This is a genomic window from Bythopirellula goksoeyrii (assembly GCF_008065115.1).
Classification (GTDB): Bacteria; Planctomycetota; Planctomycetia; order Pirellulales; family Lacipirellulaceae; genus Bythopirellula; species Bythopirellula goksoeyrii.
The window spans coordinates 470,582-528,252 of sequence record NZ_CP042913.1 but is presented as its reverse complement, the minus strand read 5'-3'; the positions used below and the strand labels follow the sequence as shown (position 1 = coordinate 528,252).

The 57,671-nt window shown below is 53.1% G+C and carries 46 protein-coding genes (2 of these 46 running past the window's edge); 13 read left to right on the top strand and 33 right to left on the bottom strand.

Annotation, left to right across the window (positions count from 1 at the left end):
* On the top strand, window positions 1-452 hold the 3' portion of the coding sequence (locus tag Pr1d_RS02085) for a threonine aldolase family protein (RefSeq protein ID WP_210417857.1). The gene continues 589 nt to the left of window position 1, outside the view; 452 of the gene's 1,041 nt are visible here — the last part of the coding sequence; the start codon falls outside the window, past its left edge; it ends in the stop codon at window positions 450-452.
* 4 nt (window positions 453-456) lie between these two features.
* Here the strand turns inward: Pr1d_RS02085 and Pr1d_RS02080 are convergent, their stop codons facing one another.
* Both Pr1d_RS02080 and Pr1d_RS02075 read right to left on the bottom strand, forming a co-directional pair.
* Window positions 457-969, bottom strand: a complete 513-nt coding sequence (locus Pr1d_RS02080) for a Crp/Fnr family transcriptional regulator (RefSeq protein WP_148071971.1) — start codon at window positions 967-969, stop codon at window positions 457-459.
* A gap of 148 nt (window positions 970-1,117) precedes the next feature.
* Window positions 1,118-2,353 (bottom strand): Glu/Leu/Phe/Val family dehydrogenase, encoded by a 1,236-nt coding sequence (locus Pr1d_RS02075; protein WP_148071970.1) that lies wholly within the window; start codon window positions 2,351-2,353, stop codon window positions 1,118-1,120.
* 107 nt (window positions 2,354-2,460) lie between these two features.
* On the opposite strand from Pr1d_RS02075, the gene Pr1d_RS02070 reads away from it, so the two are divergent.
* Window positions 2,461-3,354 carry a diacylglycerol/lipid kinase family protein gene (locus tag Pr1d_RS02070; protein ID WP_148071969.1) on the top strand — a complete coding sequence of 298 codons (894 nt, stop codon included), beginning with the start codon at window positions 2,461-2,463 and terminating at the stop codon, window positions 3,352-3,354.
* A 72-nt stretch (window positions 3,355-3,426) separates the two neighbouring features.
* Here the strand turns inward: Pr1d_RS02070 and Pr1d_RS02065 are convergent, their stop codons facing one another.
* A complete protein-coding gene (locus tag Pr1d_RS02065) occupies window positions 3,427-4,272 on the bottom strand; it encodes a fumarylacetoacetate hydrolase family protein (protein ID WP_148071968.1) in 846 nt (281 codons plus the stop codon).
* An 81-nt stretch (window positions 4,273-4,353) separates the two neighbouring features.
* Here Pr1d_RS02065 and Pr1d_RS02060 point away from each other — a divergent pair, with 81 nt between their 5' ends.
* A complete protein-coding gene (locus tag Pr1d_RS02060) occupies window positions 4,354-5,316 on the top strand; it encodes a D-2-hydroxyacid dehydrogenase (protein WP_148071967.1) in 963 nt (320 codons plus the stop codon).
* A gap of 4 nt (window positions 5,317-5,320) precedes the next feature.
* Here Pr1d_RS02060 and Pr1d_RS02055 read toward each other — a convergent pair whose 3' ends face one another.
* The 10 genes from Pr1d_RS02055 to ubiE form a co-directional block, all read right to left on the bottom strand.
* Window positions 5,321-5,782 carry a VOC family protein gene (locus tag Pr1d_RS02055; protein ID WP_148071966.1) on the bottom strand — a complete coding sequence of 154 codons (462 nt, stop codon included), beginning with the start codon at window positions 5,780-5,782 and terminating at the stop codon, window positions 5,321-5,323.
* A gap of 3 nt (window positions 5,783-5,785) precedes the next feature.
* Window positions 5,786-7,165 (bottom strand): Gfo/Idh/MocA family protein, encoded by a 1,380-nt coding sequence (locus tag Pr1d_RS02050; RefSeq protein WP_148071965.1) that lies wholly within the window; start codon window positions 7,163-7,165, stop codon window positions 5,786-5,788.
* A gap of 108 nt (window positions 7,166-7,273) precedes the next feature.
* Window positions 7,274-8,500: a formylglycine-generating enzyme family protein gene (locus tag Pr1d_RS02045; protein WP_168205007.1), complete on the bottom strand. Its 1,227-nt coding sequence runs from the start codon at window positions 8,498-8,500 to the stop codon at window positions 7,274-7,276.
* 26 nt (window positions 8,501-8,526) lie between these two features.
* Window positions 8,527-9,798 (bottom strand): formylmethanofuran dehydrogenase subunit B, encoded by a 1,272-nt coding sequence (locus Pr1d_RS02040; protein WP_168205006.1) that lies wholly within the window; start codon window positions 9,796-9,798, stop codon window positions 8,527-8,529.
* Window positions 9,799-9,864: 66 nt separating this feature from the next.
* Entirely contained in the window at window positions 9,865-10,680 is an 816-nt protein-coding gene (locus Pr1d_RS02035; RefSeq protein ID WP_148071962.1) for a formylmethanofuran dehydrogenase subunit C, read from the bottom strand.
* Window positions 10,681-10,691: 11 nt separating this feature from the next.
* Entirely contained in the window at window positions 10,692-11,384 is a 693-nt protein-coding gene (locus Pr1d_RS02030) for a zinc metallopeptidase (protein ID WP_148071961.1), read from the bottom strand.
* Window positions 11,385-11,536: 152 nt separating this feature from the next.
* Window positions 11,537-12,670 (bottom strand): aminofutalosine synthase MqnE, encoded by a 1,134-nt coding sequence (gene mqnE, locus Pr1d_RS02025; RefSeq protein ID WP_148071960.1) that lies wholly within the window; start codon window positions 12,668-12,670, stop codon window positions 11,537-11,539.
* 89 nt (window positions 12,671-12,759) lie between these two features.
* Entirely contained in the window at window positions 12,760-13,755 is a 996-nt protein-coding gene (locus Pr1d_RS02020; RefSeq protein ID WP_148071959.1) for a UbiA-like polyprenyltransferase, read from the bottom strand.
* 39 nt (window positions 13,756-13,794) lie between these two features.
* Window positions 13,795-14,493 (bottom strand): UbiX family flavin prenyltransferase, encoded by a 699-nt coding sequence (locus Pr1d_RS02015; RefSeq protein ID WP_148071958.1) that lies wholly within the window; start codon window positions 14,491-14,493, stop codon window positions 13,795-13,797.
* A gap of 40 nt (window positions 14,494-14,533) precedes the next feature.
* Window positions 14,534-15,247 (bottom strand): bifunctional demethylmenaquinone methyltransferase/2-methoxy-6-polyprenyl-1,4-benzoquinol methylase UbiE, encoded by a 714-nt coding sequence (gene ubiE, locus Pr1d_RS02010; protein ID WP_238476616.1) that lies wholly within the window; start codon window positions 15,245-15,247, stop codon window positions 14,534-14,536.
* 113 nt (window positions 15,248-15,360) lie between these two features.
* Between ubiE and Pr1d_RS02005 the strand changes: the two genes are divergently transcribed.
* Together Pr1d_RS02005 and Pr1d_RS02000 are read left to right on the top strand one after the other, a co-directional pair.
* Window positions 15,361-16,194, top strand: a complete 834-nt coding sequence (locus Pr1d_RS02005; protein WP_148071956.1) for a 2-phosphosulfolactate phosphatase — start codon at window positions 15,361-15,363, stop codon at window positions 16,192-16,194.
* Window positions 16,195-16,274: 80 nt separating this feature from the next.
* Window positions 16,275-17,879: a glycine--tRNA ligase gene (locus tag Pr1d_RS02000; protein ID WP_148076222.1), complete on the top strand. Its 1,605-nt coding sequence runs from the start codon at window positions 16,275-16,277 to the stop codon at window positions 17,877-17,879.
* A gap of 12 nt (window positions 17,880-17,891) precedes the next feature.
* Here Pr1d_RS02000 and Pr1d_RS01995 read toward each other — a convergent pair whose 3' ends face one another.
* The 5 genes from Pr1d_RS01995 to Pr1d_RS01975 form a co-directional block, all read right to left on the bottom strand.
* Window positions 17,892-18,680: a hypothetical protein gene (locus Pr1d_RS01995; RefSeq protein ID WP_148071955.1), complete on the bottom strand. Its 789-nt coding sequence runs from the start codon at window positions 18,678-18,680 to the stop codon at window positions 17,892-17,894.
* A 198-nt stretch (window positions 18,681-18,878) separates the two neighbouring features.
* On the bottom strand, window positions 18,879-20,870 hold the full coding sequence (locus Pr1d_RS01990) for a cytochrome b (protein ID WP_148071954.1): 1,992 nt from the start codon (window positions 20,868-20,870) through the stop codon (window positions 18,879-18,881).
* A complete protein-coding gene (locus Pr1d_RS01985; RefSeq protein ID WP_148071953.1) occupies window positions 20,867-21,460 on the bottom strand; it encodes a QcrA and Rieske domain-containing protein in 594 nt (197 codons plus the stop codon). The genes Pr1d_RS01990 and Pr1d_RS01985 overlap by 4 nt, the downstream gene beginning before the upstream one ends.
* A complete protein-coding gene (locus Pr1d_RS01980; protein ID WP_148071952.1) occupies window positions 21,457-22,437 on the bottom strand; it encodes a DHH family phosphoesterase in 981 nt (326 codons plus the stop codon). Before Pr1d_RS01980 ends, Pr1d_RS01985 begins: the two co-directional genes overlap by 4 nt.
* Entirely contained in the window at window positions 22,434-23,378 is a 945-nt protein-coding gene (locus Pr1d_RS01975; RefSeq protein WP_148071951.1) for a bifunctional riboflavin kinase/FAD synthetase, read from the bottom strand. Before Pr1d_RS01975 ends, Pr1d_RS01980 begins: the two co-directional genes overlap by 4 nt.
* 269 nt (window positions 23,379-23,647) lie before the next feature.
* Here Pr1d_RS01975 and Pr1d_RS01970 point away from each other — a divergent pair, with 269 nt between their 5' ends.
* Window positions 23,648-25,228, top strand: coding sequence for a Ppx/GppA phosphatase family protein (locus tag Pr1d_RS01970; RefSeq protein WP_168205005.1), 1,581 nt, complete (start codon window positions 23,648-23,650; stop codon window positions 25,226-25,228).
* Between the two features lie 12 nt (window positions 25,229-25,240).
* On the opposite strand, the gene Pr1d_RS01965 is transcribed toward Pr1d_RS01970, so the two are convergent.
* The 12 genes from Pr1d_RS01965 to ilvD all read right to left on the bottom strand — a co-directional run bounded on the left by Pr1d_RS01965 (window position 25,241) and on the right by ilvD (window position 47,205).
* Complete coding sequence (locus Pr1d_RS01965; protein ID WP_148071949.1) at window positions 25,241-26,125, bottom strand: NAD(P)H-hydrate dehydratase; 885 nt, start codon at window positions 26,123-26,125, stop codon at window positions 25,241-25,243.
* A gap of 20 nt (window positions 26,126-26,145) precedes the next feature.
* Window positions 26,146-26,898, bottom strand: coding sequence for a nickel pincer cofactor biosynthesis protein LarB (larB, locus tag Pr1d_RS01960; RefSeq protein WP_148071948.1), 753 nt, complete (start codon window positions 26,896-26,898; stop codon window positions 26,146-26,148).
* Between the two features lie 78 nt (window positions 26,899-26,976).
* On the bottom strand, window positions 26,977-27,798 hold the full coding sequence (locus Pr1d_RS01955) for an ExeA family protein (RefSeq protein WP_148071947.1): 822 nt from the start codon (window positions 27,796-27,798) through the stop codon (window positions 26,977-26,979).
* Window positions 27,799-27,820: 22 nt separating this feature from the next.
* Window positions 27,821-28,855 carry a tyrosine-protein kinase family protein gene (locus Pr1d_RS01950; RefSeq protein WP_148071946.1) on the bottom strand — a complete coding sequence of 345 codons (1,035 nt, stop codon included), beginning with the start codon at window positions 28,853-28,855 and terminating at the stop codon, window positions 27,821-27,823.
* 28 nt (window positions 28,856-28,883) lie between these two features.
* A complete protein-coding gene (locus tag Pr1d_RS01945) occupies window positions 28,884-29,744 on the bottom strand; it encodes a hypothetical protein (protein WP_148071945.1) in 861 nt (286 codons plus the stop codon).
* Window positions 29,745-30,606: 862 nt separating this feature from the next.
* Window positions 30,607-31,074: a phytanoyl-CoA dioxygenase family protein gene (locus tag Pr1d_RS01940; RefSeq protein WP_390622079.1), complete on the bottom strand. Its 468-nt coding sequence runs from the start codon at window positions 31,072-31,074 to the stop codon at window positions 30,607-30,609.
* 475 nt (window positions 31,075-31,549) lie between these two features.
* Entirely contained in the window at window positions 31,550-33,328 is a 1,779-nt protein-coding gene (locus Pr1d_RS01935; protein WP_148071943.1) for a hypothetical protein, read from the bottom strand.
* A gap of 794 nt (window positions 33,329-34,122) precedes the next feature.
* Window positions 34,123-35,289: a hypothetical protein gene (locus tag Pr1d_RS01930; RefSeq protein WP_148071942.1), complete on the bottom strand. Its 1,167-nt coding sequence runs from the start codon at window positions 35,287-35,289 to the stop codon at window positions 34,123-34,125.
* Between the two features lie 49 nt (window positions 35,290-35,338).
* Complete coding sequence (locus Pr1d_RS01925) at window positions 35,339-35,581, bottom strand: DUF6429 family protein (RefSeq protein ID WP_148071941.1); 243 nt, start codon at window positions 35,579-35,581, stop codon at window positions 35,339-35,341.
* 222 nt (window positions 35,582-35,803) lie between these two features.
* On the bottom strand, window positions 35,804-43,861 hold the full coding sequence (locus tag Pr1d_RS01920) for a choice-of-anchor Q domain-containing protein (protein WP_148071940.1): 8,058 nt from the start codon (window positions 43,859-43,861) through the stop codon (window positions 35,804-35,806).
* A 212-nt stretch (window positions 43,862-44,073) separates the two neighbouring features.
* Window positions 44,074-45,309, bottom strand: a complete 1,236-nt coding sequence (locus Pr1d_RS01915) for an Lpg1974 family pore-forming outer membrane protein (RefSeq protein ID WP_148071939.1) — start codon at window positions 45,307-45,309, stop codon at window positions 44,074-44,076.
* Window positions 45,310-45,501: 192 nt separating this feature from the next.
* Window positions 45,502-47,205 carry a dihydroxy-acid dehydratase gene (gene ilvD, locus Pr1d_RS01910; RefSeq protein ID WP_238476615.1) on the bottom strand — a complete coding sequence of 568 codons (1,704 nt, stop codon included), beginning with the start codon at window positions 47,203-47,205 and terminating at the stop codon, window positions 45,502-45,504.
* 229 nt (window positions 47,206-47,434) lie between these two features.
* On the opposite strand from ilvD, the gene Pr1d_RS01905 reads away from it, so the two are divergent.
* The 6 genes from Pr1d_RS01905 to Pr1d_RS01885 all read left to right on the top strand — a co-directional run bounded on the left by Pr1d_RS01905 (window position 47,435) and on the right by Pr1d_RS01885 (window position 51,767).
* Window positions 47,435-48,034 (top strand): sigma-70 family RNA polymerase sigma factor, encoded by a 600-nt coding sequence (locus tag Pr1d_RS01905; protein WP_148071937.1) that lies wholly within the window; start codon window positions 47,435-47,437, stop codon window positions 48,032-48,034.
* Between the two features lie 8 nt (window positions 48,035-48,042).
* Entirely contained in the window at window positions 48,043-48,345 is a 303-nt protein-coding gene (locus tag Pr1d_RS26835; RefSeq protein ID WP_449241092.1) for an anti-sigma factor family protein, read from the top strand.
* Between the two features lie 340 nt (window positions 48,346-48,685).
* A complete protein-coding gene (locus Pr1d_RS01900; protein WP_210417856.1) occupies window positions 48,686-49,453 on the top strand; it encodes a spondin domain-containing protein in 768 nt (255 codons plus the stop codon).
* Between the two features lie 174 nt (window positions 49,454-49,627).
* Window positions 49,628-50,578, top strand: a complete 951-nt coding sequence (locus tag Pr1d_RS01895; protein ID WP_148071936.1) for a class I SAM-dependent methyltransferase — start codon at window positions 49,628-49,630, stop codon at window positions 50,576-50,578.
* A gap of 203 nt (window positions 50,579-50,781) precedes the next feature.
* Window positions 50,782-51,390, top strand: a complete 609-nt coding sequence (locus tag Pr1d_RS01890; RefSeq protein WP_148071935.1) for a hypothetical protein — start codon at window positions 50,782-50,784, stop codon at window positions 51,388-51,390.
* A gap of 194 nt (window positions 51,391-51,584) precedes the next feature.
* On the top strand, window positions 51,585-51,767 hold the full coding sequence (locus Pr1d_RS01885; RefSeq protein ID WP_148071934.1) for a hypothetical protein: 183 nt from the start codon (window positions 51,585-51,587) through the stop codon (window positions 51,765-51,767).
* 73 nt (window positions 51,768-51,840) lie between these two features.
* Here the strand turns inward: Pr1d_RS01885 and Pr1d_RS01880 are convergent, their stop codons facing one another.
* From Pr1d_RS01880 to Pr1d_RS01870, 3 genes are all read right to left on the bottom strand, one after another.
* A complete protein-coding gene (locus Pr1d_RS01880; RefSeq protein ID WP_148071933.1) occupies window positions 51,841-53,088 on the bottom strand; it encodes a protein kinase domain-containing protein in 1,248 nt (415 codons plus the stop codon).
* A gap of 37 nt (window positions 53,089-53,125) precedes the next feature.
* Window positions 53,126-56,380: a hybrid sensor histidine kinase/response regulator gene (locus tag Pr1d_RS01875; protein ID WP_148071932.1), complete on the bottom strand. Its 3,255-nt coding sequence runs from the start codon at window positions 56,378-56,380 to the stop codon at window positions 53,126-53,128.
* A 160-nt stretch (window positions 56,381-56,540) separates the two neighbouring features.
* Complete coding sequence (locus tag Pr1d_RS01870) at window positions 56,541-57,287, bottom strand: hypothetical protein (RefSeq protein ID WP_148071931.1); 747 nt, start codon at window positions 57,285-57,287, stop codon at window positions 56,541-56,543.
* Window positions 57,288-57,536: 249 nt separating this feature from the next.
* Here Pr1d_RS01870 and Pr1d_RS01865 point away from each other — a divergent pair, with 249 nt between their 5' ends.
* A protein-coding gene (locus Pr1d_RS01865) for a YheT family hydrolase (protein WP_148071930.1) crosses the window boundary here: on the top strand, window positions 57,537-57,671 show its beginning. It continues 897 nt past the right edge of the window; the window shows 135 of its 1,032 coding nt (coding positions 1-135); its start codon is at window positions 57,537-57,539; its stop codon lies beyond the right edge, outside the window.

The following is a 57,671-nucleotide window of genomic DNA, read 5'->3' as shown; positions in this document are numbered from 1 at the left end:
TCGACACCGTGAGCGTCTGTTTCAGCAAAGGCCTCGGCGCACCTGTCGGGTCGGCCTTGTGCGGACCGGCGGAGAAGATCAAATTGGCCCGCCGCATTCGCAAGATGCTCGGAGGCGGGATGCGGCAAATTGGGGGCTTGGCAGCAGCGGCAGTCTATGCACTCGAACACCATATCGACCGCCTGGCAGAAGACCACACAAAGGCACGAGTCCTCGCCGATGCGATCCGCAATGCCTCGGGGCTCACACTTCAATGCGATCCTGTGGATACGAACATCGTTATCTTTGAAGTTGCCGCTGAGAAGGGTACGTCTGAAGAATTTTGCGCCTCGCTCCTGAAACGCGGGGTACGGCTCTATCCCATCAGTCGCCAGAAGGTTCGGGCGGTGACACATTTGGATGTGACGATGAGCGAGTGTGAAGAGGTGGCGGAGATGCTTGCAGATAGCTGAGTTGTCATCCCCCCTTAAAGATCAAATCACGAAACACGGTCCACTCGCTCGGTGTCGGCTTGTGATTCTCCTTACATTCAAGCTCCGTAATCCATTGGTCAGTTCGGCGCAGTCGCTCAGCCAGCACTCGGACGCAGTTCACAACCAACTTAAGTGCCGAACCGCAGCCTGTGGCGGCGAGCTTGTCGAAAGCCTCTCGGGTTAAACGCAGGAGTTTCATGTCGGTCAATGCGACGACGTCGGCTGAGTGGGGGGCCGGATGAAAAAAAGACATTTCGCCGAAGTGGGTGAATGGTTCCAGCTCGGCTAGATTTAACTGACAGCCGGACTCTGTACGACGAGTGATCTGGCAGCGCCCCTCAAGAATAAACCACAAGTTCTGCTTGTGGTGCCCCTGAGTGATAATCTGCTCGCCTTTGTTTACCTCGACAGGTTGCGTAAGAGTCAGGATTTCGCGCCTCTCTTCTTCGGTGAAATCCTGAAATATTTTTAGTCCATCCAAGGATTCGTGGGGCATGGCACTGGAGTTCCTGAATATAAGGTTCTGTTCTTGGTGAGATTTGGTTGCTTCCGCTAATTCCTGCTGAATTATACGACAAAAACAGAACTGCGAGTAACTCAACTTCGTGTCAAACTGTCTCTTGATGCGGCGAATCTCCTCTTTTTCAGGTAATTCCTGCCAGCACCGTGGCTCGGCCCACTCGACTGATGCCTAGCATAAAGGCCGCTGTGCGGAGGCTGACATTCTCCTGCTGAGCAAGATCCCACACTTCTTCGAAAGCAGCTGACAAGACTCGATCGAGTTCTTGACGCACACGGTCGAGATTCCAGTTGTAGTACTGCCTGTTTTGGGCCCACTCGAAATAGCTGACGGTCACACCGCCCGCATTGGCCAAGATGTCTGGCAAGATCTTTACGCCCTGCTCCGTGAGAATATCATCGGCATCAGGTCGTACCGGGGCGTTGGCAGCCTCGATGATCAATGGTGCACGAACCCGGGGAGCATTCTCAGAGGTAATTACTCCACCCAGAGCAGCGGGTATCAGCATTTCGACATCGAGTTCCAATAATGCCTCGTTAGTGATGTGCTCCACTCCCGCAAAGCCGGCCAGCGATCGATCATTCACCTCCGCATGGTGAAGTGCTGCGGGAACATCGATGCCCGACTCGCAGTAGTAGCCCCCACTCAAATCGCTAATGGCGACCACCTTGCAGGCGGATTCATGCAAGAATTGGGCAGCGTGCGTACCGACGTTTCCAAAGCCTTGGATTGCCACGCGAGTCTTCTCTGCTTTGTGACCCAGGCGACCAAGCATCTTCAAGGCCAGGATTCCCACTCCACGTCCAGTTGCTTCTCCACGACCGGGAATTCCGTAATACTCGACCGGCTTGCCAGTGACGACACCCGGGTTAAAACCGTGGTACTTATTGTGTTGGTTCATGATCCAGGCCATTTCTTCAGGTCCGGTACCCATGTCGGGAGCAGGGATGTCGGTGTCGGGGCCGATGATGTCATGGATTTCGTCGACAAATTTGCGCGTGATCCGCTCTCGCTCGCGTGTGCTGAGCGAGTGGACATCGACCGCAATACCTCCTTTGGCACCACCATAGGGAATATTCACGACGGCCGTCTTCCAGGTCATCAGTGAAGCAAGACTTCTGACTTCGTCGAGGTCTACTTCGTGATGATAGCGCAGTCCCCCTTTCATCGGTCCGCGAGAATCGTCGTGTTGTACGCGATAGCCGATAAAGGTCTGCAATTGGCCGTTGTCCCGCTCCACAGCAATCTGGACCTGCACTTCTCGCTTGGCCGTCATCAGCAAAGTTCTCATATTGTCGGTCAGAGAGAGTTGGTCTGCGGCGCGATCAAAATAGTGTTGGACTGCTTCAAAGGCTTTCATAGGGGTTCTCTTGGTCAGCGGTGAGGAGCGACAAACCAGACGACATAAGCAATAATGCCACTTGCGGAAATCTTTCTGACCCATGATATCGCAAGAACTGTTCACCTATGAACCCCAAACGTTACGCAGTTATTGTAAATCCTTATGGAGGGAACCGACGTGCCATTGCGATCTGGGAGCAGGTTCGCCCCTTGTTTGTCGAAGCTGGGGCAGAAGTCGTTGTCTATCCTACCGAACATGCTGGACACGGGCGCGAGTTGGCCGAATCGCTTGATCCCTCTGTGACGGATGCCATCTGCGTTGTCGGAGGAGATGGATCGGTACATGAAGTGGTGAACGGACTTCTTGCGAGGGAGGACAAGGCTCAATTCGATTTGGGCATCATTCCTGCCGGCACTGGTAATACGCTCCATGACCACCTTGGTTGTCACGAGCCCATGAGTGCGGCGGAAATAATCTTGCGAGGCAAGACTCACTTGATCGACGTCGTACGAGTGACTATGCCAAAGGAGTGCGTGTACTGCGTTAACATCGTTGGTTGGGGAGCAGTTACTGACATTGCACGCCTTGCTGAGCGTCTTCGCCTCTTGGGAACAGTGCGGTACTCGGCGGCTACACTATGGCAAATAGCTCGACCGATAGTCCGTAGCGTGAAGCTGAAACTAGATGACCAGTCGATAGAGGATGAATTCCAACTGGTTATCGCATGTAACACGAAGAAGACGGGAACAGGCATGTTGCTCGCTCCCAGGGCCGAGATCCACGATGGCAAAGTCGATCTCGTCGTGCTGCGGCATGCTTCGCGCTGGCAGATGCTACAGCTGTTTCGATCAATCTTAGACGGTTCGCATCTGTCGCTTTCCTTCGTGGAGAACTACCAGGTGAGTTCTTTCGGTATCGAATCAAGGAGTTGCGACGCCCTCAATCTGGATGGTGAACTGATGGGGAACACTCCCTTCAGCGCCGAGGTGTTGCCGCAAGCCCTCAAGGTGTTTGTATAATTTAAAAGGCGGGGAACGCCCAGGGATTGGCTCTATCTTAAGACCGCGGCCTGAGTGTTAGGCAGGCGAAGCTTATTTCGCTGCGATGGTCTGTTGTTCCTGTTCGCCGAGGCCCTCGACTCCCAATCGCACAGTTTGCCCAGGTTTGAGAAAGACGTTGGGCTGCTGGCCCATCCCGACGCCTGGGGGCGTACCGGTGGTAATGACGTCACCTGGTAGGAGGGTCATGAATTGACTGATGTAACTCACCAGCGTCTTTACATCAAAAATCATCGTACTGGTCGAGCCATTCTGGTAGCGGTGGCCATCGACCTCTAGCCACAGTCGCAAGTTTTGCGGGTCAGGGACTTCGTCGCGAGTCACCAGCCAGGGACCCAAAGGGGCAAAAGTGTCGCAGCCTTTGCCCTTGTCCCAAGTGCCGCAACGATCTTTTTGGAACGAACGCTCAGAGACATCGTTCACCACGCAGTAGCCCGCTACATGCGAAAAGGCATCGTCCTTGGAGACGTACTTGGCTCGCTTGCCGATGACCACGCCGAGTTCCACTTCCCAATCAGTCTTCTCCGAGCCTCGCGGGATTTCGATTGCGTCGTTCGGACCTGAGATCGATGTGGTGGCCTTCATGAAGAGGACAGGCTCAGTCGGAACCTTAGCACCTGTTTCAGCAGCGTGGTCTGCATAGTTGAGGCCGATACCGATGATCTTGCTAGTACCGGCGACACATGGCCCGAGTCGCACCTCTTTTTGGACCAAGGGGAGGGCAGAAACATCAATCTTGTTGAGCTTCTGAAATGATGCATCAGAAAGAATGTCTCCTGCCAAATCGGGGATGACTTCTGAAAGCGAGCGAATGTTGCCATCGTTGTCCCATAAACCAGGTTGCTCGTGTCCTGGTTCACCAAATCGTAGCAATTTCATGTGGTTTCCCTCTCCCTAAGCGAAGGGTATTGAAAGTAGACTTACTGCAATCCTTGTTCTAACAACCGCCCTGATGAAATCATGAAAGAATCACCACAAATCGTTGTCCTCGACGGCTATACCTTAACCCATGGCGATCTTGCTTGGGAAGCGTTAGAAAAACTGGGGGAATGCAAAGTATTTGACCGTACGTCCGCTGAGGAAGTGCTTCCGCGAATCATTGATGCGAAGATCGTACTTACTAATAAAGTAGTTCTTTCCGAAGCCACGCTCCAGCAACTCCCCCAGTTGAGCTACATCGGGGTTACCGCGACGGGGACCAATGTTGTCGATCTCACCGCTGCCCGCAGGAAGGGAGTCGTGGTCACTAATGTTCCCAGCTACTCGACCGCTTCAGTTGCTCAATTGACGATTGCACATTTATTGAATCTTGCCCAGCATGTTGGAGGTCATGCGATTGCGGTTCGCAATGGAAAGTGGTCAGAGGCTCCCGATTGGTGCTTCTGGGACACACCGCTCATCGAACTCAGTGGACTTACCCTGGGAATCGTGGGCTTCGGCGAAATTGGTCGTGCCGTCACCAAACTGGCGCATGCCTTCGGCATGAAAGTGATTGCGACCACGCGTTCTCAGGGAGAGCATCCTGACTATGTGCGGATGGTCGATCTCGATGAGTTGATTCGCAGTGCAGATGTGGTCAGTTTACATTGTCCTCTCACGCCTGAAACCAAGGAGCTGGTCAACGAAGAGCTACTCAAGGCGATGAAGAGTTCAGCATACTTGATAAATACGAGTCGCGGTCAACTTATCGATGAGTCTGCGCTGGCCAACGCGTTGTCAAATGGCGAAATCGCTGGGGTAGGACTTGATGTTCTTTCTGTAGAGCCTCCACCGGCTGATCACCCGCTTATTCTGGCCCCAAATTGTTTCATCACTCCGCATCTCGCTTGGGCTACTTTGAGTTCACGGACTCGACTAATGCAGATCGTAGTGAACAATGTTGCTGCATTCTTGTCAGGCAATCCCCAGAATGTGGTGCATTAACGTTTCACTTATATTCACAGAATTCCAGGAGATTATCCTCGGGATCGCGAAAATAGACGAGCCGCTTCTTTACTCCGCCATTGTAGGTGACCTGAGTTTCGGGAACCGATTTTATTTCACTCTGAAACTTTACATCGGCTGATTGCAGTTTGGATACCAGCATATCGATCTCCGACACGCGGAATGCCAGGTGCCGCAAGCCGTACAGGTTGGGTGAATTGAGAACTGCTGGTTCCACTCCTGCCGGGCTGCGATAGGCAATCAGCTCGATCCGCGGTCCTTCTTCGGGCAGGTCGAGGTAGACGACATCCGCCTCGACCCCCGAGAGCCCCACAACCTCGTCGATCCACGTCCCTGAAATGCTGACTTCCTTGGTAAGGCGGCAGCCTAACACATCACGGTAAAACTCCGTCATTCGCGCCAAATCGCGAACGACCAAGTTGACATGGTCGATAGACTCGATCATCGCTTATATGACTTTCGTCACACCAGGAACAGGTACAGGATAGTTTCCGTTCTTGTCTGGTACGACGGGTGGTGCGGCAGCGAAGCTGTATTCCTTGGGCGAAATATCAATATCGGAATTGATTGCGTCATCCCATTCAAGAAGCTTGCCGGAGTAAGTGGCCATACGACCCAAGATGGCCGTCATTGTACTTTCGGCACCATAAGGAATCTCATTGTAGGGCTGTCCGCTACGAATTGCGGCAAATAAGTCATCGTGTTCCTGCTGGTATGGGTCAATGGTTTCTTCACTCGAGAATTGCCACTCTCCAGAGGGAGTTATAATCTTCCCCCGACTGATATCAGCAGTTCCCTTTGTGCCAGCAGCAAATTCGGCGACTTGATTCCAACAGCCATCCATGTGACGACATTCGCTCATCATGGTCGAACCATCGGGATAAGTGAACTCGACAGCATGATGATCAAAAATCTGCCCGTATTCTGGTGCCGTACGACGTTCTCGCCCCCCCATTCCTTTCGCCATTACAGGGTGGGCTTGCTTAACCCAGTTGCTGACGTCGATATTGTGAATGTGTTGCTCGACAATGTGATCGCCACAAAGCCAGTTGAAGTAGTACCAATTGTTGACCTGATACTCCATTTCTGTCGGCTCATGGCCATAGCTCTGAAAGAAATCCGTCTTGGTTCGCACCCACAACGGTCCGCTATTCCAATAGACGCGTGTGAGCAGAATGTCGCCGATGGCACCTTCTTGTAAACGCTTGACGGTCTCCAAGTAAATCGGCTGATGGTGACGTTGCAACCCCACTCCAACACAGAGTCCTTTTTGGTCCGCCAATTCTCCGGCAGCGAGTACCCGACGGACACCAGGAGCATCGACGGCGAGCGGCTTTTCTGTGAAAACATGTTTGCCAGCCTCGATAGCTGCCTCGAATTGGGGCGGACGAAAGCCAGGTGGCGTGGCGAGTATAACTAGATCGACACCGCTATCGATGGCCTTTTGATAACCATCGAGTCCAGCAAACTGTCGGTCGAGGGGAACTTGAATCTTCTCAGCGATAATCTCCTCGGAACCCTCACCCAGATTTTGTTCAAGCGTTCGGTTTAGCTTGGTAAGAGATTGCTCAATTCGCTTGTCGAAAGCATCGGCCATAGCCCATAAGGTCACGTTGCCATTTGTCGACAGGGCCTGAGCGGCCGCCTGAGTGCCCCGTCCCCCACAACCAATGAGGGCGACTTTGATCTGCTTGTCGCCAAGGGGAGTACCTGCTTGTACCTTGCTCAAATTAGTCGCCAGCGCCATGCCACCGGCAACCACTGCGGTTGATTGCTTGACAAAGTCACGGCGCGAAGGAGTGATGTCGGAAGAACTTTGAGACGGCATTTCAGGATTCTCCAGTCATGAGAGGAAAAAAGAGTCGAGTCGAAGCTAGTAGGGAAATTATCACATAGGAGGGCATTTTTGCCAACCTATCGAGCGACTCCTAAAGCGTCATTGAATTTTTCCGGATAATTTCAATGCGTCGACGGCCTCAGGCAACTGCTTGTCCGCAGCCGTTTGTGCCCCACGACCCTCGTCCAATCGGTCGGCGACGTCTTGTTGGATTCTCTTGATGTCGGCGTCCCACACTTTTTTCTGCATCTCGGTGTCCATGGGCTCCAGAGGGCGGAGAATTCGGAAACCGACCCCCGTCGCCTGCTCCTCTGTAAACCACCAAGGACTCTTGGGGAGATTGGGATCCGAAAGATTCCACTCGGGGTCATCGGACTGCTGCCGGGCAGCACTGCGGCAATCGCCGGGAGAACTGAGCCAGCTTCCACCGCGAATCACGCGAGGAAATAATCTTGTTGGCCAGGCAACCGCTTCAGCGGCGCTAATATCAGACTTCAGTTGCGAGTAGTGTTCAGGTTCGTACGCATCGAGCACCCACTCAGCGGCGTTGCCATGCATGTCGTGGAGCCCCCAGGCATTGGGTTGTTTGCTGCCAACCGGATGCGTTTCAAAATCGGAGTTGTCTTCGTACCATCCATACTCTTCGATCGACTCGGGATCGTCCCCAAATGAATAAGCCGTCTCACTTCCAGCTCGGGCGGCATACTCCCACTCCGCTTCAGTCGGCAGTCGGTATTGCTCTCCAGTGATACCGCTCAACCATTTCGTGTACTGTTTGGCGGCAAACTGTGTCATAGTCACCGCTGGTTGATTCGGCTCTTCCCCAGGAGCATAAGTGAAGCTGGAGTCGTAGAGCGGCGTGGGACAGGTGACCGCGTCCACCTCGGTTTTCTGCTCGTCGAAATACTTCTTCACCTCTGGGAGGGCATCGACTTCTTTCTTCGCTGATTCCATTCGTGATCTGGCGAATCTTAGGCTATCGAGTTTCTTGAAAGCTTCGTATTGCGCCATAAACGCACGATACTCGGCCCACGAAACTTCGCACTTTCCTATCCAAAACGGGGAAACCTTTACGGTCACTTGGGGTCCTTCATCTTCATTGCGATTGGCTTCACTCTTAGGGCTGCCGAGCAAATACTCACCGCCAGGGACGGGCACCATCTCGAATGTTGCGTATGTCCCAGGAATCGAACAAACGTACGGGACCATAAAGTCCTCGTCGTTTGCTACAGATTGCACGGTGTCACCCGGATTCTCAGTAGCAAAACCACGCAAGTCTTTAGCATGCAATGGATGGTTAAGAACCAAGGATGCAATGAAAGCCACGAGTAAGATTCGTGCAAGATGGAGAATTAGCAGCATGTTTTGAGTACGCCTTCCAGAATTGCTGTGAGAACTTCTTCTTCGCTGAGGTGTGAGGACTGAGTCAACTGCCGAAGTGGCAGTGGAACGCCGTCCATTCTAAACACAGTCCCTCCTGTGTGAATGCCTACTCTAGCCAGGGGAATTCGTACGGTGGGAACGAACTGATTATTATCGTATGGTGCTGATTGGGCTGGCTCCAGAAGTACGACAGGCATGTCATGAAGTTTCTCGCGGGCTGCCTTTGCAAGGTGCTGAAATCCACTTTTGCCACACATCAGCAGGGCATCCGCTTCGCCACTTTCTAGTAGCCTGGTCGCTGAATAGGCTACTGGATCAAAACGCGGATATCCCGTAGCGAAATTCACCCCGCAGGGATATCCAGTTTGCCACGTGAGCACATTTTCGGCAATTGGCCCGCCCAGTCCGATCGCCGAGCACCGTGAATGGTCATTCAATTGGCGGACTAGAAGGAAAAGCGATTCTAGCGTACTCGACGCATCTTCGTCTTCTGCAATTCCGGAGCCGAAGAATAGGACTGGGTAGTTGGAAGCTTTCAGCGTGTTAGACAGTGCTTGAAGTTGAGCAAGGGAGACTCTGCCAACTGTTTCACTTTCAATTTCCACTTCTGCAACGATGGCACGCAGCGTGGAGAGCACTTCAAAATCGGCGCCAGGCTCGATCTGAAGGAATTCATTTGCAAGCGAGGCAGTCTCATGTCGCTCATCATCGACGACGACTAAGTTTCGGCCAGTGGCAGTGAACTTGCATGGTGGATCAATGAATCTCTCGAAGAACCGAGGGTGTGTTGTCATGGGATCGCAGCCCCAGAAAAGGACTACGTCTGCTCGCTGTTTCACTTCGCCCAAAGTGCAAGTGGAGATTCCAACGGATTGCAAGGCAATGAGTGCTGCACGATGAAAAGGTGAAAGGGCTGGGTCAACAGTACCACCCAATCGGTCCGCCAATGCGATGGCTTTCCGCTGTGCCTCAATCGTACTCTCCGCGAGGCCCCAGATAAGCGGCGAGCAACTGCTATCCAGGATCTCGGAGGCACGATCAATTGCCGCTTCGAGAGAAACTTCCTTGCCTTCGATCTCTGCTGTAACTGTCTTATTTTCTTGGCTAGCAACGAATAGGGGTTGGCTGATGCTGCAGGCTCGCTCGGCAGAAGTGATCTGGCCATCGGCAATCTGAACAGCTAAGTCATCACACAAGCAGCCGCAGGATACGCAGGTCACATTGTCGATTTGCTTTGCCACACAGGTCTCAGCGGAAAGGGAAGTGTGAATTCAGGAGTTCATCATAGCAAGTTTGTCTATCGCCAACTAACTTGAGAGGAGAATCTCCCCCCGACCGAGTGTAACGAAATCGCCGTGGAAGAGTTCGTAGTTCTGCTCAAACGGTTGCATGTTTTCGATAAACCCGAGCGATTGCAGATGCCTTCCGATGAGAGGCAACACTGCTGCATTGGTAGTCCCTGCTGAACGATATGTTGGCAATAGTTCCTCTGCACTTTCCCCTAGCAAAAAGAGTGTTCCGCGCTTCATGCCGGCGCCGGCTCGGGCACCGCATTTCCCCAACACAACGATCGTACCGGCAAGCATGTTGTAACCGGTAAGTTTGCCAGCGCTACCGCCAATAGCGATCAATCCGCGACGCATTCGGTAGCCGGCCTGGTCTCCGACAGCGCCGCCAATAAGTATCGTGCCTCCCGCCATGCCACGACGCGATCCGCTTCGGGCACCGCCGACCAAGTTGCCTGCAGAACCACCCACACGGATGGTTCCACCAATCATTTCGCAGCCCAATGAATCGCCGGCATCGCCAGAGATATGGATTTCTCCTCCACGCATTCTGATGCCGACGTTGTGTCCTGCGTTTCCATTGACGTGAATAGTGCCCTCAGTCATCTCGGCACCGATGCTGTGAGCATGGGAAAAATCGCCGTGGAACTCCAGTCGCATGTCACTTGCATCGCCGGTCACCTCGAACAGTTCTGCAAGCGGCACCTGGTACCGACCGTGGAGGATTGGCAACTGCTCAATTTCGGCGAGAGATGCTTCCCCGATCGATTCGGGAACGAGTCCAGGAAAATGAACCGGGAGTGTGCTCGCCTTGCGGTAGGAGATACAGAGTGCCATTTGAGAGGCGATCAGTCTCGGTTGCCGTAAAAACGCATGATGTAATAGAGCAGCGTTAGTACTGCCTGCAAAGTAGCGGCCACGTAGGTCCAAGCGGCCGCATTCAGCACGCGGTTCACGTAAACCATGTCGTCAGTTGCTACGATGCCGTGATCGACCAAGAGTCGTTTGGCTCGGGCGCTGGCGTTGAATTCTACGGGGAGATTGATCAATTGAAATACCACGACGCAAGCAAACGCGGCAATACCCAATGGAACCAATATCCCTAAAGCAGGGATTTTAGGGGAGAGAAGCATACCTGCGATCAACATGATCATACTTGCGTTGCCACCAAAGGTAGCTGCAGGAACGGCACCATTGCGGAGCACTAGCGGTGCGTAATTCTGAGCATCCTGCAAGGCATGTCCCGCCTCATGAGCAGCGATTCCAACTGCGGCTGCGGAACGGGCACCGAAAACGTCCTGACTCAGACGCAATACCTTGTCGCGAGGATCGTAATGATCGGACAAATGGCCGGCGACTTGCTCAATGGCGACATTTTGCAATCCAGCCGAGTCGAGTATATGTCGCGCAGCAGCAGCGCCGCTCAGCGATGTGTGAACCTTCTGAGCCGCCGCGAACGTGCTCTTCACCCGCATCTGTGCCCAGAACGCGAGCACAAGGGCAGGAGCGATATACAGGAAATAATACGGATCGAAAAACATGTCTTATCTGGCCTCGAGATTATAAAGCTGACTTCCCGCTCAAGAAAGGATAGTAGTTTACTACGTAGCAGCCTAGCGAAGGGTTCACCGAGCGACAACCGTAGCCGGCACGATGAATTATACGACATTCGAGGCAAATGCGGGAAGATAGCTCAACCTACGGCAATTTCCGCCCCAGTTTGCCATTGCGAGCCGTCCCTTTCGACACGGTGGTAGAGAGTGTCCCGCTCGACGGGTTCTCTTCCGGCCTCCTCAATCAGCCTGCGGATAGCCTCAACAGAGAGGATTTCAGGCGTTTCGGCCCCCGCGTCGTGGTATATCAGCTCGTGACGCACTGTGCCGTCGATGTCGTCGGCACCGTAGGCTAGGGCGACCTGGGCAGTCCCAACGCCCAGCATGATCCAGTACGCCTTCATGTGCGGTACGTTGTCGAGCATCAGCCTACTAATGGCCATCGTACGAAGATCCATTGGACCCGAGGGCTTGGTAATGTGGCTCAGTCCCGTGTTGTCGGGATGAAACGCCAGCGGAATGAACGTTTGGAATCCACCTGTTTCGTCTTGCAAATCGCGTAGCCGAATCAAGTGATCGATGCGGTGATAAGGCTGTTCGATGTGGCCATAGAGCATGGTGCAGTTAGAACGCAGCCCTAGCTCGTGGGCTGTGCGATGGGTCTCAAACCAACGGGCCGAGTCAGCCTTGTGCTCGCAGATTTGTTGGCGGACTTCAGGATGGAAAATCTCGGCGCCTCCACCGGGGAGGCTGCCCAGGCCCGCGTCGATCATGTCTTCCAGCACCCAGCGGATTGGCTTCTGCGTTTGCCGAGCAAACCAGTCAATTTCCACAGGTGTCCAGGCCTTGAGGTGCAATTCTGGATAGGCTTCGTGCAGCACGCTGAGCACTCTGCGGTACCAATCATACTTGGCCTGATGGTGCAGTCCGCCGACGATGTGCATTTCTGTCGACCCGGCATCGACGGCTTCCTGTCCACGGGCGAGGATCTGCTCGTCGTTCATCCAGTATCCCTTTTCATCGCGGAGATCGGCCCGAAATGCACAGAAAGTGCAGCGATAGACGCATACGTTGGTGGGATTCAGATGCGTGTTGATGTTGTAATAGGCAAAATTACCGTTCTTGCGCTCACGAACTAGATTGGCCAGTTCCCCCAATTCGGGGAGAGGCACCTCACGTTGGTAGAGCAAAACACCATCGTCGAGCGAAAGCCGCTCGCCGGCTTCTACTTTTTCGCGAATCGGCTGCAAGATGGGAGAAGATGTACGGAGCATAGAAATAGGTGGTCTGTTGTGAGTGATTTGGGGGCGAGCCGGGTCGTCCTCGACCCCGATTCATTGACGCCTTAGTTGATTCAGCATTATCACCTGCTACCTAGCCAAAGGTCCAGGGTGCTAACCGCAAAGAGTCCTAGACTGATCACTGCATTCACCTGAAAAAACGCGACATTGACGCGATCCAAGTCATCGGGTCGCACCAAAGCATGTTCATAGACCAAGAGACCTGCCACGGCAGATAACGCTATCCAGTAAAGTACTCCAAAGTGGGGATAAACGATTGGCAGCAAGGCTAGTAGTAGAACCGTTCCTCCATGGCAGGTAGCAGCAAGCTTCAGCGATCGGTCGATTCCTAGTCTAGCGGGGATGCTGCGCAGGCCCTGAGAGCGGTCGAACTCGAAATCTTGACATGCGTAGATGATGTCGAAACCCGTCACCCAAGTAAGAACCGCTCCACCCAATACCAGAGCTGGGAGAAGATCAGCGGGATTCCCTAATACAATACTACCCCGAATAGCGATCCAGACTGCTATGGGCGATAGTGCCAGTGCGGTTCCTAGCCATACATGAGCGAGTGAAGTGAACCGTTTGGCTAGACTATATCCGCAGATAAATACGAGCACTGGCACACTCAGGTAAAGCGGAAGAGGATTGGGGAGAAAAAGTAACGTGCTAGCGATGAACGCTAAGCCGCAAGCTGCGGTGAATGTCGCTACTTGGGGCACGCTGAGGATCCCGGCCGGGAGGTGCCGTCCGGAAGTACGGGGGTTCTCGGCGTCAAGTCGACGGTCGACCAATCGATTGAAAGCCATCGCAGCACTGCGGGCGGTGATCATGCAGAGAAGAATTCCCAGGAGTTCCTGCCATCGCATCTGAAAGGCCGGCAAGTTTTCCGTTGAAGGCGATATCTCCGAAAGGCCTTGGTAATTCGCCATGGCCTCTCTCACATTGGAATCAAGATAAGCGAATCTTAGAGCCCGGAGTTTCCAGGCCATCATTGCTGCCAGAAGTGCAAAAGGCAACGCAAACAAGGTGTGGCTAAAGCGAATCAGCGATAAAAGGTTGCGGATCGTTTGCAGCATGAGATCAATCGGGGGCAAGTACGCCCCGGCTCGCGAAGATTATTCCACACCCCAACGATTAATCAGGCAATTATCAATGCCGAGCTGATCGCAGAGTCTTGCGACCATGAAGTCGACCAAGTCACGAAGGGTTGTCACTCCGTGATACCAACCAGGGGCGGCAGGCATGACGATCGCTCCAGCTAAGGTAACTAGACGCATGTTTTCAATTTGTGGCAGCGAAAGGGGAGTCTCGCGGGGGACGATGATAAGTTTACGTCGTTCTTTTAGGTGAACTTCGGCTGCTCGTTGGATCAGATTCCCTGCAGAACTGTGGGCAACGGCACTGAGCGTTGTTCCCGAGCAAGGACAGACGATCATTCCCTGGGTTAGAAAAGACCCACTAGCTATGGGTGCTTGGAAGTCTTGGAAGTGGTGATAGAAAATATCGCCGACGCGGCCCGATTCTACAGAGAGAACGTTGCTATCTGCCGTGCCGATGCCAGCACTAGCTTGCAAGAGTTGAATCTTACTATCCGAGGCATGCTTCACATCGTCGAGCATCAACTGTGCAGGCTTAAAATCCTCCAGGTCAACACTTAGATCCATTTCCTCTCGAATGACATGGGCACCGCTGGGACTAATCGAGAGGTGAACGTCGTGCCCCGTAGCGAGCAGTACTTCTATCAATCTCACACTGTAAACAGCGCCGCTGGCACCTGTGATTCCAACGCATACTCTTCTTGGTCTGTTTGCCATAAAAAAACGATCCCCGAAGAATTCACTTTCTACTTGAAGGCTACGGCTTTGTGCCGACGTATAGTGTCGCAACTCCTAGCGTAAGTCCCCGGAATCCCACGTCAACCAGCCCCGCGTCGCGCATTCGCTCAGCCAACTCCTCACCCTGTAAGAATTGGCCAACACTTGTCGGCAGATAGTCGTAGGCCGCATGGGAGTTCCTCGCGATCAGTTGGCCAATTCGGGGCAAAACATGCCGGAAATACCAGTTGTAAAAGGCACCAAAAGGTTGCCAGCTCGGAGTTGAAAACTCCAGCACAGCTACCTTGCCGCCTGGAGCACAGACACGCACCATCTCGGCGAGGCCTTGGTCGGTGTCTGCCACGTTGCGCAATCCAAACGCCACCGAGACGATATCGAACTGGTCATCATCAAGGGGAATCTGCTGTGCATCGGCCTCGATGAAATTGACTGCTGAAGCATTCGACTTCATTCCTTTTTCACGTCCAATCGCAAGCATTGGCAGACAGAAATCGGCACCGATAATCTGAGCCTTTCCTTTTGCTGCTTTGTTGTAGGCAAAAGCCAGGTCGCCTGTCCCGGTGCAGAGGTCGAGAATTCTCGCCTCAGGATGCGGAGGAACCGCCCGCACAGTACGCCACCTCCAGTACTTGTCAATGTTGAGTGACAATAAGTGATTCAAGAAATCATAGCGCGCGGCGATCTCTCCGAACATTTCCCGTACGCGGTTGCCAGATTTATCGACGGTTGCCATGGAGATTGGGATTTTGAGGTGGGAGGTTTGGACAGCGTTACCTGTCATTCTCATCAGTATCGCAGTAGAATGGCTGACCTGCTAGCGCTAACCACCTGGAACTCTCCGATACAATGGGTTTATTCGGGGGCAGGGACGCCCCGACTCGTAGTTCCACAATCCCTCAATCCGAATTCCGCATTCCCTTGATTCTCAACGTCCACTACTTGCCGCAGTTTGTTGCCGAGAGCGATCTGGCAGGCAGTACAGTGATTGTCGTCGATCTGCTGCGGGCTTCCACGACCATTTGTCACGCATTGAAAGCCGGGGCGTCGGCTGTTGTGCCCTTACTGGAAATTGGTGACGTGGCAGACCGTGTGGAGAAACTGGGACGTGAAAATGTCGTACTGGGTGGTGAGCGGGGCGGGGAATTGATCGAAGGTTTTGATTTGGGAAATTCTCCGGCGGAGTACACTCCCGATCAAGTATTTGGCCGTACTGTGCTGTTCACCACGACCAATGGCACACGGGCTCTGCTTCATTCTCGTATTGCAGAACGGGTCTTCGTGGGAGCAGCGGTGAACCGGGTCGCAGTTGCCACCGCAGTACTTTCTGCTCAGCGGGTCGACATACTTTGCGCGGGGACAAATGGAATTGTCACCCGTGAGGATATCTTGGCTGCCGGGGCAATCACGGATGAGATGTTGCGGCTTTCAGGACCTGATCTCTGGCAAACAAACGAATGGGCAGATTCTGCTCATCGGGAATGGCAGGAACTATTGATTGGGGCAAAGGCTAACCGTCGCTCGCCAAGTGAGCAGTTAGCCTGGGAATTGAAAAGCACGCCAGGCGGGAAAAATCTCTTGGCCATTGGCCATGAGGAGGATCTTCGCCTTTGTGCTCAGCTAGATACACTCGCCGTAGTCCCCGAATGGGACAGTAGCACGGGGCAAATCACGCTGCGGTAGACGTTTTGCAACCTCTCCAGTTACACTTGCGGTTTCGCAATTTACCGCGGCTACAATCTTGAAGGCGATCAGACATGGAAATGGAAAAGTTGGTCTCGCTCTGCAAACGGCGAGGATTCTTATTTCAATCGAGTGAAATCTACGGTGGTCTCAACGGCTTCTGGGACTACGGCCCGTTGGGCGTGGAGCTCAAACGCAACATCAAGAACGCTTGGTGGCAGGATATGGTGACGGGCCACGACGAAATGGCTATTTCGCAAGGCGCCCCAAGTACCTATGAAATGACCGGGCTAGACTGCACGATCATCATGCATCCACAAGTGTGGAAGTGTTCGGGGCATTTTGATTTGTTCTGCGACATGATGGTCGATTGCCGCGAATCGAAGAAACGCTACCGATTTGATCAACTTCGAGGCCGATGGGTAGAAGCCAAAGGAAAAAAGGTATTTGTCACGACATTGGCCGAGGCGGAAGAAGAAGACGCTGACTTGGAACGCCGAGCACTAAAGGCATTCAATCTGCGTGCAAAGGATACTGCCCAACTGATTTGGGAAGGTACTGTACTCTCTTTGGATAAGGTGGACAGCCTGGAGGCAGTGTTTGCACCAGAAGCCAAGGAGATTGGCACACTTACCGAGCCTCGCGAATTCAATCTCATGTTTCCCACCACCATTGGAGCACTGGCTGGGGAGGAGGGCCGGGCGTTTTTACGTCCGGAAACGGCCCAAGGAATTTTTGTCAATTTCAAGAATGTGATCGACAGCACTCGGGTTAAAATCCCCTTCGGCATCGCGCAAGTGGGCAAGAGTTTTCGCAATGAAATCACGCCGCGGAATTTTACCTTCCGTAGTCGAGAGTTCGAGCAGATGGAAATCGAGTTTTTCTGTCATCCTGATGAGTCGCGCAAATGGTACGAATATTGGCGTGATCGTCGGATGAAGTGGTACACAAATTTGGGCCTGGCCGGGGACAGATTGCAATTGCGCGAACATGATAAAGACGAGCTGAGCCACTATTCAGTCGGCACGGCCGATATTGAGTATGCTTTTCCTTTTCTCCCCGACGGAGAATATGGCGAGTTAGAAGGAATCGCCCACCGTGGCGATTTTGATCTCCGCAGCCACATGGAGGGCAAGCTCGTCAAGAACGCCCAGGGTTGCCTGGAAGTTGAACTCGGCGAAGATGGAAAACCGAAATATCGGGGGAGTGGTCGCGATTTGCAGTACCGCGATGAAGTGACCAATGAGCGTTTCACACCGCATGTGATCGAGCCATCTGCGGGTGCCGATCGAGGAGCATTGGCCTTTCTGTGCGAGGCGTACACCGAAGACGCTGCTCCCGATGACAAAGGGCAGATGCAGACACGTGTGGTGATGAAATTCCATCCACGCATCGCCCCGATCAAAGCAGCCGTTTTCCCCCTAGTAAAGAAAGACGGCATGCCCGAGGTAGCTCAAGAAATCTATCGAGCTCTCAAAAAACGCTTTCCTGCATTTTACGATGAGAAAGGGGCCGTTGGTCGCCGCTACCGTCGCCAGGACGAAGCGGGCACTCCTTACTGCATTACCGTCGACGGGCAGTCACTAACGGATCAGACGGTCACCATTCGCGACCGGGATACGCTGGAACAATGGCGCGTGAAAGTGGATGACGTGGTCGAAGAAATTGCGAGCCGAGTTAGCTAGGGTCTGAGAGAGTTAGCCCCCGATTCGCTCAGCAAGCTGATCAACTTGCCCGCGCAGATTGGCGACCAACATGTGCGGATTCGCCACTTGGCTAAAGTGGTGATAGTAGTTCTGACTGGCAGAGAGTTGGCCCGCTGAGAGAGAGCCAGCCATTTCGTGGATTTCGACTAACTGTTCGTCAACTCCCCGCAATTGATGATTCAGACGGCGACTGTTGTACCAGAGTCGCGTGGCCATCCAGGTGAGCGCCACAATCAGCAGACCTTCGGCCGCGATAGTGGTCGTCATTCCCCACTGCCAGACTTGGGCCAAGTCGAAAGCCGCTGAACCAGCGAGTACCAACACTCCGGCTGCAAATCCTACTGTTCCAATCGCAAGTAAGCAGCATAGCAACCAGGAAGTTTGAGTACTGTTGGACAATTCATCTTGCTGGGCCTGCTTCGCAACTTGCCGAAGTTGAGGAGCATCGCTAGCGTCGTTACTCATCGATAAGGAACGCCACGAGCCTGATGCTGTCGGTGGTGAGCTAATACTGATTTCTGTGCGATAGGGTGAACGTAGCTGTCGCCCAATCCGTCTGAGCTTCTCGTATGACTCTCCTTGCGAGATGCTGTCGATGGGTCTCGCTGATGGTTCGTACTCATGGGGCTCCTGCTCATAGCAATCCAGCGAAATTCCCGTGTCAGCAACATCTGCTAGGTTGCCCAGATTGAGTTCCCTACGGCAACAAGGACACACTAGAGGTCCTTGGGAAGAACGTGCCACGGCTGGCACATCTTGCTGGCATTGGCGGCACCACATGTGCGAAGAATCCTTGCGAACGATGAGTCGGCTTCACAGTGCACCTAGCCGGATCGCCACGCGATCCGGGAAAGTGTCTCATTCCCGGGGCCAGGTGTGACTCCGGCTGGGGCACTATCATAGAGAGAATCGACCACTGCAGTTGTTAAACTGTAACGATTCTGCTGATTGCGTAGCAAGCGAGTGGCGGTGCTAGCATCAATCGGAAAGCGGAGCTTCGACTGTCTCCGGCATAACCCAATCTCCTCGCAGCCAATCGACGATCAGACCAATAGCTTTGTCATCGAGTTGGTTCATCCGAGGATCGTCGTGCGGTGCAAAGGCAGGCATGCGGTCGTTGTACTCGCCATAGAAGCGTTCAGAAGCAGGATTACGGATGAATTCGATCATCCACTCGCGGGACATGTAGCCCGTGAGGTCAGGTGCCGAACCGAGCTCTCCCTCATCGTGGTACTTGTGGCAGTCGATGCAACTCATACCGCTCTCCAGGACTTCGGCAAGACCGCCAGCAATTAGCTCTCGTCCTCTCGTTGCCTGTTCTTCTAGTTCTTTCAGGCCATCTGGATGGACCAGTCTTGTTGTACCGGCGTCTAGCCACAAAGCGATGCTGATACTGGCAAACGCCTCATCAACAGCTTTTCGTTCTTCTTCAGACAATTCTTCTCCATGGGCCTCTTGAATGAAGCTGACCATTTCGCCTTGGGCAAATGGAGAATTCTCATAGCCAAAATGGTTTCTGTCCGTGATCAGTTGGGGGCTCATGAATGATTGCATCCAAAGCTTGTCACCGACTCCCCAAAGATTGGGAGCTGTTGGCTTGGGGCTAATAATCTCGACCAGGTTGAGTCCAAAATTTTGTGCGGTACGGCTGAACTCTTTCGGATCGAATTCGATATCAAACTTATGTCGGCCGTCGACTTCGTGCGTGTGACAACCCGCACAGTGTTGAGTAAACAACTTGGGCCCCTGCAAAAAAGGATCCTCTGCCATGAGAGTAAGGGCACCCGTAGGAGGAATCTTTTCGGGTGATTGGGCCAGCGCAATGACCCGTTCCGCTTCATGTTCGGCTTCCTGCTTCGCATCGAGAAACGCTTGCGAGGCATCGTATTTGTCCGAATTCGCTTCAGTCCGTTCATACCACGTAGCAAAATAATCATCGCGAATAGCTTGGGCAGTTAACAAAATAATTCCCCCTAGTAGGACCACAAGCAGTCCCACATTGAACAGGTGCCCGCCACGACTACGTCCAATCCACGGCATCAGGAAAAGAAGCGTGACCACTGCGCCGGGGATCACAAAGGCTCCCCAAACTTCCAATTCGCCTGGAAACCATTTCAAGAACTGGAACAGGAACAAGAAATACCATTCTGGACGCGCGGCGTTGTAGGGGGTCGCAGGGTCAGCTGGTGCGGTCAGTTCCGCTTCCCCGCTATAGATCGTCAAGGCTAAGACTGCTGCCAGAACCCCAAGGGCCGCCACACTGTCTTTGAGCAATTGATCGGGCCAAAACATGGCGTCGGGACCCTTGAGGGGTTCGGTTGCATGGAGTCCATGTCGGCGAAACAGGGCAATGTGCGGCACCAAGAGGGCAATCAAGAGCCCTGGCAACACCCCGGCATGGAGTGCTAGAAACCGAGTCAGCGTGTGATGCCCATAGTCGACACCTCCGATGGCAAGTTTCTTGACCTCCGGGCCGACGATAGGTGCCTGACTAGCCAAGTTGGTACCGACGCTCGTGGCCCAGTAGCCCTTCTGATCCCAAGGCAGGAGATAACCTGTGAGAGAAAGCCCAAATACGACGAGCATCAGCGCCACGCCGATGACGAAATTCAATTCTCGCGGGGCACGATAAGCCCCGTCCCAAACGACCTGAGCAAAATGGATCGCTAAAAGTACCACCATCGCGTGGGCCATGTAGTGGTGCAGACCACGCAACAACCAGCCGCCTGGCATCTCATATTGAATATAAAAGACACTTTCCCAGGCAGTTTGAGTACTGGGGCTGTAGGCCATCCAGAGAAACGTACCAGTAATCATTTGTGCCACAAAGGCGATCACTAGTGTGCTACCCCACACATAGCGCCACCTCGCCCCGCCGGGAACGCGCTCGTAGAGCGCTTCATGCAGCAGGCTGCGCACGCCGGTTCGATCATCGAGCCAATCTACGAGACTACGCAGGTGAGAACTCATGCGGTGCGGATTGCCTCTTTGTGGCCAGTTTGGAAATCGATGAATTCAATCCAGACTTCGACTGCCTCGTTGTCGTCCGCAGAAGCGACAGATCGAAGTTCCACCGGAAGACGGTCCATGCCACGGGGAGCCACTTCTGCATCGCCTCGTTCACGTGATCCGTCTAGCTTGAAGGCACTTGTATGGCATGGGCAGCGAAACAAGTCATCCCCGGGCTTGTAGCCGATAAAGCAACCTGCGTGGGGGCATTTAGCAGTAAGGGCTATTGGCTCAGCCTCTCCCTTATTGCGAACTAAGTAAACAGATCCGATTCGCTGTTCAGGGTACTTCGTCCAGGCATCTACGTGGTCAGCCACGATCGGGAAGCTGCGTGGCATGCCATCATCAGGAATCTGGCTTAGTAGCGCGACACGCACTTTTGGGCTGGTGTTCTTTTTGAGCAGAGGTGAAAGAAATGTGACAACCCCGGCCACTAAGGGTGTGGCAATTGCCACACCGCCTGCGACTACCGCAGCGAGCATTTCAAAAAATGTTCGGCGGTTCCACGACACGGTTTTGATTTCTGTTCTGGCTGTTTTGGCTTCTTTCATTTCAACTCTGCTTCCAACACTTTGAGCACTGCAGTGCGGGCTTCGGCAAGACTCCCTTCGTAGGCAATCCCGGCAGCAGCCTTATGTCCTCCGCCCCCAAACTGTTCAGCGACGGCACGCACGTCGAAATCTGTGCGACTACGAAGGCTCACTTTCGTGATGCGATTGAGCTCTACAAACATCACGGCAACTTGACTCCCAGCGACAGTTAACAACGTATTTATTACGTCCTCTGTGTCGGCTGGTTCAGCACCCGTTTCGGTAAAATCCTGCTGAAAGATCTCTGTGACCATTAGTTTCCCACCTACGAGCGGCTTGATGTTCTCTAATATGCGGGCTCTCAGCTTGAGCCGTGCCAAAGTATGTCGTTCGTAGAGGGCCGCAAAAACTTGGGGGGGACTGGCCCCTGCGGCTACAAGTTGAGCCAGTGCCGAGAATGTCTTTTCGGTGACCGAGGCAAACCGGAACCAGCCAGTGTCTGTTGCAATTGCTGTAAACAACTGATGGGCTATCGACGGGGTGACGGAAACATTCAAGGCATTGCAAAGCTCGAGAATCAAGCGACCGGTTGCTTCTGAAGTCGAGTCCTTGAATACGGTCGCCTTCATGTCGTCCTGGCTCACATGGTGATCGATCACCACACGGATGCCGGAGAATCTCTTCACGACCTCGGCCATGGGACCCAGTTGAACCCAAGCACTTGTGTCAAGGACCATGAGTACTTCGGTGTCTTGCAAATCTGAAGCTGTCACTCCAGACTCCAGAGTTTCGATGCGATTTTCAGCGTCGATAAAGCTAATATGCCGGGGCACTTCGTCGCCGTTGACAATGCGGACTTTTTTGCCAAGTTGCTCCAGAATCTCGGCCATGGCCAATTCGCTGCCTAGCGCATCACAATCAGCTCGACAATGCGATGTCAGGAGAAACGACTCATGTTCGCCAATGATTTTTTGGAGTGGTTGCCAATCGATGGTCATGAAGTCTCCGAACCCAATTCACGGGAAGTAATTTCGCGAGTCCGGTGAACATCTTGCTCAAGCTGAGCAACCAGAGACGCTTCGCTTTCAAACGTACAAGTATTACGTATCTGATCAACAAACTCAACTTCCAAAGGCTGGCCGTACAACACATCGTGAAAATCAAGGAGATGAATCTCCACTTTTAACGCTGCTTCACCGAATGTGGGATTGGGTCCGATATGAATGGCCGCGGGATAACTGGTCGTATTCAACCAAGCTCTACCGGCATAGACCCCAACTCCGGGAAGCAATGTATCAATCGCCTCGAGATTGGCCGTGGGAAATCCCAGCTTTGCACCGCGTCCTGCTCCATGAGTCACCATCCCCCGAATTCGGTAGGGTGCCGAGAGCAAACCCCTAGCATTGGCAACTTTCCCATCGGCGATGAGTTCCCGGATTCGTGAACTCGAAACCAGACCTCCATCAATTTCTACTGGAGGGACAACGTCGAGAGTCAATCCAGCCCTAGAAGCAAGTTGAGAAAGTAATTCTACATTTCCTTCCCTGTTGTGCCCAAAGTAGAAATTTGGTCCTTCCACGATCGCCCTTGCCTGGAGCAAATTACACACGATCGAGTCAAAGAATTCTTGGGCAGACAATCGCAATAGTTGCTCGTCGGTCGGGTACGCAACAACTTTATTCACCCCGTGCTCAGCAAGCAATTGAGCCTTTCGCTCGGTCCAGGTGAGCGGCGGAGGGCATTGTTCTGGCCGCAGCAGTCGCACAGGGTGGGGATCGAAAGTGAAGACGATGGCAGGACCATTTACTTCGCGAGCCCGTTCGATTAGCCGTCGCACAATCTCCAAGTGACCTCGATGGACGCCGTCAAAATTACCAATAGCGACCGCTCCATGGCGAGCTGCTTCTGGGAAATATTCAAGATCGCGAATGATTGGCAAGAGGTTTACTCGAAGTGAGGAAGTTATTGTCTAGTGACACAAGAATGCTCGACAGCTAAGTCTCGATTATTCTGCCACTCGTCGGTTCGGTCAACGAGGTAAGTTTGATATGCAATCCAACGAATTACTGCTTTTTCTCAAAGGAAGTGGCTCTACTTGTTTTTTATTGCATGTTATGCTGTTAATAGCACTGGGTAGGTCGCTATCGTTCAATAGAAATGATCGTCAAGCTCTTTCTAGGATCAGCACACAAGGATGTCACAATAATAATGCCCGAACAGCAAACTTATCTAACTTCCGATATTATTCCACGTCTGGCCGCAATTGATGTCGGTAGCAACAGCATCCGGCTCGTCGTGGCCGAGGCGTTGGCGGATGGTCGCTACAGGGTGCTGGATGAAGAGCGAGAAACACCCCGTCTCGGCAGATCTTTGGCGTCTACGGGGAAACTTGATGACGCGTCGATCGCCGACTCGCTGGCAGCCTTACGTCGTTTTCTGTCTATCGTCCAAGGTCTGAGTGTGGAGAACTTGCGAGCGATCGCCACCTGTGCAGTACGAGAAGCCACCAACGGCGCTGAATTCTGCAAACTCGTCAAGGAACAATTGAACCTGACGTTAGAGGTCATCAGCTCGCAGAAGGAAGCACATCTGGCATTTCACAGTGTGCGACGACGATTTGATCTGACGGGCAAGAACACACTGTTAGCAGATATTGGTGGGGGAAGCACCGAGCTAGTCCTTGCCAGTGGTGAATTGATCGAGGCCATCTATGGCACCAAGCTGGGTGCAGTTCGACTCAATGAGAAGTTCGGCGGTGGTCAGGCACTGGCCGGGGACGATTTCAAGAGAATGGTCCGTTGGGTAAATCGTGAGTTGCGTAGGACGACAGAAAAACCTTCGGCGCCACTTCACCTCTTGATCGGTTCAGGTGGAACCTTTACGAGCCTGGCGGGAATGGTGATGGCTGCTAGGGGGCAGTCGCGGCTACCTGTGGGGGGGTGTCAGATTCCACGGGCTGAATTGCGGCATTTGATAGATCGTTTGCGAAAAATGTCTCTCAAACAGCGACGCGAGGTTCCCGGGCTTAACCCTGATCGCGCGGATATAATCGTACCAGGCATGACAGTCGTCGATTGCGTCATGCGGAGATTCAAGTTGAACTTGCTACAAGTCCATTCGTTCGGAGTACGCGATGGTTTGCTCTTATCGATGATTGAGGAGATGCAAGGACGCACACGGCAGGATATTCCTGCCAACGACAATGCCCAGCTTGAACGCTTTGCCTCAGCTTGCGGAGTGGAACTCGCACATGCCCAACAAGTTGCCCGGTTGGCAGGAGAGATCTATGCTGGCTTGTGTGAGCATTTCGAAATCGACAGTGAGGATCGCCGACTTCTGGAGTCTGCTGCTCGTCTTCAAGACGTAGGATATCTCATCAACTATGACGGTCATCACAAACATTCATATCACCTCATCCTTCACAGTCATTTGGAAGGATTCCGTCCTGAGGAGATCGAGATCATTGCCAATGTGGCTCGATATCACCGCGGTGCGCTGCCTAAGAGAAAGCATGAGAATTTCCGCCGACTCTGTGACGAAGATCAGCAACGTGTGTTGCGAATGGCCGCTGTATTGCGGCTGGCGGGAGGTCTGGATCGGAGCCACAATCAAACTGTGGAAAAGGTTGAGGTTCGGATGGCGGATGATTTGTTGGAATTGATCGTCGAAGCCAAAGAATATCCAGAGACTGATCTATGGGCTGCCCGTCGCCGGTTGGGGATGTTCGAGAAGGTTTACGACTCAGAACTCGCAATCGAATGGGCGGGACAGGTCACGGCAAAGGTCTAGCAGACTCACTCTTTAGCGATTCTCGCTTTTCTTAAATGCTGCTGGCAGAGAATTCAGCAAGTCACTTGCGATCAGCGACACCTGCCCAAACGTTTCCGTGGCCAAATCCCCCGCCAGTCCGTGAACATGCACTCCCAACCGCGCTGCATCCCACAACGTCAGGCCCTGCGCCACAAGTGCAGATATAACACCGGTTAGTACGTCACCCGTGCCACCCGTTGCCATTCCTGGGTTGCCGGTCTGATTGAAGGCGACGCGATTGCCATCCGTCAGAATCGTGTGATGTCCTTTCAGCACGACGATCGTTTGACCGGTTAAGTCGCGGCGACACAAACTGGCTGCCTGCTCCGCTCTTGCGGTGGGTTCAATTGCGCAAGTCTCGCCGGTGAGACGCTTGAATTCTCCCGGATGGGGCGTGAGTATCCTCGGACCGCTCGGATGTTGTAAGCCATCCCGCCAAGCGGAGAGTGCATTGAGAGCATCTGCATCCACGATCATAGTTTCTGAGATACGGTGGTACAGCGCTTGGACCAACCGCACGGTACTTGAGTTAGTCCCCAGCCCTGGTCCGACTGCGAGACAGTTCATCTCGCTGGCATGTTCTCTGATCTCCGGTTCGAATTCTTGCAATAGCTCGTCACAGTTAACTTTACCCATGCCAATAGTCATTACGGCAGGTTCAAAACTGGCGACAGTCGCTTGTATTGAGCAAGGCACCAGCACCGTCACCAATCCTGCACCACTCCGCAGTGCAGACTTCCCGGCAAGAGCCGCTGCGCCTGCCTTGCCGCGCGAACCGCCGACTACCAACACGCGGCCATAGGAGCCTTTGTGGCTCTCAGCCTTGCGAGGAGGGAGTTGTGGAATCGGGTCGGATGTAACGTCTATGATTGACATGATAAAAAGCCACCTGCGACTTAGTAATCCCTCCGAGTAGCCACAAGGCCCGCCAAGTACCCTGCCTTGAACCCAGCATCAATATTCACGACGGCCACATTGCTCGCGCAACTATTGAGCATGGACAGTAGGGCTGACAGTCCACCTAAATTGGCTCCGTAACCAACGCTTGTGGGAACAGCAAAGACAGGGCAGCGGACATAGCCCCCCACCACACTCGGCAGCGCTCCTTCCATGCCCGCCACCACAACGATGGCATCTGTCTCAGCAAACTCCGCAAGTCGTTCCGGCAAGCGATGCGGCCCCGCTACTCCCACGTCGTGAACCATAGTCGCCCGAACTCCCATCCAATCGAGCGTTTCGCGGGCTTCCTCGGCAACGGGTAGGTCGCTTGTACCTGCAGTGATGACTGCCACGTTGCCAACCTCTGAATTGCGCGAGCTTGCGTCGATGCGCAAGGTGCGGGCGATCTTATTGTATCTCGCAGCCGGAAACTTCTCTAGAATCATGGTGGCATTGGCAGGGTCAATTCGAGTCGCCAAGACATTTTGGTCGTGAGCAAGGAGGCGCCCAGCAATTTCGTTGATTGCCTCAGGCGTCTTGCCCGGACCGAAAATCACTTCAGGAAACCCGCAGCGAGCGGCACGATTCAGATCGACGGTAGCAACTGCGGATTGACCGGTCAGGTTTCCCGCTTGGCGCAAGAACTCCTCGGCAGAGATTTCTGAAGCCGCCAACCGACCCGCAAGCAAGACTAATTGTTGTGCATCCATGCGGTTCAGTCTACCGCAACGAAGGGGTAAGCTTCTAGGCTGCCATACTCGATACAGGCTGGAAGCCTTCACCACCTGCTACGCCGCGGCAGCGAGTGTGAGCAATTCGGATTGGACCGCGCGGAGTTGTGCGTCATCAATCTGGCTTTCTTGGGCAGCAAAGCCCACCAGAAGGGCCAAATCACACAAGCGATTGATCCGGCGAGGGATACCGCCCGTGAGTTGGTGAGCAGTCTCCAGTGCCTGGGGTGTGAACAGAGGACGTGTTGCTCCTGCTGCTACGAGGCGATGTTCGATGTAGCCAGCGGTTTCCTCGCTGCTGAAGGGCTTGAGCAGCACTTTCATTTCTATCCGTTCGTCGAGGTCGTTCATCCTTTCCAGGGTGGAAATTGTGGCGACCTGCCCTATAAGTAGCAGCGTGAAGAGAGATTCATCTTCCTCACGCAAATTCATCAGCAACCGCAGAGGCTCAAGAAGTCCCGCGTCCTCCAAGAGATGGGCTTCATCAACGGCCAGGATCGCCAATTTTTTCTGCGTTCGATTTTGAACCAAAACAGTTCTTAAGGCACATAAGCTTTCTTCGATGCTAGGTCGATTGGCTCCCAACGGAGTGCCCAACTGCTCAGCCAGAAAGGCGAGCATTTCCCGTGGCGACATCAAGGGAAATACCAGGTGGGCGTGTTTGCCAAGCTTTTCGCCAAGTTGATCCACCAGCGCGTGCCATAGCAAAGTCTTGCCGATGCCAGCGGCACCCGCGAGTAGGGCAGCAGGACGGCGGTTTTCTACCGTGTATTGTAGTTTGTGCAGCGTGGAACTATGGCCAGGGCAGGGGAACAGAAACCGTCGATCGCTCGCCGGCTCAAACGGTTTTGTTTCTAGCTGCCAGTATTCTTCGTACATTAGAGACTTTCTAGTCGATGGATCAAGCAGAGTGATTGCCAATCACTCCCATGCAAGTCGTCCCGAGCAGTTTTTGTAAGGATTCGATGCTATCGGCTGTCGCTGGATCGGTCGTTCCACTCGGCGCCACGATGATCGTTGTATCGAGTCGGCAATGTTCCACCATGCTATGCACTGCTGAAACCTGCTGCGTTGATAGAGGGGAGCCAAGATCCACCAGGACAATATCGTGGTGGTAGCGGAGAACTCCGGCGATCACTGAAGTTTGAATACTTGCCAGACGTTCTTCGCACGATTCAACCGGCCCACATAAAGGGATGAGCGTCATGGCATCTGCGAGAGAATGAACTGCACACTCGGCCAGCGGGATTTCGCCTGTCAGCACGTGCTCCCATCCCTGATCGAATTCCAGTCCAAGACTAGATGCTAGATTTCCCAGAGAAAAATTCGCATCAACGACAGCCAATGAGGCACCCGTTTGAGCGATCATTCTTCCCAAGCACATGGTAACAGTCGAACAGCCGACTCCTGATTGCGTTCCCACCAGTCCGATTAGTGCGTGCCCGTTCTGAGCATTGGCCAGCAGTGAGTCTACAATGGGCGCTAGTGACTCCTTCGTGGAAACTAGCAATTGATCGGTAATCACTGGCCACTGGAAACCATCCACTTCGAAAGCAGGGCTGAATGCGGTTTGCACTGGCCGAGGGGGTGCTGCGAAAGCTGACAAGGGGCGCCGATCATTCCCTAACGGTGGGAGCAGAATTGTTTCCTCGCTTTGATCGGCATTCGAAAAACTCGCACGCTGCGCTGCAGCCACAGCAGAGAGCGTTTGTTGTCTGGCTGCATCAACCGTGGTCGTTGGCTGAGATGTCTGATTCGGTGGGTCGAAACGAAGCACGGAAGATCCGTCATGAACCTCTTTGCCAAAAAGCCGGACCGTAGCGGCTTCGTTTGGCTGATGCCTCTGAGTCCCATGGGTGGGTGGTTTGCGCGGTAGGTCTACTGCAGACGATTGATCTGCATACGCATTAATAAACGCTTGATCGATGTTGCTCATGGAGTCAATTCCTAGTACGGCGAAGTGATTAACGGGCAACGGAGTTTTCTGCGGAGGAATTCTCGCGCTCAGCTACTTCTGGCAGTCCATGAAACTTTTCCGAGGACTCCGCAGTAGCCGTATCGAAAGCCTTGCTGTAGTCGAATGCGAACGGAGTACTTGTGGTTGGGAAGCTGATTTGCCCCAAGGGAATCGAAGCCGTTACATCGGGCGAGGAGGCTTGGACGCTCTCTTCGACAATCGGTTCGACTGGTTTCTCAACTGGTGCTGCCGCTTGTGTGGCGCCGGTTGGTTCTTGAACTGCCTCGGTTGCCTCAAGTGCTTGATCGGCTGGGATGGCCGATGACGCTGGCTCGGATTCACTTATTTGGATGCTGAGGGCGCCGTCATAGTATTCTAGGTCCCTTAGATCCAGTTCTGCCGGTTGTCCACGCGATATGAGCCAAAATAAAAGCCCCGCAGAGGTCAGCAATGCCAGTGTAACGATGAGTCCTGCAAAAGGCGCCAATAGGTTGTGAGCTTGCGAGAAAAGTCTTCGCCAACCTCGCCGATGCTGCCGCGAAGGCTGCGGATCGGCCGGTCTGCGGTCAACGGATGCTTCATATCCTTCATAGTCGTCCTCCGCGACGTGAGCTCTGTCCAGAAAGAGTTTCCCGACCGAACCAGGGGCAACTGGGTGAGATCTGCCGCGATCCAACGCAATGATTTCTGCAAAAGCAGGGTGCGTTGAAACGGTAGGTTGCTCTGAGCTGCTGGTAGCTGCGGGCAGAGTTCGCTGTTCGCGATTCGAGGCCAGTTTCTCACCCACATGGGGTAAATCGGCCAAGTACGCAGGACGGTCTGTTGACCTAGTCAGTGGTACGGCTTGGGTTCGTCGAGGAATTGCCACGTCGATCCATCCTTGTTCAACAGGAACGCTTGCGTGAAAGGAGACCAATAGCTAGCACCGCCATTCTTACGACGGCACTCGCTAGTCCTATCTATCGGTGCACAATCTAACGACCTTGAGGGTCGCTTCGATTAGCGAGAGATTGAGGGTAAGGTGCTAGCAATTCCGGCGCGTATAAGCAGGCAGCGGTTTGTCAGTAGTCATGCATTGTGGCGGGTTCCAGAGTCGTGATTCCCAGTACCCTCCCTCCGGGAGGGTTGGACGCGGTAGCGGCCGGGGAGGGAAGAGGCGACGTTTCAGTTTTGGGGATCTTCTCCTTGCACGAGTTCGATGAGCGGACAGTGTAAATCTCACGAATCTTTCTCAATCCTGCGCACCGCGGGAAGGGTTTTGTCCTCGCACATTTTGTCGAAACTATTTCTACAAAACAAAACCCCCTCTCGTTGTGTCTGTCCGTTGGGCTTCAACTTGTTGGCTGGTCAAGACTTACACGAATCTCGTTACTTGCCGAGCGGCGAGGTTCTGTAAACAGAATCCCACCAAACTGGCCGCTACTAGCTCGTCCAAACCATCAAACGCATGCAGCGCGCAGACCTAGCTTGAGCATACCCTCATGAGATACCGGGCGGTGGTGCGTTCCTATTACATATCGCACATACCATTATCAAGATGCCGGAGAGAAATTCCACAATAATTTTTGGGCCATCTATGGAAGAGCAGCCGTATAGCGCCAACTAGCCAGCCTCGCACGTTGGCAACTGGATAAGAATAGGGGAAGAGGGAAGGGGAAGTATTACTCTATTTGAATAACTACAGTATAACCTTTTGTTCACTGGGCCACCACATCCGATTGGTCGCGGGGTTACACAATGCGTCTCCATTTAAGCCCGTGCGGGAGCTCAGATGGACCGAACAAAAAATGAAGGATGCGACGATTGTCCGTTGCACGGGATTTCGATGACGCGTGAAGCAGGAGCGGGCGAAAGGCGACGATGCCACCTCTTTCAACGGTCAGTTGAATTTCTTCCGAAGATTCACGAATCAAATCAATATCGTGGGGCGAGAGGGTGCCATCGCGGTGTGAGTTGTGAATTACACGAAGAGGGCCATTGTCTGGAGTGGAATCATCTAAGTGCAGCCTTACGGCGACCATGTCTGACAGCAACTCGTCAGTACCATGAACGAAGGTCATCCCCTCCTTCAGTGACCAACCGGGCCAATCTTTCCGGGATACGTACGAAGCGACCGGAATGCTGCGATCTTGGTGATACGCTACGAACCAGTTGCTCGTCGGCGATTTATTGAAGAAGGTGCACTGCACCGCGACCATCGGTTCAATATCTGGTATTGAGGCAGCCAATCGGTTTTTGAGTGATTTCGATAGTGCTTGGCACCAACCGTTGTCTAGGAGACAACGCGTACCCGCACCAGTGAACGTTTCCAGTTGTGCAATTATGGAGTCACACTCTACTTGTGAGTAGCAGTTCTCAATTAATGAGAACCCCTCTGCGAGTGGTTTTGTTTCTTGGCTGGTAATGAAGCTACCTCAGATTGGTTACCAATTGTCACGATGAGTTCACTGTAATTCTAACAAAACCACTAAGCAATGCGACTTAGAAACAGCCTGTTGTTGGTAAGAAAGATTCCCACCGTCGCTGCATCGGAGTTTCACGCAGGCACAGGATAATCTCCTTCGGCTAAATCAGTCCCTATTATGATGATCGCTGCGGTAGTATCGATGCCATCAACAGCTAATCCAAAGTTTACGGATAGAAAAGATTGCAAAGAACTTCAATCACACAGAGTCAAAAAAGACTAACTCTTTGGGAGGAAATCATCACGAGTGCAGCAAAAATACCGAGCATTAATGCAGTCGGCTCAGGAACTGTATCATTGGAAAGTGCCAGGTTGTAACTTGCAAGTTGCCGTTGCCAAACGAGAAAATCACTTCCGTCGACATCTCGATCTCCGTCACCATCACCGCTGTTGAACGGGTTCGAGGTAGTTGTGCCATACGCACTCCGCCAATCAGTAAGGTCGTCGGCATTGACGACACCGTTTTGGTCGAAGTCGCCAGGTTTGATGAGGGTAATCGTCAACTGAGCATTGGGACTAAAGATGTCCGCTCCCGAACCACCTTCGAGATAGAGGTCGATGGTTATTGGCGAACCGTCAGCCAGCAGTCCAGTGAGCCTAACATCACGATCGAATATCGTAACCTGCGAACCATAAGTAAGCGAGCTCGTGATATCCTGACCATCCAGCTCGAACTGCGTGCCGTATAGGTGTACAGAGCTGTTTTCGTAGGCAAGAAACTCTGCCATCTCATTGAAGAGACCACCAGCAATACTTGTCGTACTTCCGCCGCCTGCAATGTAGCGACCAGGAACTTCGCCACCGATGAATCGCACTTCGCTACCCTCCTCGGCAGAAGTGTTATGCCCAAGCGAGCCACTGAAAACATCAACGGTTGAATCGGCAGCTCGAAAAAAACTGCCAATGGTACCGCCGGCTACCGTGACTGTACTATCCCTCGCAAAAAAGTAGTCACCAATCGATCCACCAGAAACATTCACGGCTGAACCAGCAAGAGCATCAAAGCGATCTCCCACGGAACCGCCCAGGATGTTGACGGTAGCATCCACTGCTTCAAGGTTTCTACCTAAGGCGCCTCCTTCAATTAATAAAGTGCTACCCAGTCCCAGATTGAAGCTGTGGGGAACCACGGCTTCGTCTCGTACCCAAAGGGTTTGGCCGTTGCGTATACCTAAAGGAAGGGGGTCTGTGGATGCATTCACAATGGCGGGGCCGATGGAAGGAATAGTCGCTGATTCGAGATGGAGAGTTCCACTCGCGAAGCTGTCATCGCGGCGGTGAAAGGCGAATGGGGTGCCATCAGCAAAGATGCCACTGAGCAGGTCGGAATCCGTCAGGTCTAGCTGAAGCGAAGTACCAAGTGTTTCGAGGCCGGTAAGCGGAGTGCCATTTACTCTGAACTCGTTACCCACAAGGGTGAATTCGCTGCCGCTTTCGACCCTAACCGAAAAATTGTAATTGCGACCGAACGTACCACCCGACAACCGGACCTTAGAACTATCTTTGGCAATGAACCGTTCGTCGAATGAACCTCCACTGATATTGACAATGCTACTAAATCCGGCAGTAAATTCTGTCCCGACACTTCCGCCCGAAACATTGAGCAATGAGTTCAAGGAGGCGTCATAAGAACGACCAACCGTTCCTCCAGTGATGTTGACTACACTGCCTGCATAGGATTCAAAATGGTTGCCAACTGATCCGCCTGAAATATTGACTGTGCTGCCGTTGTACGCCCGTAGATAATCATCAACAGTCCCACCCATAATGTTGACTTCAACATTAGTGCTTGTGCCATGAAAGTGCCCCGCATGAAACAAGCTGCCGATGGCGCCCCCCTCAGAAAGATTCAGCTGCGTGTTAGAGTCAATCGACGTGGGGACTGTGTCAGGCGGAGCATTAATAATCGTGTCGAATTCAGCTTGAGCTGACGGGAGCATGAGTAAAAAGCAGATCGCGCCAACCAAAAGCCAAGAGTGAATTCGCATAGAGAAGCCATTTGCAAATGTGGACTATCGTCTGATCTTTGCCTGCCAACAGTTGTTCCCTATTCCTAGTACTCTGTGCGATTATAGCCATAAATTGATGTGCCAACAAGAAAAGCAAGGCTAAGAGTACAGCCTAAGTCTCTGACTCTGCTACGATAGAGTCCATTGCCGACAACAGTAGAACGTATTTCCAACTCCTCTGGTGGACGCTATTTCTAACTCCCCTCAGCGTTTCACGGCTACGCTGTTTCAGCCTCCCAAGAAACTTATTCTGGGAATAATCGGCAATCTGAGATCTTGTGGGGATGGATTTCCCACCTTCTCTCATCTGGAGTACTCCGTTGCTTCATTACTTTCGAACCAGTCGTCGCACGAGTCGAAAATCGAAACCTCGTCAGTATCAAATTTTGCAGAAACCCAATGGCGTCATCAGCCGCGGGCAGAGCAAGTCGGTGGAGAGCACTTCGCGATCGTGTGCATCGATCCGGCATCTTCCCGCGCCGGATCTACTCTTGATGATCGGTAGGGTCGAGTAGATTCGGTATCGATCGCGTACGATTTCGGCACTTACCCTTATGCTGTACCCTTTTTGTCCATCGTCCGCTGTCAAGCTCGTCCTCGCTCGCAGCAGCAAGTGATTTGAGCAGATTTGTAATCGTGTCTAGTTCCTTGGATGTCAGAAGCGAGTTTTCGATTTATCCATCACGACCATAAACGGTAATGCATCCCCCATTTCAAGCAGAAACGATAGCTTTCGCCACAACTGGACAACCTCAGGTGCCGAACAGCATGCTTCAATCCAGCAGACCACGCTTGCGTAACGAAGACTTCATCCGGTTCAAGGTTGGGTGCTTCTGAGCCAAATGGGCAGCGTGTTGGTGTGTTATTCGCTTGCCATCTTTGTCTGCTAGGGCTTCCCGCAACTCATCCAGTGTCTCTGCAGCGGTTTCGTAATTGTGTATTCCTCGTGCCTTCACTAGTTTGTCAACCTTGCGGAGCCACTTGTTTGGGTCTTTGACCATCAGTTCCATCCGCTCCTTACGGTCCTGAGCTTGCTTCGCGGCTTTGCGTTTCTCGGCAGCAGCTTGTTTCTCACGTTCCTTCTCATTCTGAGCTTTTCGAAGTTGCTCGGTTCGAGTGAGCAGTTCCAGGCCGGTACGGCTTGGAGAGACAGTGGGCCAGCCAGCATTGTTCTTACCATTCAAGGCCTTAGCTATCGTTTCGGCTTTGACGGCTACTGGGTCACGCGTCAAGAATGTGTGAAGCAAGGACTTCGCATCCGATTCATCCTGGGAAGACACCCATTGCTCGATGAGCTTCTCCTGCGAATGGGTATTTGGTTGCTCGGGTGAGACTTCTGCGGCAGCTGAAATTAGCAATGAATCGAGTCCGAAAAAATCCAGGAAAGTGTGGAAGTCCTTGGGAATCTCACCTAGACCAGCTGGAACGGGTGGCTCTAACGTCTCTAGCGGTTCCTCTTGACTGTCGATCAACGTAATAAGTCGAAGCAGATAAAGCGCTCTGAGATCCCCCAACTGAATCCTCTTGCGAATCTCAATGGCCGATCGCAAGTACTTTTCGAACTCCCACAAATCGTCAAGCTCGCCTGGCTCGTGGTAGGGATCAAGAGTCAGAATTCCACCGTTGCCTCGTGGATCGGGAGACCATGTTAGCTCTCCACTACCGATATATTGTGACCAAAGTTTCTCCGCGAAGGGGAGGCCGTTAGGCAAGCGTATCGCTATCGTGCGAATGCCGAAGTCCGCGTAGTGGAGAAAGATATCGTATCCTCTCCGTAGCATGCCCTGCACATTGCCATGGAAGTCGCCGAAGGTATAGAAGTTTTGGAAAGACCAAGAAGTAATCTCGGCACGACTGGATTGTTTTCTAGCGTAGGCCAACTCTGTGTCGGTTAGAGGGCGGTCGACTGCTCGAAACTCGACGTGTTGGTATTCACTCACCGACGGACCTCCTGTCAAATGGGCCAAAGTAAAGCGTCAGTGTGAAGCTTTAGGAAGGTTTTGCAAAAAGTTCTTCAAATAGCTTCCGGCCTTTGGCCAAACCTGCGGGCGTGAGAAGGACCGATTTCGCTTTGGATACTGGATCGCCAATGAATCCTTTCTCGTGGAGTCGATTGAGGACATCCCAATCGTGGCCTTTCCAAGCTCTTGCAGCAAACTCTCCTTCCTCGTGAGCTGTTAACATGAGCAGTGCCAGCACCGCATCGTTCACTTTGTCTTCGTCGCATCGCATTGGAGGCCCTACGAGTTGGGTGACTTGACTTGCCCCGCACTTCGATTTTACCAATTTAGGCCAAGTCGAAAAGCTCTCTAGCTAGCAGGTTGGAGCCAAACTGGATTCGCCTGGCGTTCTGAGGAAGAATGCGAATGCTGGGCAAAGACCTGCCGGTCGTCGACCGGCGGCTAGTTGCATGGCTCCGATTGTCCGTGTGCCGGGCTCTGTGCTTTGTCTATTTCAGAAAGAAAGCCATCTCTCCCTCGCAGAGCGGGCCGGTGACCAGCGGTCCAGAGCAGTGCCACGGAGATTCTGCTCTTGGTGTTCGACGACGTGCTCTTTCGCGAGAAGAGTTGCCAATTCCTCGTTTGCGTGGGATCGCTTGGAGAATGCCAAATCAAGTATTGCTAGTTTCTCATTGATGAGGTTGCGAGGCGAAACGTCTCGTAGTGCGGGTTTGTCAATGGGAGACGTTGTCAATCTGAAAGAAAGGAGTGCTGCAGCACTGGTCTGCAGCAAATCGCCTGAGGTACTCGGACTCGCAACCGGAGTGTTCGTCACTACCGCTGCTTTCGGGCTGACGAGAGTCTCTAAGGCGAGAGGGGTTTGAGTGTCAGCAGTAACATATTCTTGCTGCGCGGGAAGAGATTCTGGTTGCAATATGCGGTTCTGAATTGGGGGTATTGCGGCAGTACGTGTTCTGGTGGCGACAACTGAGCGAAAAGAACTTGCATAGCTAATTCGCGGACTGGAATCTGGTACGGGTTCTGGAGATACCTCTACAGCACTGGGGATAATAACGCGCGTTTCCAATGGAGGTGCGGTTGGAGCAGATATCACGACTTGCCGCTGGACGCTTATTGGAGATTCCGTGCCGGTAGCCTCAGCTATTGTTTCCGTCGACTTGCGTCGGAAGATGGAAGGCCATGCGATACCTGTACGAGTAGGCGTGACGACTGGAGCAGGCTCTTCGAGTTCCGGCGAGAGCGATATCACTGGAATTGGTTCGCTCGGGGTTTCTTCGACAGCGGCTACTTCGATCGGTTCTTGGTCCTCCGTTTTCTTCGCTTCAACGGTTGGCTTTACAACGGGAATCGAGGCCTTAGGTTGCGCGACCACAATCGAGGCACCGAAGGTGACTTCTTCCACCGGCTTAAATGGCTGTGGTTGATTGACCTGTTTCGACAAGGCGCGTCTTGCCAAGAATCTAGTCATGTTCTTGTCAGAGGAGACTAGAATTGCGGTCTCGGCACTTTTGGATGTGGTCGACTTAGCTTCTTCAAGTTCAGGCGAAACCTCTGCCAATCCTCCAGTAGGCTCCTCGTCCTTTGGCTCTACGGAATTGCCAGGCAAAAGCTCATTGTCGAGCTGAGATGCCAACTGCGTCTCATCCGGCCGTGTAATGGCAGTAGGCGTAGAATCAATGCCCGGGGAAACAGGAGGATCAAAATTGCCAACGATCGGCAGCATGTAGGGGTTACCAAACTGGAAGAACAAATCATTGCCGAAGGGAACTGTGCTGAAGGGCACAAACCCTCCTCCTGCGGTGAAGCGATCGGCGATGCTGTTTTCAACGGCTATAGTTGTCGGGTCATCGTCGGACAATAGGAAGAACCACTCGGCTTGCTGAGTTGGAGTGAGCATGCTGCCATCGGGCACCCACAGGCCGAGGTCATCCACGCCATCGGCATTCATATCGGCGGCGACGGGTCGCTCCCGCACACCAGCGAAGCCGGTAAAGCTCCCCAGCGTACCGACCCGCGACGTTCGCAAGGTGGTAGACCAAGTGTTCGCTCCTGTGGCGAGTGCAAGCGAGAACTGGTTGTTGCCAGGCGAAGGATCGTAGGTACCCAGGTCGTCGAACCCGTCTCCATTGAAATCACCGACAACGGGATAGCCCGTGAGGTTCGAGATCGTCAGTTTGGAAGCACTATCAAGTTGAAAGTCGTGGTCCATGTCGAAGTACCAACTCGTCCCATCAAAGACACCAACTTCGTCGCCGTTGCTATCGTCCCCATCAAAATTACCCGCGAAGGGGATGCCATTGATGTTGAGTGGCTCGTCTCTCACTATGTCAGGAAGGCCATCGTTGTCGATATCAATTTGCCATCGCCATTGATTGCCATCGCGGCCGTAAACGGCCAGCTTGTCGAAGCCATCGGCGGCATCCGCACTACTCTCGACGAAATTGCCAGCGAATATAGAATCCAACGAATAGCCGAGCAGGAACACCAAATCAGAGTTCGATGGATCGGCATTATTTGGATCGAACGTCGAGTTCCCATTGGCATCGATAAAGATCTGGCCGGCGCCGTAGACACCGATCTCGGGTCGCGAATCAATCGTGAACCGAGCAACAAAGTCTCCGCCCGGCACGCCGTCGCCACTGGGGAAGCCAGGTGTGAGGGGCTCCGCAGCATTCCACTCACCGTCGAGCAGATTGCCATCCAGATCACGAACGGAATCGGAGACAGTCAAGGTAAATCGATCATCCGGCAACGGGTCCGCAAAGAGGAGCCGGATGGTGGCAGTCGCCGGTTGTCCCACGGTAATGGGGTCAGGGACGACTTGAACGCTTGCAATGGCGATGTTACCCGTGTGATCGCCTACCAGTGAATATAGTGCCTTGTTGCTCGCAAACGCAAAATCCACGGCAGGAGCGTCTGCCGCGTTGGACCGAGGTGGCAAATCGCGAACTTTGATCTCCAAAGTGCGCCCCACGAGTGTCGGACCTTTCGGAGCAAAGACGTCAACTGTTGAAGTATTGTCACTGATAGCGAGGCCGATTACTTGGGGGCCGTTGAGTTGGTTCTCAACCTCAGTTGCTCCAATGTCGATGCGAGACGCCAAATCTCCGTTGCCATCTCGAACCCGGACAAACGGAATACCTCGTTGGTCAAACTCTGGTACGCCATCTACCCCGGGAAAAGCATCCGATCTGCCCGCATCGATTACGGGGCTGGTGGGCATGGGAATATGCGTCTGAGTCGGGCCACCGTTATCTGCCAGCGGGAATAGATCTGCCGCGATATTAAGCAGATTGCCAGTGCCAGTTAAGATGTTGATCCCTGTGCCGCTTGTGTCGCCAATCAGACTGTAGTCTACCGAGAGAGCACCCGATCCAGGTTGCAGATCGGGATTTCCGCCTCCATCCGTATTGTCGGCAATGATCGAGTGATCGATAGAGAGGTCGTTCCCTACGGACACGCCGCCACCCGCTGCCGAAAAACTCATGGCATGGTTGTCGGTGATCGTGCTGTGGTTGACGGTGGCATTGTTGGCAAATATGCCACCCCCATCGGAGAAGATTCCTGCTGTGCTATTGCCACTGACGGTCGAGTTCGTCAGTGTTGCCGTGGAGGCATAAAGCCCACCGCCTCTTGAATTCCCTCCTCCTGTGCTGTTTCCACTGACGGTCGAATTGGTAAGTGTCACATTGTATGCATTAAGGCCGCCGCCCACGGCGTAGTCATTCGTGGTGCTATTGCCGCTGACCGTTGAGTTGGTCAGCGCCAAATAGTATGCGTAGATTCCACCGCCGCGCGCACTTGCTCCCGATGTGGTGTTTCCGCTGATAGTCGAGTTGGTCAAGGTTGCATTGAAATACGCCGCGATCCCTCCGCCGAAGGCAAGCTCTCCTGCAGTACTGTTGCTGCTGACCGTCGAATTGGTCAGCGTCACATTGTAGGCATAGATACCGCCGCCGAGGGCGTACCTTCCTTCGGTGCTGTTGCCGGTAATCGTGCTGTCGTTGATCGAGAGATTACCAGTGGTGCGAGAACGGATCGCTCCACCACTGTTGGTCGTATCTGAGAAGTCCGCATTGTCGCCGGTCGTTTTCCCACCCGTGAGGGTTAGCCCTTCTATCGTAAAGTCACCGGTAGTGGTGCTGATGTTAAATATGCGAGAGTCCTGCTGGGCGTCGATGGTGAGCAGGCTAGCTCCCGGACCTGCTATAGTCAGTTCATCGGTGATCTCTAGTTCTCCAAGAGTGAGATCAATCGTGCCGCCGTTGAGTGCAGGAGCAAATGTGATTCTGTCGGGCCCACTGTCGCTATTGGCCAAGCCAATGGCTTCACGGAGTGAGAGATCACCGACCGAAAAGTCGCCATCGTCTTCATCGACAAGTGTGTCGACCACGAAGATCCCAGCCAGCAGTGATTCGATGCTTGTGAACATGATCGCTTGATGGCTGCCTGCAGAGAAGCTGATTGTGCCACTGGTTGGAGATCCGGCTGGCACGACCGCGTCGGCAATGCCACCTAACTGTTCTACGATGAGGCGATCGCCGGGGGCAGTGGTGGGATTGCCACCGTTGACTTGGATGGGGGTATCAACGCTCGGAACGATGAGGAATGAATCCTCGTCTTCTCCCCCATTGAGTGTCAACTGCATGGCCGTGATGGTGCCCAGAACAGTGACCGACGAACCGACATCGGGAGCGTCGGCGTCAGGCGTGTCGACATTCACGGTCACATTAGCACCATCAATAATCGAAGCTCCGGCTGCGAAATCAAAATTGTCTCCCGCGTTAAACGTGAGTTCACTGCCGTTGGCGTCGATGGTGACACCGCTCGCAATCGTGAGGTCGTCTCCTGCTGCGGAGGAATCAGTGGCCGTGAACGTGCTGTCAGCGCCGACAGTGATGTTGCCTGAAATCGTGAGTGGGCTAGTAGCCTCGATGATTGCAGCTCCAACGGCTTCCAACCCTGTCACTTCTAAGGCCCCGAGATTCACTACATGGATCGTGCCACTCAGAGTGTTCAAGGTAAACAGCTCCTGTGTGGCAGTTTCGATCGCATTTGCAGCCGTGCCAACCCCTTCTCCCGCTTCGAGAACAATTGATTGGGCCTCGACCTTTATATCGGAGTTGTTGATAGCATCGACGATTGCACCCGATGCTATCAATTCGACATAATCTGTGGCGGAGAATTTCCCTTCAAGTGAGATATCGTGAGTTTCTATCTCGGCGATCATTGAGAAATGGGCTGGGCCATTGAGGTTCACATGGTCATTTCCGGCACCGGTTCTGAGGGAGAGTGACTGGTTGAGATGGGCGTTGGCCGCTGATGAGATCGTGATCGTATCATCCCCATCGGTTCCCAATGCGGTGTTGATTCTAAGAGACTGATTGTCCCAGAACGCGGCGGACTCGATGGTCACGCCGCCGCTGGTGCCACTCACTCGCAAGGCTTGGTTGGTTCCGCCGGAGACGAAATCTACGCCCTCGGCAACGGTCAAGATGTCGTTGGCACCGGGAAGATTCAATTGAGCGGTTATCATGCCGCTGATGTCCACCGGCGCGAGGTTGGCAAAGGATATTTCTCTACCACCAACATCTACGACGCCGTCGCCCGTTGTCGAAGCGTCGGGTGTGTAGGTTGCGATTTCAGTACCTGTCCCCATGACGGCCAGGCCATCGCTTCCTGTGCCGCCGTCGAATTCGACGGCGAGTCCAGCGGCAGTGACAGAGGTCTTTACGCTGAGTGTATCATCGCCTTCGAGGGAGTTGACGATTGCTTTGCCGCCGACAATCGCAGAAAGAGGAATGAGTAGTTCATTCGGGCCGTTGTTCGACGCACCGGAAATATCGGTGGTCATCGGTTGGCTGGGATTTGCGATCACAAGATTGGATCCGACGACCGACAAGTCGATCTGGTCGTTTGCGCCTCCAGCGAGAAGGTCGGTGATAACGAGATTCAGAGAGCTATCGAGAGAGACGGTTTTCGGCGTTGGTGGAGCTGCGGGAAACTCATACGCGCCGATATCGATTCTGGTTATCGAGTCCCCATTGCCATCGAGCACCCGTGGGAAACCCGTGCCGCGCTGGTCGAACTGGGGTGGCGTGGTAAAGGTCGGATCGCCCGCGTCGATCGCGGGGCTCGTTGGCTGCAGAGCACGTGTGAATGTTGGACCTCCATTGTCGGCGAGGGATTCAAGTAGTGGATCATCCACAACCACATTGTTGCCACCAGAACTGGGGCTAATCCCGGTTCCGATCAGACTGAAGTTGGCTGTGACATCGCCACTGTCAGATTGCAAATCTGCCTCAACACCTGTAGAAGAATTGCCAGCCAAGATGGAATTGTTCAGCGTGGTTCCGATTTCTGCCCAAATCCCTCCACCATTGGCCCCTGTTCCCCGGGTGCTGTTGCCACTAACTGTCGAGTTGCTCAGAGTAATATTCTCAACTGCCCAGATCGCTCCCCCGTCGGCATCAGTGCCGGTGGTGTAATTGCCACTGATTGTCGAATTATTCAAGGTCACCTGGCCGTAGGCGACGAACCCACCGCCATAGGCTCTATCTCCCAGGGTGTAATTGCCACTGACCGTTGAGTTCGTCAGGATTACCCTTTCAAAGGCCAGGATTCCTCCTCCATACGCATCGGCTCCCTTGGTGTGATTGTCACGGACCGTTGAATTGGTCAACGTGGTATCATTGTTGGAATAGACCCCACCGCCCGTGGCAAATTCACCATTGGTGTAGTTACCACTGACAGTCGAATTGGTTAGCGTGACGCTATCATAGGAGTGGATCCCGCCCCCATAGGCATATGCTCCCTTGGTGTGGTTGCCACTGACCGTCGAGTTGGTCAAAGTCACGTTGAAGGCGGAAAATCCACCCCCGTTGCCGTGTATCCCTCCGGTGTAATTGTTACTCACGGTTGTGTTGTTGAGTGCAATATTAAAGAGGGCAAAGATCGCGCCCCCTCCGGAATAGGTACCCGTTACGCTGTTGTTACTGAGACTAGAATCATTGATCGTCAGATCACCAGTAGTAATCGAACGTATCGCCCCCCCATTGTTAGTTGTATCCGAACGGTCAGCGTTCGCAGCGGTTGTCTTACCTCCAGTGAGAGTAAGCCCAGCAAATGTTACGTCGAAATCACTGGCGATCCCGCCATCAATGTTGAATATACGCGAACCTTGATCGGCATCGATGGAAAGCAGGTTAGCACCGGGTCCGGTAATTGTAAGGGCCTCGGTGATTGTCAATTCACCCATGTCCAGGTCAAGCGTGGACAGGCTACCATTGAGAAGCGACGGATCAAACGTGATTTCCTGGGCACCAGCAGAATTATTCGCATTCGCGATCGCCTCGCGCAAGCTAACCAATCCATTATCGATCTGTTCGTCGTCGAGCGTGGTCACAATGAAGAGCGACGGATCAATCTGCACTTCGAACGCACCGATATCAATGCGACCGTTGACTACGCGATCAAACCCCGTGCCCCGTTGATCGAAATCTGGGGGAGTGGTGATTGCCAGATCGCCCATGTCGATTGCCGGGCTCGTTGGCTGTAAGGCGCGTGTGAGCGTCGGTCCGCCATTGTCGGCTAAGGGTTCAAGAAGTGGGTCAATTGGATTGGTGTCGGTGCCGACCATATTGCCGTTGATGCCATTGGTGATGCCCGTGAGACCTGTGCCGTCGCCGATCAGGTTGAATGAACCACTAACAGATCCCGATACGTCTATGACGTCGGTTCCCATTGGACTGGTGTTGCCTGCCACAATACTGTGAGAAATGGTGAATGAGTCACTGACCTCGTGATCGATTCCACCGCCACCGTCGGTTGCGGAATTGTTGGTGATGGTGCTGTATTCAACTGATAAAGAGCCTGTGTCGAAGATCGCTCCGCCAAACGCGGCCGAATTCCCTGACAACGTGCTGTTGATGATTGTGAGGTTCCCAGAATAATTATGGATGCCTCCGCCAAAACTGGAGGAATTACCGCTGATGGTGCTGCTCTCAATGGTCAGATTCTCGCGATTGAAAATCGCTCCGCCGACTTCAGATAAGCTGACCAAATTGGCGCCTGTCAGAGTGAGATTCCTCAGCTCGACATCGATCTGATTGTTTGCGTCTGCGTCGTCAATCAGAAATATGCGGTAATTGCCCCCGTCGGCATCCAGAGTGACTCCCCCCGCAGTGGGACCAGTGATGGTCAACGCATCGCTGATCGTGGGCAACTGACTGCTGACTAGGATCGTTTGCGCCGAAGCGAAAACGATAGGGTCGTATGTGATTTCATCCGCACCAGTTGTGGCATTAGCCGCGAGAATCGCTTCGCGGAGAGAAATCGTGCCATCCGTACCTGGGTTCGAAATCAATGCGCCGATTGAGGTGACGGTACCGTCAACCACTTCGGAGACATTTGATACCGAGACCGCCGCCAGCATCCGCCGATCTTCGAGCATCTCAGTGGCTAGCCGACGCGGCTTGAGAGAATCTGAGGGCTGCTTGCGACGGATGCCCTTGGTCAATCGACCAGTCAACAGAGATTTCCAGCGCAGCATCCCACACGTCCCCACTCTTAGAAGTCTATCAAGCGATGAATAAGTCTCTATGCCCGTGCAGGAATACGATTCCCTTGGGGCAAGACAATAGCCATCATCCTAAGAGGGTATGGAGCCAATAGCAAGCATTTTGACGAGGAATATGGGGATGCGAAATTCCCCCTGGGAGACGACAGAGTCTCAGGAAAGCAAATCCAGCTACGATTTGCATACTAAAATTCCCAAGCAACTCGGGCTGTGAGACCATCGAACGTGAGTGTTCCGCTCGGATCGACGAAGTTGCTCTGCTGGACGGCCTGGATGAATTCGTCCGTAGTCACGACGTTGAACCAGGCACTGACCATGTACCCAGCTGACACCTTAAACCGTCGCATCGGGCCGACCCAACCGATCCCTGCTTCCAAATCAACTACAGGCACAACTCTGCCTGCCGACCAATCCGTAAAGGCTTGATTCCCGGCGAAGGTATTCGATTGTCGATAGCTCGCGTCGAACTCGCCAACCAAGATATTGGTGACGCCACGTCCATAGACGAAGAGTCCTCGGGAGGTTCTGTGTTGTTCCCCTTCCAGTCCGAAGCGGATACCACCTCCATTGAAGTTGATATTGGTGTTGACCGACGTCGTACCGGCGGCAACGAAATTGGCACCAAAATCTTGATCCATCGTGGCATAGCGACCGCCGAGGATGAAGTTCAGGGCGCTAGCACACATGGTTTCGCACGATTCGCGTCCTACAATTTGACCCCGATAGTCTCCATCAATCAATTGGTAGTCAATAGATGAAGAAGCATTCGCACTCAAGGCATCGGTGGCCGCATTGGCACCAAGTGGGTGAGTGACCAACGAACGCAACACGCCGTCCGCCGGGTTGATCGAAGCGGAGTCAGAAGCGTTGCTGCTGAATTGAGAATACTGGACAGCGAGGCTGCTCTCTGCGCTCAAGCACCAGGTGCCTCCTGCACGGAACCCGGGTTCATAACCAAAGTCGACCACGGCCGTCGAACCTATAGGTACTTCATTGCCGAGAACGGGCAAGACGGGACCGTCGATCGGCAAGGCATAGGCCACTTCCGCATTACGAGGTCTGAGAAACAGAAAATCACCATAGAAACCAGTTCGATGATCAAACTGAGGTGGAATCGGAGCATTATACAAGTAGTTAGAAAACGAGGTATCGGCTGTAGCTCCCGCTTGCCCTGTCCCTAAGACAGGTTGGGGCACGACCGGTTGGCCGATGGCTGCTTGGGCTGGAGTTGTATACTGTGGGTTCGAGTAATTCGCATAGGGACCGTCAAGATGGACCACTCCGTCCGGAGCAACTTGCATCACTGGCGTACTACCATAGGGAAGTACCGGCTGCGCAGATTGATTCTGTGCGCGTGTGTTCGTTGCGAAGGTTGCCTGTGAGACTAGCAGTAGGCAAATGATGCGCAAGAATCGGGACATTTGTCGCCACACTTGATAGAGAAGAAGAGAACCTGTGCCCGCTATAGAGCGGCAGAGTTATAGGAACTTCGATAAGGTAGTGTCAAGACACTTGAATAGCGCAACGCGGGCAGTGCTAGCACGTGGAGCAGGCATCTTGCCTGCCAAATTACATCACAATAACAGGTTGGAAGCCTGCGCCATGGCTAGACTTCACTCATCTGTCACACACCCAACGCTAGCGCTTTTTACGTTCTTGATGTATTTGTAGAGCGTACCACGGGTGGCTTTATACGCTGGGGCTTGCCAAGCGGCGCGGCGGCTCTTCCATTCGTCCTCGGTGAGATCCACGTCGATGGTGTTTTGCTCGGCGTCGATGATGATCTTGTCGCCGTTTTGCACCAGGGCGATAGGGCCGCCGACTTGGGCCTCGGGAGTGACATGGCCGACGATGAAACCGTGGGAACCCCCGCTGAAACGGCCATCGGTCATTAATGCGACATCGCTTCCCAGGCCGGCGCCCATGATGGCACTCGTAGGAGTGAGCATCTCTGGCATTCCGGGGCCGCCTTGAGGGCCTTCGTATCGGATAATGACGACGTCTCCCTTTTCGATCTGTTTCTGCTCCAATGCAGCGAGCATGTCCTCTTCGGAGTCGAACACCTTGGCGGGGCCGGTGAACTGTAGGCCTTCCTTGCCGGTGATCTTGGCCACGGCACCCTCAGGACAGAAGTTGCCCCGCATGATGCGGATATGTCCTGTCGCTTTGATGGGATCCGTGAGCGGTCGCACAACTTCTTGGCCTTCCTTGAGCCCAGGCAAATTGGCAAGGTTCTCAGCCAACGTTTTGCCGGTGACGGTCAGGCAAGAACCATCAATGAGACCTTCGTCTAGTAGCAATTTCATGACGGCGGGGGTCCCTCCGACGGCGTGGAGTTCCTCCTGCACGAAGCGGCCACTCGGTTTAAGATCGGCCAGCAGGGGAATGCGATCACTGACCGACTGGAAGTCATCGATCGTGAGTTCGACTCCCACGCTGCGGGCCATCGCCAACAAGTGCAATACGGCGTTGGTCGAGCCGCCGACCGCCATCAACAGGACCATTGCATTTTCGAAGGCTGCGCGGGTCATGATGTCTCGGGGCTTGATGTCGCGCTCCAGGCAAGTGCGAATTGCTTCTCCCGCGCGCAGACATTCATCGAGTTTGTCGGGGTCCTCGGCGGGAATCGAGGAACTATAAGGAAGCGACATCCCCAGGGCCTCAATTGCCGAGGCCATCGTGTTAGCGGTGTACATGCCGCCACAAGCACCTGCACCGGGACAACTAGTCCGCACGATCTGTTTTCTTTCGTCCTCAGTGATCTTACCGGCGAGAAATTCGCCATAACATTGAAACGCGCTGACAATATCACGCTTCTGATCGTCCCCGCCAAAGTGAGTGAAGCCAGGCTTGATCGTGCCTCCATAAACCATGATGCTGGGTCGATTCAAGCGTCCCATTGCCATGATGCAGCCAGGCATGTTTTTATCGCAACCAGGCAGCGCGATACACGCATCGTACCATTGTGCCTCCATGACCGTCTCGATGGAGTCGGCGATCAAGTCCCGCGATTGAAGGGAATAGCTCATGCCTGAAGTACCCATCGAGATGCCATCTGACACACCGATGGTGTTGAATCGCATCCCTACGAGTCCCGCCGCCTGCACTCCTTCTTTCACCTTGGCAGCCAGGTCAGAAAGGTGCATGTTGCAGGTATTTCCCTCGTACCACATGCTTGCGATGCCGACTTGCGGTTTTTGCATATCGTCGTCGGTCATCCCGGTGCCATAGAGCATGGCCTGCGAGGCACCCTGGGATTTGGGCTGAGTGATGTGGCGACTATATTTATTAAGGGCAGTGTCGACTGGAGCGGGCACGGCAATTTCTCGGCTGTAGGGGGAAGGAAACAGGTTGTCAGGCCACTAATTGTAGCGGGAGAATCAGCTGAAATCAGGGGTATCTGAGGGAGAAAACTTGCCCAAAGGACCGTTGCGATAGAATGGAGGTTCGGAAGCCGGATTCGTGTAATATGAGCAATTCTCGAATCGTGCATGTAAGAAAACGACTCTTTGGCCTACCAACTCCATAGCAGGGGAACTTTCAGCAGTGGAAGAAACGAGGCAAACGGTGGCGGTTGAGCAGGAAAAATCGTGTCCTACCAGTGTGGACCCCACCGAATGGGTCGACCTCTATGGCGATCTGTTGATGAGCTATGCTGTGGCTCGACTGCGAAAGCAGGATCTGGCTGAAGACATGGTTCAAGAAACTTTCCTGGCTGCCTGGAAGCGGCGGCAGGAATTTGAGCAGCGAAGCAAGTTTTCGACTTGGTTAATTGCGATTCTGCGGAACAAAATCGCCGATCACTTTCGCGCGGCGGGTCGTGAGTTGCATTCCAACGAAGACTCGGATGAGCTTCCGGGAGAGTTGTTTACAAAATCTGGGAAATGGTCGCGTCAGTTGACCCCTTGGAACGCTGCACCCGACCAGGTGGCAGAGGATCGTGAATTCTGGTCCGTTTTCGCCGACTGTCTGGCGGAAATGCCAGCCCATTTGAGTTACGTCTATCGATTGAGAGAATTGAATTCAACGGCTGTGAAAGAAATTGGTGCCCAACTCGCAATCAGCGTCTCCAACGTTGCCGTTCGACTCCATCGTGCCCGAATTTCGCTCAGGCAGTGTCTCGAAGAAAAATGGTTTCAGGAGTGACGTACTGAATGATTGAAAAGATCAAACAGACATTCGCAGTCGCGAATATGAATTGTCGCGAAGCAAGTGTTCTCTTAGCGAATGTAGATGAACTAGAGCTTTCCCGTTGGCACCGGTTTGGCTTATGGGCACATTTGCTTGTCTGCGGCACTTGCCGTCAGTTTCGCGATCAGATGAGATTTCTAAAACAACTGGTAGCCAGCGCTCCAACGGAACTTCTCGACTTGGGATTCTCGAGGAGTACCCGACTTTCCACGCAATGTGCATCTAGAATCAAAGCACTGCTTCGCGAAGAGGCTAGTAAACAATAGAGAATTCATTCTTTATACAGATTTCTTGTAATAGATTCCTCCACTAGGCGACAAAGACTGCAACAGACTAGCACAAGTACAATGCTGCTCGTTTTCAGGAAAGAGCGGCAAAGATTTGTTCTGCTTTTTCTGTCCTAGAAGCATATTCAGAGGCGCCATTGAAGTTGCTCTTGGTACTGTTTTTTGTTTTTTCAAGCACGAACTTATTTGAGTCTTTTTGGATTGTTTCTCGGAGGACTTGAGTTTCGCGCCTTTCCCGGAGGAGAGAACTATGATTCCAAGATTTGTCAGTACGAAGTTATTTTCATTTTCCAGGTTAGCCTTCACATGCATGCTCTTGATGCGCATAGTTAGTCCAGCAGTAGCAGAAATCGTGCAGCTAAGAGTTACTGCGGAAAATCTGGCTCCCACTAACAGCGTAAGCTTTGCCCCTTTGCGCATCGGATTTCATAATGGCACATTCGATAGCTTTGACAGCGGCTCGCCGGCCTTTCTTTTAGGATTTCCTAGTATTGCTGACGCTCCGATTGTAACCGTCGCAGAAGGGGGATCGGGATCAAATTGGTTTCCTGCTTTCGCCGCGGCAGATCCTAACGCAACACTTGGATCAATCGCCCCAGGGGGCCCGTTTCTGCCGGGTGCAAGCTCTTCCGAAACATTCACGATTGATACTGATGTGAATCCGTACTTTACGTTTGCATCCATGGTTGTGCCTAGCAATGATTTTTTCATCGGCAATGACTCTCCGACAGCGTACCAACTGTTCGACGGCAACGGCAATCTACAGATTAACACTATCAATCAGGCCGCGCGGCAAATCTGGGACGCAGGATCCGAACTCGACATTGCTGAAAATGCCGCGTTTCTTCAAATCGGAAACAACGACCAGCGGGTCGATCAGAACGGCACTGTTGATTTTTCTTTTGAAACTTTGGGGACCGTTTTCAACGGCCTAACTACTGCACCCGGATACGTTTTCGACAGTCAACTCTCGGCAGATACGCCCGTGTTCCGGATATCCTTTGAAGTTGTTCCCGAGCCGGCGTCGCTTCTACTTTTAGGAGGTGTGGGGCTCTTGGGTATGATAGCCACCGGTCGCTGTCGCTAGAGTCTGAAGAGGCAATACTCGAGGGGCTGCCTACGGGCAGCCCCTTTTCTATGGAGCGTGACGGCCTGTATTCCCTCTAAGCATCATAACCGCAACTTGCTGAATCGGCAGCAAGATGCCGTCGAAATGACCTAGACTTGTAGTGCCCACAAATGTACTCGCAGGTCTCGTCTGATGCTCACCGTCGAAAAAACTGTTTCTGATGCTGCCGAAAAGCCCTTACCCAAGATCATGCTGGCCGACGGCAATTGGGTATCGCTCACCGGGCTTAGTCCGGATCAACTGCGCGATTTGCAATGGGAGCAAGAACAACAATTCGCCCGCGCGATGCAATTGTTTCCCCCTCACAGTCGGGACCGGGCACTGGTGATTGGCCAGGCCTACGATACGGTTTGCACGATACTCGCAGCTCAGCAGTCAGATGAAGAACCCTTCGTCATGGGCTTCGACAAGCGATACGGCCGGTTGGTACTCGACTTACTCTATCGACAAGTCGACCGTGGAATCGGTCGACCCCGATTGTTCGAAATTGGATACGGTACTGGAACATTGCTCAAGACGATTGGAGAGCATGGTTTTCCCGCGGGTGGAGTGGAGATATCTGCCACAATGCGAGAGCAGGCTATCGCTACGTTGGGGGCCGTACATTCCGACGAGTTGCTTTTGGGCGACTTGAGATCGGTTGATCCCGCCTCGTTTATTGACAAGCCTAGTCTTGTCTATTGGAACGATGTGTTTGAACACATCTGTCCAGATGAAATCTCTGCTTACCTGGAGCACATCCATAGCCTACTCTTGCCAGGTGGGTCGCTTGTGACCATTACACCGAATTGGTTGCTGCGGCCTTCGGACGTCACCAGGCTCTTTTGTCCGTTGCGAACCGAGGCTCGCGGCTTGCATCTCAAAGAGTATCGGCTCGCCGAGGTAGTAGAGCTGCTCAAGAAAGCTGGCTTTAAGAGAATTGCTACTCCACTGATGGTCAGTCGCAGCCGGATTTATCTCGCTGGTAACGGTTTGCGATACTTCAAGCAGATTGTTGAGCCATTGCTTGATCGGTTACCAGTCGACAAATCTCATCTGCTCTGTCGTGGAATGGGACTTTCGTACACGATTGCTACGAAGTAGACCTTTTCTAGCACAGGCCGAGTGCCTTATTGCGGCACAGCTGCGAATTTTCCACGGCTGCCCCCTGCCAGATCTGCAGGTGGTATTCTAGACTAATATCATATTTCCAGTGGCCTCGGCTGGAGACTTCCTTGGCGGGATAGAATATGCCGGAAGCTGACGCATCTGGCTCGCCACTAACATCTAATAGCCAACACCTCTAAATGACTCGCATTTTTCCGACTCTCGCATCGCTTTCGCTAGGTCTGTATCTGGCATCGATTGTGCTTGGGCTTACGATTGGCGACCTCTACGACCACCCGGATCAAGACACACTCAATTGGCGGGGAGTCCATATGCTCACAGGGACTTCTGCGGCTTTGGCTGTGGTGTTTGTGTTGAGTATTGCAGTAACTTATTTTGTTGGCACAAGTCGCTGGTGCAAGGAAGTAACCGAGACCTATCGCCTCGATACAGATCCGCTGCAACGTAGTACCCAGCTCAAGCGGAAGACTTTCCCCTGGTGCGTGGTAGGGATGCTGACCGTCGTTGGTGTGGGGGCCTTGGGGGCTGCCTCGGATCCTGGAACAGGCCGAGAGAATACGGCTGACATGGCCGACGTGCATCTTGCGGGAGCGCTGGTGGGAATGGCAGTCATTTGCTGGGCGTACTACCAGGTCTGGCTAAACATTTACGCCAACCAGGGAGTCATCCAAGAAATTGTCGCCCAAGTGGCCAAGATTCGCCGAGAAAGAGGCTTGGACGAGCCAATGACTCCTGGCGACGGCGAGAAAACGAATAAGCATCTCGAAGAAACAACCTCCATTTCCTAGCCCTCTCATACCCGGCGAATTCCATACAGCCAGTTTAAATACTCCCTGGAATCTAACGAAAGTGGCGGTTTTCTGGTGTTTTGCGCAAGGGACGCCATGACAAGTGACGGCTAGGAATTATACTAGAAGGTTCCAACAGATTCGCTCCACGACAATCGCTATTATTCCCCACTCAAGAGAAGGCAAAGAAGCATATGGCCAAAGGCATGACGATCGCCGGCATGGTCGTCGCGGCCTTGGTGTTTCTCCTGTTCACGGTTGACTTCGTGGCAGGCATTCCTTTCGGAGCGGAAGGAAAGGCGATGCACATCGGCGCGATTCTGGCCTCTGCCATTCTGGGATATCTCAGCTTTTCGACCTTTCGAGAGCAGAAATAGCGTGATAGTCGAGTCTCTCTGTGACTCGAATTTCTTGTGAAGTAGTCGCAATGTCCGTCTCGGAGAAACGGCTCTACGATTTCTTGTCCTTCACGAGTTGCTTGAGGAAATGCCGTAACGCTTTGGCAAACTCACCCGCGGTCTGATAACGGAAGGCAGGTTGGTTGGCCAGTGCCTTCATAATGATATCTTCGAGCCGCTTGTCAAAGTTCGGACGTACTTCACTCGGTCGGCGCACTTGCCCTGAAGCAATCTGGTGGATCGTTTCCCAACGATCTTGATGGTTGATCTTATGGGGATGTTTACGCAGGAGCATGACATACAAAATAATGCCCACCGCATAGATATCGGCACGGCCATCGAGTTTGTCGTTCTCACCGCGAGCCTGTTCGGGGGACATGAACATGGGAGTGCCGATCACACTACCGTCCATGGATTGCACGGCGGAATCTTCGGCATTGGCCATGAACATTGAGCGAGCAAGGCCAAAATCAACCAGCTTCGGTTCGTCCTCAAGGGTCATCATGATGTTCGAGGGTTTCAGATCACGATGGATAACTCCCTGTTTATGGGCATGATCGAGCGCATCGCATACTTTGGCGATCATGTAGATCAAAACGGCTCCCTTCGGCTTCTTCTCTTGAACGTACTTTTCCAGTGTGCCACCTTGCACCAATTCCATCGCATAGTAACCGAGAGTCTTGTCGATATGGCTGTCGTAAATCTTGGCGATATTGGGATGGTCTAGCTTCTCCATCAATTCGATCTCACGGGCGAAACGGCCGAAGACGTCGTCGGTTGCCAGATCAACGCGAATAATTTTGAGTGCCACGGTTTCACTTGACTGTTGTCGCTCCGCTTCCCAAACAGTGGCAAAGACCCCTTTTCCTAGCATCTGTTTGACGTCGTAGCCTTCGACCTGGGGAACCGTCCATTCCTTGGGGGGCACCAGCTTGACGATCCGTTCGGCGGCCGCCATCCGGCTCTTCAAAACTGCGGGATCGATCGGTTTGGTGAGATAATCATCGGCCCCGGCATCCAGGCCAGCCACCATATCCTCCTGAGCATCACGGCTTGTGAGCATTACTACGTAGGTAAACGGATGGTTAGGATTACGTTTCACCAAGCGACATACCTCGATACCATCCATTCCTGGCATTTGCCAATCGAGGATCACGAGGCGAGGTGCGTCTTCTTTTTGGAGAATTTCCCATGCCTGTGTGCCGTCTTCGGCAATCACGGGATCGTGTCCCCAGGATTGGACATTTTGGGTGAGCATGCCACGCCAGAGTGGATTGTCTTCGGCGATGAGTACCTTCATCGGAGTTCTCCTACCAACCCAAGCAATTGGAATATCGTCACTTGAGCTCCTGTTTCAGCGCAGCGACAAGCTCATCTGCTCGTTGTTGCAATTCGAACCAAGCCTGATCGTATTCGCCCAAGTCTCCAGACCGACTCATTTCTTCGATTTGTTTGGCGGCCGCGGTGGCCGCTTCGGCGGCGAACATGCTTACCGAACCTTTGAAGGTGTGAGCGGCACGGGCGAGTGCCTGCTGATCTCCCTCACTGTGGGTCTTCTCAATCTCCGCCAACTGTTTAGGGCATTCCGTCAGAAAGAGTTGTACCATTTCTCTGAGAAACTCATCACTCCCCCCTACATTCACAAGTGCTTCTGCGCGATTGAAAGCTGGGAGTAGGTCCGTCGAAGAATTGTCTTTCTCACTAGTTTCGACAGGTAATCTAACTACACTTTCTGAAGGACGAGAATCCAATTCTTCGATCGCTGCGAACAGTTCCACTGGTCGAAACGGTTTAGAAACATAGTTGTCCATGCCTGCTTCCAGACACCGTTCGCGGTCTCCTTTCATTGCGTGGGCTGTGATCGCAATGATCGGGATATGGCTTCTCTGTTCATTCTCCATTTCACGTATGGCCGCAGTCGCTTCAAATCCATCCATCTCGGGCATTTGAACGTCCATCAGGATGGCATCGAATGGTGCGCCGCTCCAGGCCTGCACAGCTTCCTTGCCATTCTCGACCGCAGTGACCAAGTGGCCTCGCTTTTCGAGCAAGCCGACGGCTACCTTGCGATTGACCACTCCATCTTCGGCCAAAAGGATTCGTCGGGGAATAAACGTCTCAGGCCGATCCGTGAATAACGCGTCGTGGGGTTCACTATCGGCACGGGCTGTCCCTAACGCTGAGGTAATGCCGTCAAGCAGGTTGGATTGCGTGATCGGTTTGTTCAGGCAGCGCGCTACATTGAGAGTCTTGGCGTTGGCAGAATCTTCAGGGCGATGGGCCGACGAGAGCATTAAAATGGTCAGACAATCGAGCTCTTTCTTCTGACGAACTTGACGTACCAATTCAAAACCATCCATTTGTGGCATCATTACATCGAGCAGGGCAAGTCGATATGGATTGCCAGCCTGATAGGCGCGGTCGAGTTCTTCGAGAGCCCTTGCACCACTCTCGACTGATGTCGGATTCATGCCCCAGTTGGTCAGTATCTCATGGCAAATGATGCGATTGGTGCGATTGTCGTCCACTACAAGCACAGGAAGTTCATAAAGCGTTTCAATTTCGGCAGGATCCTCTTCAAGTGGTTTCTCCCGAAGTGCAAACTCAGCCGTGAACTGAAAGTTGCTCCCTTTACCAATTTTGCTTTCGACCCAGATTCGTCCTCCCATCAGTTTTACGAGCTGCGAAGAGATGGCTAGCCCCAAGCCAGTTCCGCCGTATTGGCGAGTGGTTGTGGCATCGGCCTGGGTAAATGCATCGAAGATTTTGACCCGTTGTTCAGCGGCGATGCCTATGCCCGTGTCCTGCACCGCAAAATGCAGTCTTGCACGTTCGTCAGTCACGTCCTTGGGAGTCACGGTAAGAACAACCTCACCTTTCTCAGTGAACTTGATGGCATTGCCTATCAGGTTCACGATCACCTGGCGGAGTCGACCCGGATCCCCTTCGAGATTGTCGGGAACTTCGGGGACGATGCGAACTGCCAATTCGATTCCTTTGGTTGCTGCTCGGGCAGCCAGAGCATGGGCCGTTGCTCCCAAGGTATCGCGTAAGCCGAAAGGAATCATTTCCAATTCCAGTCGACCTGCTTCGATCTTCGAGAAATCGAGAATATCGTTGAGCAGCGTTAGTAGTGCATCGGCAGAGCTCTGCACCATTTCTTGATATTCACGTTGTTCGGCAGTGAGCTGCGTATTCAATAGCAGTTCGGTCATGCCGATGATGCCATTCATCGGCGTGCGAATTTCGTGACTCATGTTGGCGAGGAATTCGCTCTTGGATTGGTTGGCCGCCTCGGCTTCCTGCTGAGACGCTTTCAACTCGGTTTCCCTTCGCCTGCGGTCAGTAATGTCGTGCAAGAATGCCACAAAGAGATAGCTGTCTTCCTCAGATATCGATGTGATCGTCACTTCGACGGGGAACCTCTCTCCACTACGCCGTAGAGCCGGAAGTTCGATCCGCTGATTCAATACAGGACCTTCTTGCGTCGCCAGGAAGTGCTCCAACCCCTGGGTATGCTTTGAGCGTAGTTCTTCCGGGACAAGCACATCTGCGACAAGTCTCCCCAGCACTTCATCTCTTGACCAACCAAACTCAACTTCCGCTTGGGGATTCCAATCAATGATCCGACCCGTAGCGTCCATCGCTACAAAGGCGTCATGGGCCGTATCTATAATTCGACGCGTTCGTCCGACATTTCGTTTCGTTTCACGTTCAGCCCGGTTTCGCTCATCTTCCGTTCGATTGAGTGAGAAAGAAATCCACCAGATGAGAAAACTAAAGATGATTATGTTTGAGAGTACGAACAGCGACAGCCCCATCACTTGGTCGAAGTGCCCTTGTTGCTGTGCATACCACCTCAACCAGCCCAAGCCTGCAGGAATGAGAACGGCTGCGGGCAAGAGCTTTCGCGCCATGACTCCGCCAGCCCCTGGACTGCTGACAATTGTCATCAGTCCTTCTGTGGGCCTTGCACAGAGTATTCCTAAGCTCAACAGTGCAAACGCCACAGCCGTATTGAGCGCCATCGGAATAAAAGATTCGATGCCGATCAGGCTCATCGTACTGTAGGAGTAGCCAATGATGGCTAGGAAGGCTATTAGAGCTGCTGTCAGAGCCAGAAATTCCGCCGGACAAAATTTTCGGCGAAGTCTTACATCAATCAACAATAGTGCCAGCCCGCACAACAGAAAACACGCAGCAGTATTTGGAGCCATTCGATTAGGAGTGTCATAGGCTTCGAGACCTTGGCGAAAGAGCCAACGATCAGGACCATTATCCCAGTCGAGCCAATAACCCCCGAGTCGTATGACTGCGAGTAATACGACTCCCATGGCAAGCACACGCCCGAGCTGTCGCCGATTCCGGTCATCACCATTCAGAAGCCAAAGCGAAGCACCGCACATCAAGAAAGCGACCGCCGTTCCTCCCGGATTCATAGCGACCAATCCGGGGAAAACCGTCTTGAGAATCTCTACGTTCAGCACCCAGCCCAAGAGCACCACACAGCTAACGCCAATGACGGCCAGGCTTGCCACCTTCGCCAGGAAGTGGAAGCGTATGATCAGCCGCGTATCGTGAAGTGCATCCACTAGGGCCACCTCGTGAAAATAGTAATCGCAGACGAGAGGGCAATTATAGCACGAATCGACTAGAAAACACTATGTGCGTCTGAGCAGGAAACTCATGTCGCATTCCCGAGAAACACCGGTTGGTGGTCAAGGTCGCAATACTGTTGGCCCCAGACACCACTCAAGCTGCGCGGAGGATCGACTGCTGCGGGCGCGAGACTCGACTGGCGGTCAAGCCGGCGACAATCTCACCGATGGTCACTATGTTCACTTCCTGTCGGCTCGCCGAGAGTGAAATTGATTGCAGGAGCTTGTCAAGCTGTTGCAAACTACGTGCACTCGTATGTGCCACGGCAGAAGCATCGATTGATACCAAGAGGGGCTGATCCATAGCAGACATTTTGGAGATCTGTCGCAACACGGCTTGATTCCCTGAGAGGAGTGAAGCCAACCAGGACCGCCGAGGGATCTGTGCGCCGAAATTCATTTGCCAGAGCCCACAGGGCAGGGGGGTGTGACTGCTCGGACAAGCTCGCTCGTCTGAGTTCGATAACACAGCCAGTATTCCCTGCTCGGCGAGGATGGCAGAATGGGGGCGCAATGCAGCCGGATCGCCAGCGACCAGCTGGATATTCACATCGCCGCAGGATCGCATCGCTGCGAGTCGTTTCCGCAGTGTTTCGCGAAACTGCTGTGGAACAACATTGTCGGTGCCAATGGTGAGTGCCACACTATCCGTCGAATGTTGAATCCCCATTTGCTCAATTGACTCCAGACTACAACAGCCCGCGACGCTCCAAGTACAGGGGAGCCGATGGCCACGGAACAGATGAACCACATGCTGGATGCGGGCCACGTCGGTAGCCGACCCGCGGGTTTGCAGCTGGATCATAAAGGCTACCCGAGCCGCGGAGGGGGAAAGTTTCATCTGGAGTGCTTCCGGAGTGCTGGGTCGAATAACTGCCTCTAGGAAAGGAATTCGGGTGAGAATGCTATCGAACTCGATGAAAAGCTACTTTCCAAGGATTACTGAAGATTGGCAAGAAACTCGTGATGTAGCAATTAGACTGGACCTAGGTGATAAGATAGTCCGCTTAGCAAAACTTTACTGACCAATCGCAGCTTTTTTGATACATTGCGGTTCCCAGAAAGCCACCTTGGAATTACTTTATTTCTCATGAGTCGTGTCATCGAAACTTGGAAATTCCGCCCGCATCCGTTGCTGGCTAATGCCCACATGCAAACCGTGTTTGGGTTGCGCTGGCCCCAGCGCGCCGCTCCCTATGCTGCCCAGGTACATCATGTGACCCTA

Excerpts from the sequence above, each read along its gene's own strand:
- Pr1d_RS01955 (WP_148071947.1), bottom strand. The coding sequence starts at position 27,798 with ATGTACGAAGAATACTGGCAGCTAGAAACAAAACCGTTTGAGCCGGCG.
- Pr1d_RS02070 (WP_148071969.1), top strand. The coding sequence starts at position 2,461 with ATGAACCCCAAACGTTACGCAGTTATTGTAAATCCTTATGGAGGGAAC.
- Pr1d_RS02060 (WP_148071967.1), top strand. The coding sequence starts at position 4,354 with ATGAAAGAATCACCACAAATCGTTGTCCTCGACGGCTATACCTTAACC.
- Pr1d_RS26835 (WP_449241092.1), top strand. The coding sequence starts at position 48,043 with ATGATTGAAAAGATCAAACAGACATTCGCAGTCGCGAATATGAATTGT.
- Pr1d_RS01995 (WP_148071955.1), bottom strand. The coding sequence starts at position 18,680 with ATGTGGTGCCGCCAATGCCAGCAAGATGTGCCAGCCGTGGCACGTTCT.
- Pr1d_RS02055 (WP_148071966.1), bottom strand. The coding sequence starts at position 5,782 with ATGATCGAGTCTATCGACCATGTCAACTTGGTCGTTCGCGATTTGGCG.
- Pr1d_RS02005 (WP_148071956.1), top strand. The coding sequence starts at position 15,361 with ATGGGTTTATTCGGGGGCAGGGACGCCCCGACTCGTAGTTCCACAATC.
- Pr1d_RS01880 (WP_148071933.1), bottom strand. The coding sequence starts at position 53,088 with ATGAAGGTACTCATCGCCGAAGACAATCCACTCTGGCGTGGCATGCTC.
- Pr1d_RS01970 (WP_168205005.1), top strand. The coding sequence starts at position 23,648 with ATGCCCGAACAGCAAACTTATCTAACTTCCGATATTATTCCACGTCTG.
- Pr1d_RS01980 (WP_148071952.1), bottom strand. The coding sequence starts at position 22,437 with ATGACCATCGATTGGCAACCACTCCAAAAAATCATTGGCGAACATGAG.
- Pr1d_RS02015 (WP_148071958.1), bottom strand. The coding sequence starts at position 14,493 with ATGGCAAACAGACCAAGAAGAGTATGCGTTGGAATCACAGGTGCCAGC.
- Pr1d_RS01940 (WP_390622079.1), bottom strand. The coding sequence starts at position 31,074 with ATGGTCGCGGTGCAGTGCACCTTCTTCAATAAATCGCCGACGAGCAAC.
- Pr1d_RS01920 (WP_148071940.1), bottom strand. The coding sequence starts at position 43,861 with ATGCTGCGCTGGAAATCTCTGTTGACTGGTCGATTGACCAAGGGCATC.
- ubiE (WP_238476616.1), bottom strand. The coding sequence starts at position 15,247 with ATGGCAACCGTCGATAAATCTGGCAACCGCGTACGGGAAATGTTCGGA.
- Pr1d_RS01870 (WP_148071931.1), bottom strand. The coding sequence starts at position 57,287 with ATGAAACTTTCCCCCTCCGCGGCTCGGGTAGCCTTTATGATCCAGCTG.
- mqnE (WP_148071960.1), bottom strand. The coding sequence starts at position 12,670 with ATGCTCCGTACATCTTCTCCCATCTTGCAGCCGATTCGCGAAAAAGTA.
- larB (WP_148071948.1), bottom strand. The coding sequence starts at position 26,898 with ATGGATGCACAACAATTAGTCTTGCTTGCGGGTCGGTTGGCGGCTTCA.
- Pr1d_RS01915 (WP_148071939.1), bottom strand. The coding sequence starts at position 45,309 with ATGTCCCGATTCTTGCGCATCATTTGCCTACTGCTAGTCTCACAGGCA.
- Pr1d_RS01985 (WP_148071953.1), bottom strand. The coding sequence starts at position 21,460 with ATGAAAGAAGCCAAAACAGCCAGAACAGAAATCAAAACCGTGTCGTGG.
- Pr1d_RS01900 (WP_210417856.1), top strand. The coding sequence starts at position 48,686 with ATGCGCATAGTTAGTCCAGCAGTAGCAGAAATCGTGCAGCTAAGAGTT.
- Pr1d_RS01990 (WP_148071954.1), bottom strand. The coding sequence starts at position 20,870 with ATGAGTTCTCACCTGCGTAGTCTCGTAGATTGGCTCGATGATCGAACC.
- Pr1d_RS01935 (WP_148071943.1), bottom strand. The coding sequence starts at position 33,328 with ATGCGAATTCACTCTTGGCTTTTGGTTGGCGCGATCTGCTTTTTACTC.
- Pr1d_RS01965 (WP_148071949.1), bottom strand. The coding sequence starts at position 26,125 with ATGTCAATCATAGACGTTACATCCGACCCGATTCCACAACTCCCTCCT.
- Pr1d_RS01925 (WP_148071941.1), bottom strand. The coding sequence starts at position 35,581 with ATGCGATGCGACGAAGACAAAGTGAACGATGCGGTGCTGGCACTGCTC.
- Pr1d_RS02000 (WP_148076222.1), top strand. The coding sequence starts at position 16,275 with ATGGAAAAGTTGGTCTCGCTCTGCAAACGGCGAGGATTCTTATTTCAA.
- Pr1d_RS01895 (WP_148071936.1), top strand. The coding sequence starts at position 49,628 with ATGCTCACCGTCGAAAAAACTGTTTCTGATGCTGCCGAAAAGCCCTTA.
- Pr1d_RS02080 (WP_148071971.1), bottom strand. The coding sequence starts at position 969 with ATGCCCCACGAATCCTTGGATGGACTAAAAATATTTCAGGATTTCACC.
- Pr1d_RS01885 (WP_148071934.1), top strand. The coding sequence starts at position 51,585 with ATGGCCAAAGGCATGACGATCGCCGGCATGGTCGTCGCGGCCTTGGTG.
- Pr1d_RS02065 (WP_148071968.1), bottom strand. The coding sequence starts at position 4,272 with ATGAAATTGCTACGATTTGGTGAACCAGGACACGAGCAACCTGGTTTA.
- Pr1d_RS02020 (WP_148071959.1), bottom strand. The coding sequence starts at position 13,755 with ATGCTGCAAACGATCCGCAACCTTTTATCGCTGATTCGCTTTAGCCAC.
- Pr1d_RS02050 (WP_148071965.1), bottom strand. The coding sequence starts at position 7,165 with ATGCCGTCTCAAAGTTCTTCCGACATCACTCCTTCGCGCCGTGACTTT.
- Pr1d_RS01890 (WP_148071935.1), top strand. The coding sequence starts at position 50,782 with ATGACTCGCATTTTTCCGACTCTCGCATCGCTTTCGCTAGGTCTGTAT.
- Pr1d_RS02030 (WP_148071961.1), bottom strand. The coding sequence starts at position 11,384 with ATGTTTTTCGATCCGTATTATTTCCTGTATATCGCTCCTGCCCTTGTG.
- Pr1d_RS01950 (WP_148071946.1), bottom strand. The coding sequence starts at position 28,855 with ATGAGCAACATCGATCAAGCGTTTATTAATGCGTATGCAGATCAATCG.
- Pr1d_RS02035 (WP_148071962.1), bottom strand. The coding sequence starts at position 10,680 with ATGGCACTCTGTATCTCCTACCGCAAGGCGAGCACACTCCCGGTTCAT.
- Pr1d_RS02075 (WP_148071970.1), bottom strand. The coding sequence starts at position 2,353 with ATGAAAGCCTTTGAAGCAGTCCAACACTATTTTGATCGCGCCGCAGAC.